55 protein-coding genes (2 of these 55 running past the window's edge) are annotated in these 57148 nt (G+C 59.9%); 27 read left to right on the forward strand and 28 right to left on the reverse strand.

The window, feature by feature from the left end:
* The 6 genes from MB02_RS06025 to MB02_RS06050 form a co-directional block, all read right to left on the reverse strand.
* Positions 1–230: the beginning of a winged helix DNA-binding protein gene (locus MB02_RS06025; RefSeq protein WP_067533890.1), read on the reverse strand. It extends 763 nt beyond the left edge of the window; only the first 230 of its 993 coding nucleotides appear in the window; it begins with the start codon at positions 228–230; the stop codon falls past the left edge of the window.
* A gap of 60 nt (positions 231–290) precedes the next feature.
* A complete protein-coding gene (locus MB02_RS06030; protein ID WP_067533892.1) occupies positions 291–803 on the reverse strand; it encodes a L,D-transpeptidase family protein in 513 nt (170 codons plus the stop codon).
* A gap of 22 nt (positions 804–825) precedes the next feature.
* Positions 826–2115, reverse strand: a complete 1290-nt coding sequence (locus MB02_RS06035; protein WP_067533895.1) for an adenylosuccinate synthase — start codon at positions 2113–2115, stop codon at positions 826–828.
* Between the two features lie 166 nt (positions 2116–2281).
* A complete protein-coding gene (locus MB02_RS06040) occupies positions 2282–3394 on the reverse strand; it encodes an ATP phosphoribosyltransferase regulatory subunit (RefSeq protein ID WP_067533897.1) in 1113 nt (370 codons plus the stop codon).
* A gap of 159 nt (positions 3395–3553) precedes the next feature.
* A complete protein-coding gene (gene serA, locus MB02_RS06045; protein WP_067534229.1) occupies positions 3554–5137 on the reverse strand; it encodes a phosphoglycerate dehydrogenase in 1584 nt (527 codons plus the stop codon).
* A gap of 96 nt (positions 5138–5233) precedes the next feature.
* Positions 5234–6361, reverse strand: a complete 1128-nt coding sequence (locus MB02_RS06050) for a phosphoserine transaminase (protein WP_067533900.1) — start codon at positions 6359–6361, stop codon at positions 5234–5236.
* Positions 6362–6534: 173 nt separating this feature from the next.
* On the opposite strand from MB02_RS06050, the gene MB02_RS06055 reads away from it, so the two are divergent.
* Positions 6535–7194, forward strand: coding sequence for an extensin family protein (locus MB02_RS06055; protein WP_067533903.1), 660 nt, complete (start codon positions 6535–6537; stop codon positions 7192–7194).
* 43 nt (positions 7195–7237) lie between these two features.
* Here MB02_RS06055 and MB02_RS06060 read toward each other — a convergent pair whose 3' ends face one another.
* The 8 genes from MB02_RS06060 to MB02_RS06095 all read right to left on the reverse strand — a co-directional run bounded on the left by MB02_RS06060 (position 7238) and on the right by MB02_RS06095 (position 14584).
* Positions 7238–7864, reverse strand: a complete 627-nt coding sequence (locus tag MB02_RS06060) for a response regulator transcription factor (protein ID WP_067533906.1) — start codon at positions 7862–7864, stop codon at positions 7238–7240.
* Between the two features lie 183 nt (positions 7865–8047).
* The gene (locus tag MB02_RS06065; RefSeq protein ID WP_082825989.1) at positions 8048–8572 is read right to left on the reverse strand and encodes a winged helix DNA-binding protein; all 525 of its coding nucleotides are present in this window, start codon (positions 8570–8572) and stop codon (positions 8048–8050) included.
* Positions 8573–9045: 473 nt separating this feature from the next.
* Positions 9046–9807 carry a proteasome-type protease gene (locus MB02_RS06070; protein ID WP_067533909.1) on the reverse strand — a complete coding sequence of 254 codons (762 nt, stop codon included), beginning with the start codon at positions 9805–9807 and terminating at the stop codon, positions 9046–9048.
* An 80-nt stretch (positions 9808–9887) separates the two neighbouring features.
* Complete coding sequence (locus tag MB02_RS06075) at positions 9888–10703, reverse strand: transglutaminase family protein (protein WP_067533912.1); 816 nt, start codon at positions 10701–10703, stop codon at positions 9888–9890.
* A 19-nt stretch (positions 10704–10722) separates the two neighbouring features.
* Complete coding sequence (locus MB02_RS06080) at positions 10723–11667, reverse strand: alpha-E domain-containing protein (protein WP_067533915.1); 945 nt, start codon at positions 11665–11667, stop codon at positions 10723–10725.
* A 34-nt stretch (positions 11668–11701) separates the two neighbouring features.
* Positions 11702–13129, reverse strand: coding sequence for a circularly permuted type 2 ATP-grasp protein (locus MB02_RS06085; RefSeq protein ID WP_067533918.1), 1428 nt, complete (start codon positions 13127–13129; stop codon positions 11702–11704).
* 78 nt (positions 13130–13207) lie between these two features.
* Positions 13208–13945, reverse strand: coding sequence for an esterase/lipase family protein (locus tag MB02_RS06090; protein WP_156495429.1), 738 nt, complete (start codon positions 13943–13945; stop codon positions 13208–13210).
* 93 nt (positions 13946–14038) lie between these two features.
* Positions 14039–14584, reverse strand: a complete 546-nt coding sequence (locus tag MB02_RS06095) for a DUF3617 domain-containing protein (RefSeq protein ID WP_082825990.1) — start codon at positions 14582–14584, stop codon at positions 14039–14041.
* Positions 14585–14705: 121 nt separating this feature from the next.
* Between MB02_RS06095 and uvrB the strand changes: the two genes are divergently transcribed.
* Together uvrB and MB02_RS06105 are read left to right on the forward strand one after the other, a co-directional pair.
* Complete coding sequence (gene uvrB, locus MB02_RS06100) at positions 14706–16895, forward strand: excinuclease ABC subunit UvrB (protein ID WP_067533927.1); 2190 nt, start codon at positions 14706–14708, stop codon at positions 16893–16895.
* 179 nt (positions 16896–17074) lie between these two features.
* Complete coding sequence (locus MB02_RS06105; protein ID WP_067533930.1) at positions 17075–17626, forward strand: hypothetical protein; 552 nt, start codon at positions 17075–17077, stop codon at positions 17624–17626.
* Here the strand turns inward: MB02_RS06105 and MB02_RS06110 are convergent.
* Positions 17586–19637 carry a protein-disulfide reductase DsbD family protein gene (locus tag MB02_RS06110; protein WP_082825991.1) on the reverse strand — a complete coding sequence of 684 codons (2052 nt, stop codon included), beginning with the start codon at positions 19635–19637 and terminating at the stop codon, positions 17586–17588. The genes MB02_RS06105 and MB02_RS06110 overlap by 41 nt on opposite strands.
* A gap of 65 nt (positions 19638–19702) precedes the next feature.
* Between MB02_RS06110 and MB02_RS06115 the strand changes: the two genes are divergently transcribed.
* Positions 19703–20917: an FAD-dependent monooxygenase gene (locus MB02_RS06115; RefSeq protein WP_067534235.1), complete on the forward strand. Its 1215-nt coding sequence runs from the start codon at positions 19703–19705 to the stop codon at positions 20915–20917.
* 86 nt (positions 20918–21003) lie between these two features.
* Entirely contained in the window at positions 21004–22011 is a 1008-nt protein-coding gene (locus MB02_RS06120) for a 2-hydroxyacid dehydrogenase (RefSeq protein WP_067533936.1), read from the forward strand.
* 13 nt (positions 22012–22024) lie between these two features.
* Here MB02_RS06120 and MB02_RS06125 read toward each other — a convergent pair whose 3' ends face one another.
* The 3 genes from MB02_RS06125 to hemC all read right to left on the reverse strand — a co-directional run bounded on the left by MB02_RS06125 (position 22025) and on the right by hemC (position 24649).
* Entirely contained in the window at positions 22025–22978 is a 954-nt protein-coding gene (locus MB02_RS06125; protein WP_235829434.1) for a hypothetical protein, read from the reverse strand.
* A 64-nt stretch (positions 22979–23042) separates the two neighbouring features.
* Entirely contained in the window at positions 23043–23723 is a 681-nt protein-coding gene (locus MB02_RS06130; RefSeq protein ID WP_067533939.1) for a uroporphyrinogen-III synthase, read from the reverse strand.
* Entirely contained in the window at positions 23720–24649 is a 930-nt protein-coding gene (gene hemC / locus MB02_RS06135; protein ID WP_082825992.1) for a hydroxymethylbilane synthase, read from the reverse strand. The genes MB02_RS06130 and hemC overlap by 4 nt, the downstream gene beginning before the upstream one ends.
* A 45-nt stretch (positions 24650–24694) precedes the next feature.
* Here hemC and tsaD point away from each other — a divergent pair, with 45 nt between their 5' ends.
* From tsaD to MB02_RS06175, 8 genes are all read left to right on the forward strand, one after another.
* The gene (gene tsaD, locus MB02_RS06140) at positions 24695–25729 is read left to right on the forward strand and encodes a tRNA (adenosine(37)-N6)-threonylcarbamoyltransferase complex transferase subunit TsaD (RefSeq protein WP_067533946.1); all 1035 of its coding nucleotides are present in this window, start codon (positions 24695–24697) and stop codon (positions 25727–25729) included.
* On the forward strand, positions 25726–26730 hold the full coding sequence (locus MB02_RS06145; RefSeq protein WP_067533948.1) for an NAD(P)H-dependent glycerol-3-phosphate dehydrogenase: 1005 nt from the start codon (positions 25726–25728) through the stop codon (positions 26728–26730). Before tsaD ends, MB02_RS06145 begins: the two co-directional genes overlap by 4 nt.
* Positions 26727–28220: a lipopolysaccharide biosynthesis protein gene (locus MB02_RS06150; protein ID WP_067533951.1), complete on the forward strand. Its 1494-nt coding sequence runs from the start codon at positions 26727–26729 to the stop codon at positions 28218–28220. The genes MB02_RS06145 and MB02_RS06150 overlap by 4 nt, the downstream gene beginning before the upstream one ends.
* A gap of 91 nt (positions 28221–28311) precedes the next feature.
* On the forward strand, positions 28312–29955 hold the full coding sequence (locus MB02_RS06155; RefSeq protein ID WP_067533954.1) for a vWA domain-containing protein: 1644 nt from the start codon (positions 28312–28314) through the stop codon (positions 29953–29955).
* A gap of 44 nt (positions 29956–29999) precedes the next feature.
* Positions 30000–30740, forward strand: a complete 741-nt coding sequence (locus MB02_RS06160; RefSeq protein WP_067533957.1) for an OmpA family protein — start codon at positions 30000–30002, stop codon at positions 30738–30740.
* A gap of 122 nt (positions 30741–30862) precedes the next feature.
* Positions 30863–31444: a hypothetical protein gene (locus MB02_RS06165; protein ID WP_067533960.1), complete on the forward strand. Its 582-nt coding sequence runs from the start codon at positions 30863–30865 to the stop codon at positions 31442–31444.
* Positions 31445–31546: 102 nt separating this feature from the next.
* Entirely contained in the window at positions 31547–31798 is a 252-nt protein-coding gene (locus MB02_RS06170) for a hypothetical protein (protein ID WP_067533963.1), read from the forward strand.
* A gap of 128 nt (positions 31799–31926) precedes the next feature.
* Entirely contained in the window at positions 31927–32922 is a 996-nt protein-coding gene (locus MB02_RS06175; protein WP_067533966.1) for an HpcH/HpaI aldolase/citrate lyase family protein, read from the forward strand.
* A gap of 9 nt (positions 32923–32931) precedes the next feature.
* On the opposite strand, the gene MB02_RS06180 is transcribed toward MB02_RS06175, so the two are convergent.
* From MB02_RS06180 to MB02_RS06195, 4 genes are all read right to left on the reverse strand, one after another.
* Positions 32932–33765: a fumarylacetoacetate hydrolase family protein gene (locus MB02_RS06180; protein ID WP_067533969.1), complete on the reverse strand. Its 834-nt coding sequence runs from the start codon at positions 33763–33765 to the stop codon at positions 32932–32934.
* A gap of 54 nt (positions 33766–33819) precedes the next feature.
* The gene (locus tag MB02_RS06185) at positions 33820–34317 is read right to left on the reverse strand and encodes a lipocalin-like domain-containing protein (RefSeq protein WP_170304639.1); all 498 of its coding nucleotides are present in this window, start codon (positions 34315–34317) and stop codon (positions 33820–33822) included.
* A 122-nt stretch (positions 34318–34439) separates the two neighbouring features.
* On the reverse strand, positions 34440–35228 hold the full coding sequence (locus MB02_RS06190) for an SDR family oxidoreductase (protein WP_067533972.1): 789 nt from the start codon (positions 35226–35228) through the stop codon (positions 34440–34442).
* Between the two features lie 105 nt (positions 35229–35333).
* A complete protein-coding gene (locus MB02_RS06195; protein WP_067533976.1) occupies positions 35334–37466 on the reverse strand; it encodes an acetate--CoA ligase family protein in 2133 nt (710 codons plus the stop codon).
* A gap of 403 nt (positions 37467–37869) precedes the next feature.
* Between MB02_RS06195 and MB02_RS06200 the strand changes: the two genes are divergently transcribed.
* Complete coding sequence (locus tag MB02_RS06200; protein WP_067533978.1) at positions 37870–38862, forward strand: cyclase family protein; 993 nt, start codon at positions 37870–37872, stop codon at positions 38860–38862.
* A gap of 55 nt (positions 38863–38917) precedes the next feature.
* Here MB02_RS06200 and MB02_RS06205 read toward each other — a convergent pair whose 3' ends face one another.
* Both MB02_RS06205 and MB02_RS06210 read right to left on the reverse strand, forming a co-directional pair.
* Positions 38918–40948 (reverse strand): pyrroloquinoline quinone-dependent dehydrogenase, encoded by a 2031-nt coding sequence (locus MB02_RS06205; RefSeq protein ID WP_082825994.1) that lies wholly within the window; start codon positions 40946–40948, stop codon positions 38918–38920.
* Between the two features lie 96 nt (positions 40949–41044).
* On the reverse strand, positions 41045–42262 hold the full coding sequence (locus tag MB02_RS06210) for an MFS transporter (protein ID WP_067533980.1): 1218 nt from the start codon (positions 42260–42262) through the stop codon (positions 41045–41047).
* 322 nt (positions 42263–42584) lie between these two features.
* Between MB02_RS06210 and MB02_RS17630 the strand changes: the two genes are divergently transcribed.
* Both MB02_RS17630 and MB02_RS06225 read left to right on the forward strand, forming a co-directional pair.
* Entirely contained in the window at positions 42585–42833 is a 249-nt protein-coding gene (locus tag MB02_RS17630; RefSeq protein ID WP_067533986.1) for a hypothetical protein, read from the forward strand.
* A gap of 94 nt (positions 42834–42927) precedes the next feature.
* Positions 42928–45894 (forward strand): cation-translocating P-type ATPase, encoded by a 2967-nt coding sequence (locus MB02_RS06225; RefSeq protein WP_067533989.1) that lies wholly within the window; start codon positions 42928–42930, stop codon positions 45892–45894.
* On the opposite strand, the gene MB02_RS17635 is transcribed toward MB02_RS06225, so the two are convergent.
* The 3 genes from MB02_RS17635 to MB02_RS06240 all read right to left on the reverse strand — a co-directional run bounded on the left by MB02_RS17635 (position 45791) and on the right by MB02_RS06240 (position 47699).
* Entirely contained in the window at positions 45791–46270 is a 480-nt protein-coding gene (locus MB02_RS17635; protein ID WP_170304640.1) for a hypothetical protein, read from the reverse strand. The two genes, MB02_RS06225 and MB02_RS17635, sit on opposite strands and share 104 nt — an antisense overlap.
* 2 nt (positions 46271–46272) lie before the next feature.
* On the reverse strand, positions 46273–46542 hold the full coding sequence (locus MB02_RS06235; RefSeq protein ID WP_067533996.1) for a DUF5132 domain-containing protein: 270 nt from the start codon (positions 46540–46542) through the stop codon (positions 46273–46275).
* Positions 46543–46694: 152 nt separating this feature from the next.
* Positions 46695–47699 (reverse strand): CorA family divalent cation transporter, encoded by a 1005-nt coding sequence (locus MB02_RS06240; RefSeq protein WP_067533999.1) that lies wholly within the window; start codon positions 47697–47699, stop codon positions 46695–46697.
* 393 nt (positions 47700–48092) lie between these two features.
* On the opposite strand from MB02_RS06240, the gene pstS reads away from it, so the two are divergent.
* Genes pstS through MB02_RS06260 form a run of 4 tightly spaced genes read left to right on the forward strand, consistent with a single transcriptional unit; the run spans position 48093 to position 51885 of the window.
* Entirely contained in the window at positions 48093–49130 is a 1038-nt protein-coding gene (gene pstS / locus MB02_RS06245) for a phosphate ABC transporter substrate-binding protein PstS (RefSeq protein ID WP_067534001.1), read from the forward strand.
* Positions 49131–49145: 15 nt separating this feature from the next.
* Positions 49146–50129: a phosphate ABC transporter permease subunit PstC gene (pstC, locus tag MB02_RS06250; RefSeq protein ID WP_067534004.1), complete on the forward strand. Its 984-nt coding sequence runs from the start codon at positions 49146–49148 to the stop codon at positions 50127–50129.
* Positions 50126–50983 carry a phosphate ABC transporter permease PstA gene (gene pstA, locus MB02_RS06255; protein ID WP_067534007.1) on the forward strand — a complete coding sequence of 286 codons (858 nt, stop codon included), beginning with the start codon at positions 50126–50128 and terminating at the stop codon, positions 50981–50983. Before pstC ends, pstA begins: the two co-directional genes overlap by 4 nt.
* Positions 50984–51015: 32 nt before the next feature.
* Positions 51016–51885, forward strand: coding sequence for a phosphate ABC transporter ATP-binding protein (locus MB02_RS06260; RefSeq protein ID WP_067534253.1), 870 nt, complete (start codon positions 51016–51018; stop codon positions 51883–51885).
* 22 nt (positions 51886–51907) lie between these two features.
* Here the strand turns inward: MB02_RS06260 and MB02_RS06265 are convergent, their stop codons facing one another.
* Positions 51908–53035 (reverse strand): site-2 protease family protein, encoded by a 1128-nt coding sequence (locus tag MB02_RS06265; protein ID WP_206598571.1) that lies wholly within the window; start codon positions 53033–53035, stop codon positions 51908–51910.
* A gap of 170 nt (positions 53036–53205) precedes the next feature.
* On the opposite strand from MB02_RS06265, the gene atpD reads away from it, so the two are divergent.
* The 7 genes in view from atpD to MB02_RS06300 are tightly spaced (at most 15 nt apart) and all read left to right on the forward strand, a layout consistent with a single transcriptional unit that may run on beyond the window.
* Positions 53206–54648 (forward strand): F0F1 ATP synthase subunit beta, encoded by a 1443-nt coding sequence (gene atpD / locus MB02_RS06270; RefSeq protein ID WP_067534258.1) that lies wholly within the window; start codon positions 53206–53208, stop codon positions 54646–54648.
* Positions 54645–55106 carry a F0F1 ATP synthase subunit epsilon gene (locus tag MB02_RS06275; protein WP_067534010.1) on the forward strand — a complete coding sequence of 154 codons (462 nt, stop codon included), beginning with the start codon at positions 54645–54647 and terminating at the stop codon, positions 55104–55106. The genes atpD and MB02_RS06275 overlap by 4 nt, the downstream gene beginning before the upstream one ends.
* Positions 55103–55387: an AtpZ/AtpI family protein gene (locus MB02_RS06280; protein ID WP_235829435.1), complete on the forward strand. Its 285-nt coding sequence runs from the start codon at positions 55103–55105 to the stop codon at positions 55385–55387. Before MB02_RS06275 ends, MB02_RS06280 begins: the two co-directional genes overlap by 4 nt.
* Positions 55384–55671 carry an ATP synthase subunit I gene (locus MB02_RS06285; protein WP_170304641.1) on the forward strand — a complete coding sequence of 96 codons (288 nt, stop codon included), beginning with the start codon at positions 55384–55386 and terminating at the stop codon, positions 55669–55671. Before MB02_RS06280 ends, MB02_RS06285 begins: the two co-directional genes overlap by 4 nt.
* Positions 55668–56372 carry a F0F1 ATP synthase subunit A gene (locus MB02_RS06290; protein WP_067534017.1) on the forward strand — a complete coding sequence of 235 codons (705 nt, stop codon included), beginning with the start codon at positions 55668–55670 and terminating at the stop codon, positions 56370–56372. Before MB02_RS06285 ends, MB02_RS06290 begins: the two co-directional genes overlap by 4 nt.
* Positions 56369–56611, forward strand: coding sequence for a F0F1 ATP synthase subunit C (locus MB02_RS06295; protein WP_067534020.1), 243 nt, complete (start codon positions 56369–56371; stop codon positions 56609–56611). Before MB02_RS06290 ends, MB02_RS06295 begins: the two co-directional genes overlap by 4 nt.
* A 15-nt stretch (positions 56612–56626) precedes the next feature.
* Positions 56627–57148, forward strand: partial view of a F0F1 ATP synthase subunit delta gene (locus tag MB02_RS06300; protein WP_067534023.1) — the 5' portion only. Its footprint extends 231 nt past the window's final position; only the first 522 of its 753 coding nucleotides appear in the window; the start codon lies at positions 56627–56629; its stop codon lies beyond the right edge, outside the window.

Consider the following 57148-nt stretch of genomic DNA (forward strand, 5'->3'; position numbering starts at 1 on the left):
GCCGCATCCACCTGCGGACAATCGAGCAACACGACTTCGCCGAGGACCCGTATATCCTCCCCGCCAAGCAGAGTGCCGACATCTTCACACACCGAAAGGCGAAAGCCGGCCGCTTCCGCATCTTCACCCATTTCCGCACGAACATGAGGACGATCGGCAAAGACAGATACCGTCAGCGGCAATCCGGCGCTGTCGTTCGCCGGTTCATAGAGAAAATTGGCCTGCGCCATGTTCGACTCCTTTAAGTTCGAACATGATGAGAACATAAAGGGATCATGGCAAGAATTTTTTTACGGCCTGATGACTATCGGCGTTCCATCGCTCACCATCCTCCAGATTTCCTCGATCTCCGCGTTGGCCATGGCAATGCAACCATCCGTCCAGTCACCGGGTAATCGCCCGACCCGGCCATTGGGCTGCCCATGAATGAAAATGTCTCCACCGGGTGACCGTCCGTGCGCCTGAGCAAATGCCCTGTCGCTTGCGTCAGGATAGGAGATGTGGAGAGACAGGTGATAGCGGCTGTCCGGATTGCGATAATCGATGACGTATCGTCCCTCAGGCGTTCTTTCGTCGCCTTCGAACCTCTTGTGCCCAATCGGTTCGTCACCGAATTGCAGATTGGGATAGCGCCGCAGCGGTTTCCCCTGCCCATACAGCGTCAACGTCCGGTCTGACTTGTCGACCAGGACGAAATCGACCGGGATGGGTTCCGGCGGCATCCGCGTGCCGTCCTGCATGGGCACATCCCCCACGCAGGCAGCAAGTCCAAGCAATGCCGGAAGAGCCAGGATGCGCCACATGGATGCACCCTAGCAGAGAAAATCAATCTTCGAAGGGATCCCGTACCAGAATGGTATCGTCCCGTTCCGGGCTGGTCGACACGCTCGCCACCGGGCAATCGATCAGTTCCTCGATCCGGCGGATATATTTTACCGCCTGCGCCGGCAGGTCGGCCCAGCTGCGCGCACCTGCGGTGGAGCCTTTCCACCCTTCCATTTCTTCGTAGACGGGTTCCACCTCTGCCTGATCGGCCGCGTGCGAGGGCAGATAATCGATCACTTCGCCGCGCAGCTTGTAGCCGGTGCAGATCTTCAGAGTATCGAAACCATCGAGCACGTCGAGTTTGGTGAGTGCGATCCCCGTAACACCCGAAATGGCGCAGCTCTGCCGAACAAGAACGGCATCGAACCACCCGCAGCGGCGTTGGCGGCCGGTTACCGTGCCAAATTCATGACCGCGTTCGCCCAGCCGCTGGCCAACCTCGTCCTGCAATTCCGTGGGAAACGGGCCGGACCCGACGCGGGTGGTATAGGCCTTGACGATACCCAGAACGAAACCCGCCGAGCCGGGGCCAACGCCCGAACCCGAAGCCACGGTTCCACTGACTGTGTTGGAACTCGTTACAAAGGGATACGTGCCATGATCGACATCCAGCAGCACGCCTTGTGCCCCTTCGAACAGGATGCGGGCGCCTTCCTTCCGCACATCACGCAGGCGTTTCCAGACAGGCTGGGCGAATTGCAGCACGAATGGCGCGATTTCCTTGAGGTCCGCAATCAGGCGCGCGCGGTCGACCGGCGGCTCGTTAAAGCCCGCCCGCAATGCGTCATGATGGGCGCAAAGACGATCGAGTTGAGGGTCGAGCGTATCAAGATGCGCAAGGTCGCACACGCGGATCGCACGACGGCCGACTTTGTCTTCATAAGCCGGGCCGATTCCTCGGCCGGTCGTCCCGATCTTGCCCTTGCCAGCGGCAGTTTCGCGTAGCTGATCGAGATCACGATGAATCGGCAGAATCAGCGGGCAATTGTCAGCTATGGCGAAATTGTCCGGCGTGATGGCGACGCCTTGCCCAATGAGCTTCTCGACCTCCGCCTTCAGCGCCCATGGATCGAGCACTACGCCATTGCCGACAATCGACAGTGTGCCAGTCACGATTCCGGAAGGCAGCAGGCTCAATTTGTAGGTGGTTCCGTCGATGACCAGGGTATGGCCGGCATTGTGCCCGCCTTGAAACCGGACCACAGCATCGGCTCGGCTCGCAAGCCAGTCGACAATCTTTCCCTTGCCCTCGTCACCCCATTGGGCGCCGATCACCGTCACATTCGCCATTGTTCAGAATCCCTCACCCTGCCAGGTGGACCGTACACGCCCTTCGACAGGACTCGGCGTGCGGATGGCCGAAATAGGCCTGCCACAGGCCCGTTTGCGCGGCGCGGGTTACCGGCACCTGACGGAACGTGTCAAGGCACCCGGCACCACAAAACGCCGCTCAAAGTCAGAGGCGCATTGGTTCCTTACCATTCAGCACATGCGTACACCCCAGCACCTTGGCGTCGTCTCCCTCGGAAAGGGCTGCGACAGTCCGCCAACCGATGACCCGCAAACGTGCCGCCACGTCCACGTCATGCCCAAGAGGCAGAAACAGAATGTCTCGCGCATCCGTATCGCACCGGTCATTATCGACCAGCGCATCGGGATAGAGCGAAAACCCGGTTGCCGGTTCGTCCAAGCCCAGAATACGGTATGTACCACCGCGGCCCAACGCACCACGCACGCCTTCGGCATATAGCGTGAAGCCGAACCAGCTCTGATATTCGAACCCATGCCGCTCGGTCGGGTCGAGCGTAATGCGCGCCTTGCCACTGATCCGTTCGGCAATCTGCCTGAGCCCCTCAATCCGCTTGGCCAGGACACCACCGGCATCAATCGCGGCAAGCTGTTCGATAGCGTCAGCGAAGGGCCCGGTTGCATAGAGCAGCGGAAGATAGGCCCCCCCTCCCCCGGCCTTCAGCGCACCGGCATCCTTCGCATCAAGCTCTCGCCTGACAGTTTCAATCTGGTCTGCGTCAAGCGGGAATGGCCCCTTGGCAAGCGTGTCGACCAGATCCGGCAAGGTGAAATCGACGGAGATATTACGCGCCCCGGCAGAAGCGAGCGCTTCAATAGCGATCGTGACAATCTCGCTGGCTGCGGCAACCGAATCGCTACCGATCAGTTCCGCACCAAGCTGCAGACGCTCCCGCGTAGGGTCGAGGCCGTCGCCCTTGATCGTCAGCACTTGTCCGCCGTAACAAAGGCGCAGCGGACGAGGCGCTCCCGCAAGGCTCGTCGCGGCAATCCGACCGACCTGCACTGTTATATCGCTGCGTAGCGCCAGTGTCCGGAGGCTGGAAGGGTCCACGAAACGGAACATACGGCGCGGCTGGACACCATCCATGCGCCCGGCCATGGATTTCTCGAATTCAATCAGCGGGGGACGCACTCTGTCATAGCCGTGGCTATCCATCACATCCGTGACAGCACGGTTGATACGGGTCACAGCCGCCGCTTCGCTTGGCAGCCAGTCCTCGAGCCCTTCGGGCAACAGATCGCGGGTCGGGTCGGTCATAATGAGATGCCCACTAGAGCATCGTACGGAAAAGTGGACCCGGTTTTTCGGAGAAAGATCCCTGAAATTGTCTCAGGAAACCCATTTACCGTTCAACGAACGATTCCCGTCCGCCCGCAACAAGCTGGCGACGGACGGGAAACGCGCGACATTTGGCAATCAGAACTTCAATGCCTTGACCGTCTTGACGCCCGGCAGAGCGCAAGCAGCCTGCAACACCGATTCCGGAATCTCCTGATCGACAGAGAGCAGCAATACGGCTTCCCCGCCCGTTTCCCGGCGGCCAAGATGGAACGTCCCGATATTGATCCCGTTCTCACCCAGCAGCGAGCCGACCGAACCAATGAACCCCGGTGCATCCTGGTTCACGATGTAAAGCATGTTCCCTTCGAGATCAGCCTCGATGCCAATGCCGAAAATTTCGACCAGCCGCGGTTGATCCTTCCCGAACAGCGTACCCGCAACCGAACGCGGCCCCTGGCTTGTCGCCACGGTGACACGCAGCAACGTGTGGTAAACGCCTTCGCGTTCATGCCGCACTGTTCGTACGTCCAGCCCCCGTTCCTTGGCCAGGAACGGCGCATTGACCATGTTCACGGAGTCGGAATAGTTGCTCATGAACCCGGCGAGCACTGCCGCCGTCAGCGGCTTTCCATTCAGTTCCGCAGCCGCGCCTTCGCGTTCGATGCTGATTTCCGTCAGATTGCCATGCGCCAGTTGGCCGACCAGCGAGCCGAGCTTTTCCGCAAGCCCCATGTAAGGCCGCAGCTTGGGCGCTTCCTCCGCGGACAGCGACGGCATGTTGAGCGCATTGGTGACGCCGCCATCGATGAGATAGTCGGACAGCTGTTCCGCCACCTGCAACGCGACGTTGACCTGCGCTTCCGTGGTCGAAGCACCAAGGTGCGGGGTGCAAATGAAGTTAGGCGTACCGAATAACGGCGATTCCTTGGCCGGTTCCGTCTCGAACACATCGAGCGCGGCCCCCGCTACCTGGCCACTGTCCAGTGCTTCCTTGAGCGCCGCTTCATCAATCAATCCGCCACGCGCGCAATTGACGATTCGCACGCCCTTCTTGGTCTTGGCCAGATTTTCCTTCGACAGGATATTGCGGGTCTGATCGGTCAGCGGCGTGTGCAGCGTAATGAAATCGGCACGCGTAAGGAGCTGGTCCAGTTCGACTTTTTCGACGCCAATTTCCAACGCCCGTTCTTCGGTCAGGAAGGGGTCGAAAGCCACCACTTTCATTTTCAGGCCCAGTGCCCGGCTGGCGACGATCGAACCGATGTTCCCCGCGCCGATCAGGCCCAGAGTCTTGCCGGTCACTTCGACCCCCATGAAGCGGTTCTTCTCCCACTTTCCAGCCTGGGTGGACGTGTTGGCTTCCGGGATTTGGCGGGCCAGCGCCATCATCATGGCAATCGCATGTTCGGCAGTGGTGATCGAGTTGCCGAACGGCGTGTTCATCACCACCACGCCCTTGGAACTGGCGTAGGGAATATCGACATTGTCGACACCGATTCCGGCGCGGCCAATCACCTTGAGGTTGGTTGCCGCGTCGAGAATTTCCTTGGTGACCTTGGTTGATGAACGGATCGCAAGGCCATCGTATTCACCGATGCGCGCAATCAACTGCTCCGGATTTTCACCGGTGATTACATCGACATCGCAGCCCCGAGCTTCGAAAATCTTCGCCGCGTTCGGGTCCATCTTGTCGGAAATGAGGACTTTGGGTTTGGTCATGTCAGTCACTCCGTTGGGAGTATCCCTGCCGGTGCAGGAACGTAATTTCGGGAGAAGAAGGCGCCGCCCTTCCAGAACAGGGCGGCAACCCTTCAATCAGGCTTTGAGCGAGGCGTATGCCCAATCCAGCCAGGGACCGAGCGCTTCGATGTCAGCCGTATCGACCGTGGCACCGCACCAGATGCGCAACCCGGCCGGCGCATCGCGATAACCCGCGATATCGTAGGCGGCACCTTCGGCTTCCAGCAGTCCCGCAAACTTCTTGATGAAGTCGGCATCGGCACCCTCCACCGTCAGGCAGACACTGGTAATCGAACGATTGGCCTTGTCCGCACAAAGATGGCCGAGCCAGTCGCGGCTTTCTACGATGGCATTCAGCGCATCGGCATTGGCCTGGGCGCGGGCCTTGAGCCCTTCCAGCCCCCCCAGCGACTTGCCCCATTCGAGCGCGGCGATGCAGTCTTCCACCGCCAGCATGGACGGAGTGTTGATCGTTTCGCCCTTGAATATCCCCTCGATCAGCTTGCCGCCCTTGGTCAGGCGGAAAACTTTCGGCAGCGGCCAGGACGGCGTATAGCTTTCCAGCCGCTCGACCGCACGCGGACCAAGGATCAGCACACCATGTGCGCCTTCACCGCCCAGCACCTTCTGCCAGGAGAAAGTGGCGACATCGATCTTGTCCCACGGAATATCGTAGGCAAACACACCGCTGGTCGCATCGGCAAAGGACAAGCCCTGCCGGTCATTGGGAATCCAGTCGCCATTGGGAACGCGAACGCCGGAGGTCGTACCGTTCCAGGTGAAGATCACGTCATTCGACCAGTCGACAGCACCCAGATCCGGCAAATGACCGTAATCGGCGCGAAGGACAGTCGGTTCGAGCTTAAGCTGCTTGAGCGCATCGGTGACCCAACCTTCACCGAAGCTTTCCCACGCCAGCGTCGTCACCGGACGTTCGCCCAGCATTGTCCACATCGCCATTTCAAATGCACCCGTATCCGAACCCGGTACGATGCCAATGCGATGGGTATCAGGCAGTTGCAGCACTTCGCGCATCAGGTCGATGCAATAGCCGAGGCGGCTCTTGCCGATTTTCGCGCGATGCGATCGGCCAAGCGAGTCGGTGGCTAGGTTTTCGAGGGAATATCCCGGCGGCTTGGCGCAGGGACCGGAAGAAAAAAACGGACGCGCAGGCTTGCGCACCGGAAGCGTATTCTCAGTCATGTAGACTCTCCTTGCAGAGAGCTCGCGCGGCGTTGGGACCGCGTGGCCCGAAGCCGCCAATAGGGTCGCGTCCGGGCATGTCAAGCCGAAGCTTGACGAAACGGTCGATATCGTTCGACAAGGCACTGCTTCGTCAACCGGATATTAACCATGGAGCTGGCAGAGGCAGAAACATGAGGCGGATCTTTGCTCTCCTGCCCGTTTTGGCAATGCTCGGCGCTTGCATGGACATTCCGCAAGCATCCAAAGGGCGCAGCGTGCGCCAATCCACGACTGTGACCTCTCCCAGGCCGGAAGCCCGACAATGCCTGGCAGAACTCGGTCACACCAGAGCCAATTTCACCCCCCTGCCGGATCGGTACTTCGGAGCAGGCTGCTCCAACCTCAACACGGTGGAATTGTCCGCCATAAGGGGGGACTATGAGGAGCTAGGCGTCTCCAACCTGGGGCCCGTCGCATGTCCCGTCGCCAACACTCTGGCTGGCTGGGCACGTTATGGCGTCGATCGCGCGGCTCGCCAGATGCTCGGCAGCGGGTTGGCCAGAATCGAAACCATGGGCAGCTACAATTGCCGCAATGTTGCCGGCACAGCACGTCGTTCGGCACATGCCACGGCCAATGCCGTGGATATTGCGGCCTTCATTCTCGAAGACGGTCGCCGGATCAGCGTTCTGGACGACTGGAATGGCGGCAGCACAAAGGAACGCCAGTTCTTGCGGGTAGTGCAGGACAGCGCATGCAAACGGTTCGGGACCGTTCTGGGCCCCGGCTACAACACCGCACATCGCGACCATCTTCATCTCGAAGTCAGTGACAGCGCGTTTTGCCGGTAAGATACGGCACGCACGGCCGAGCTTGCCTAGCCAAGGACACAAGTTATCCCGTCTTGCGCTCCCTATCGTCCAACCGTGCTTCCAACCGTAAGCGAACCGCTTCCGCGGCGTGGTGGGCACCCAGTTTCCTCATCATGCTGGCGCGATGAATTTCGACCGTTCGCGGGCTGATCTTCAGAGCCTGAGCGATCGCCTTGTTGCTGTTTCCTTCCGCCAGCCGATCGAGCACCTGGTGTTCTCTCCGGCTCAGCCCGGCCAGCCGATTGCGTGCGGCGACCATCCGGCGGCGGGCATCTGCGTGTCCTTCGATTTCGTGCGCAGCGGCATCAGCCAGTTCCGCCAGTCGTTCAGATGTAAGCGGCAGCGCCAGGTAATCGAGCGCGCCAGCCTTGATCGCTGCAACCGCGGATTCCACTTCCGGAGTTACATGGACGGCAACAACCGGCAACCAGATTCCGGCGGAACCAAGCTCTGCGAGCACTTCGGTAACCGCACTCGTTTCAACATCGTCATATGCGATGACGAACCCCTTGCGCGGGGGGCGCTCCAGAAGTTCCTCCACAGTCTCATAGACTTCAGCGTGATGACCAAGGAGGAAAGCGCTCTGCGCGCCCTCTGCCCGGAAACGATCCGTGCCTCCCAGAAAGTGAATGACAAGCCCCTGTTCCATATTTGTGACGATGGCGAGTCCAAACCCCTTAATATAGAACGATTTTATTCCAGATCGGACCCGTTATGTGCGCCCACTGGAACAAAGTGCAAACAACTCCGGCAAAAGCGTTCCGGAAATGACGGGATCAATCCGGGCAGAGGGTCGATCTTTACCACGAACCTTCACTCTGCACGCACAGATCTAAACCTCAAAATCGTTGAGTGATAAAACCAGATTATTCATGGATTTATATCCACATTTCGTCAACGATATGTAAATTCTCCGCCGATCAATTTTATCGGATATCCTCCTGATAACGCCGCACTCTTCAAGTTTAGAGATATACCTTAAGGCAGTAGTCGAGGGGACCTGCGCAGCGAGACACAGTTGCTTCACCAGCCGCTCCTCTCCTTTCAAAGCCGCTATGAATAGATCAAGCAGGATATCCCAAGATGGTTCCCCAAGAATTTCGGCAGGCAGGAAGTTTTGCCTGCTGCGCCGGAATTTGAACAATGATTCTGCAATGAAGAGAACTCTCTCCTTGCTTACTACAGCAGCCCTCTCGACCTCGACCACAGGTCGGACACTATCTGCCAGCTTCAGTATTTTCTCAGCAACTTCAACGAGTTCATCATAGTGCGAAACGGGATCTTCCGGCATATCTATAGCGACATCATCGGCCCTGTCCGCCCAGACAGAATTTTCGCCTTCAAATTCTTCAATCATAGTTCCGGAACGCCTTGACCCGATAGCATTGATATTTTTCAAATATTCTAAAAAGTTAATTCAATTAGTTTATTTCTTATATTTGTAATTATCTTATCATCATTGGCAAAAGTAGTTCGCACGCGCAATCATTCGCTTGATCACAAAAAGCTAGATGAGACCCACCACGGCAGGAGCGCAGCCGACCTTGCTCCACCATCTGCGGCTTGAAACAGTATAGAGTTGGGACTTTTCGGCGAAAAAAACCAAAAGAAGGTTAACTCAGACCGTTCCCGTCCACGCACCTTCCTCCACTATCCGCGCGCTCCAACCCCTTCGCTATCCACATTCCCACACTGTCTGGAATAGGAATGTTATACAGCATTGGTTAACCCCAATGCGGACCAAATCATGCGTCACAATCCGCAATCACGCATGATTTGACCGCCTCGGCCAATCCGAATCGGACTATTGGCTTGACGCGTCGCGCGAGATCAATCGCGTTGTGCGGCCTCTTCCATATCAAAGGTGTAATCCGGAAGAGAGTGGAAGGCGGCTTTCAGCGCATCACCCCAATTGGATGATATCACTTGAAAATATTCGTCATCCAACTGGATGCGCCGTTCATGCACAGGTTCGAATTTGTTCCGCTCAATCACCAGGAGATCAAGCGGCATGCCGACCGACAAATTGGCCTTGAGCGTCGAATCGAACGACACCATCAGCAGCTTCACGGCATCTTCGAAGCTCATGTCACGGTCATAGGCACGAATGATGATGGGGCGGCCGTATTTGGTCTCACCAATCTGGAAAAAAGGCGTATCGAAGCTTGCTTCGATGAAATTGCCTTCCGGGTAAATCATGAATACCCGCGGCTCCATGCCGTTAATCTGCCCGGCCAGGATCATCGACGCCGTAAAACGCCCTTCCCCGGACTGGCCGTTGTCACTTTGCGATTCCTGAATCGTTTCGCGCAGGAGTTTCCCGATCTCTACCGCCACCTGAAACATGGTCGGAGCTTCAAGCAGGGAATTCTGGCGTTCCGACGGGGCTTTGCTGCGTTCTTCCAACTGACTGATAACCGCCTGGGTCGTCGCGAGATTACCGGCGGTCATAACCGCAATGATACGCTCCCCTGGCACCGACCAGTGAAACATCTTGCGGAAGATCGAGATGTTATCGACACCGGAATTGGTCCGGGTATCGCTCATGAGCACAAGACCCTTGTCCAGCATCATTCCTACACAATAGGTCATGTGAATCCCCTGTTCGCGACGCTATCCCCTGCCGCCCACAAGGCGCTAGCGATCAAGTCCGTCGCGATCAATCGTTCAAATCACTGCTCACTGGTCTGTCGTTCCACGGCCAGTTGGACATGCAAATCTTCCTCGACCCCGCCAAAACTGATGCCTGTGATCGGCGCCGCTTCCTTGTAGTCGCGCCCTGTAGCCACTCGAATATAGCGCGCGTCGGGGCTGATTCCATTCGATACATCGAAGCCAACCCAACCCAACCCCTCGACGTGAGCCTCAGCCCAGGCGTGGGTAGCCTCCTGATTAACCCGATCATCCATCATCAGATAACCGCTGACATATCGCGCCGGAATTCCCAGCAGTCGCGCGCCCCCCACAAAAATGTGGGAATGGTCCTGACACACGCCCTTTCCGGCATCGAGCGCCTGTTCAGCGGTCGTATCGACACCAGTGTGCCCGGCCTCGTACACCACGTGCTCAAGAATCCCGGCGGACAATGCGTGAAGCTGCGCCAGAATATCGCTCTCCTCCCGGCGGATCGTCGCAACAAGCGAACGCATTTTCACGCCTGGCCGGGTGTAGGGAGTCTGACTGCAGAAGCTCCACAAAGGCAAATGACCAGCATGGCGGCCGATGATTCCCGCATGATCTTCCGTGTGGACAATACCCTCACACGTGATGACGACTTCTGTTGTCCCGGGTTCGACAGACACCAGTGTCACATGATTGCAGTTCTGATCGTCATACGACAGTTCTTCGGCGACGCCTTGATAATGCACTTTCCAATGGGCAATTCGTTGTCCGTGCGTTTCCTTGGGCGTCAGGCGCAGCCTCTGCAAAGCGTATGCGACCGGTTCGGCAAAACGGTAACGGGTCGTGTGTTCGATGGCGAGGTGCACAGGCAGGGTCCTTGGGCTTTTAGGCGATGAACCGGTAATCCTCCGCAATCGCATTCGCGACGGCTTGATTGCGGTCAATAAAGTCGATCAGGAATTCATGCAGACCGGTTTCGAAGATACTGTCGATGGTCCGTTCGGATAACCAGTGGGCGGTATTCCCTATCAGAACATGGACGTCGCTTTCCTGTCCGTATTCCAGAGCAAGCTCAGCCAGTTGCTGACGCAACTGTTCATAGCTGAAGGCAAGGCTGCGCGGGAAACGCCAATCAAGAATGAGAAACTCGGCAATACCCCGCGGGTCCATCTGCCCTGCATTGAGCCAGCTATAGACCCGATCACCCGCCAACGATCGCAAGACCTGATCCCACTGCGAAGAATCCAGACTGGAGCCAACATAGGAAAGCGACGGCAATAGCAGGTGATATTTGACGTCAAGAATGCGCGCGGTGTTGTCCGCCCGTTCGATGAACGTACCGGCACGGGCGAAGTGGTAGATGTCGTTCCGCAGCATCGTGCCGTAGGTCGCACCACGAAAGAGCGTCGACTCTCGCCGAATGGCTGAGAGAACCGTGCCGAGATTGCTCTCCCTGACCGGCCTGGCAAGGATGTCTTTCAAGGTCATCCAGCCCTCGTTCACTGCTTCCCATACCTCCATGGTCAGAGAAGAGCGGGCAACCCGCGCATTGGTCCGCGCCATTTCGAACATGGACAACACGCTACTGGGATTTTCCCTGTCACGCAGAACATAATTGCAGACCTGCGGCCCGCTGTAGCCATCGTAGAGCGAGTCATAATGTTCGAGTTGCCCCAAGGTCACGATGACGGAACGCCATTCCTCGCTCGCCGCATCCGACGCACGCGTAAGCGACATGCGAAAGCCGGCGTCGAGCAGACGGGCGGTATTTTCCGCCCGTTCAAGATAGCGGCACATCCAGAAGATGCTGTTGGCAGTGCGCCCTAGCATGCGAAAAGTCCGGTCATATGTCTTGCGGCGTCCATCAGTCGTCCAGCACCCAACTGTCCTTGGTCCCACCGCCCTGGCTGGAATTAACGACTAGCGAGCCCTTCTTCATAGCTACTCGCGTCAGCCCGCCAGGAGTGATTTCAATTCCCTTGGGCGAGACAAGAACGAAAGGCCGCAAATCGACGTGACGCGGGGCCAGTCCCTTGCGTGTGAAGATCGGCACCGTCGACAGCGCAAGAGTTGGCTGGGCGATATAGTTTTCCGGTTTCGCCTCCAGCTTCCGGCGAAAGGCTCTGATTTCCCGCTTGGATGAGGTCGGCCCGATCAACATGCCATAGCCACCCGACCCATGGACTTCCTTGACGACCAACTCTTCCAGATGATCGAGAACGTAGGCCAGGCTGTCCTTTTCCGCACAGCGCCAGGTCGGCACATTGGGCAGCAGAGGCTTCTCACCGGTATAGAATTCAACGATTTCCGGCATGAAGCTGTAGATGGCTTTATCATCCGCCACACCCGCCCCAGGCGCGTTTGCGATCGTGACCCGGCCGGCACGGTAAACATCCATGATCCCCGGCACGCCCAGCAAACTCGACGGATTGAAGCTCAACGGATCGAGGAAATCGTCGTCAATCCGGCGATATATCACGTCGACCGGTTGATAGCCGCGCGTCGTGCGCATGCACACTCGGCCATTTTCGACATGAAGATCGCTGCCTTCAATCAGTTCCGCACCCATCTGGTCGGCAAGGAAGGCATGTTCGAAATAGGCTGAATTATAGACCCCCGGTGTCAGCACCGCGACCACGGGACGACGCGAAGCACAATCGGGCGCACACGCGGCCAGGCTTTTTGCCAGTCGCCTGGGATAATCCGAAACCGGCCGCACACGCATCTTGGTGAAGAGTTCCGGAAACATCGCCATCATGGTTTCGCGGTTTTCCAGCATGTAGCTGACCCCGCTGGGCGTGCGGGCATTATCCTCCAGCACCATGAATTCGTCGGCTCCGGTCCGCACCAGATCAATCCCGACAATGTGGGTGTAAACCCCACCCGGCGGCGTGAAGCCGACCATTTCCGGCAACCAGGCATCGTTGTCTCGAAACAGTCTCTCGGGAAGACGACCCGAACGGATGATTTCCTGCCGATGATAGAGATCGTGGATCAGGGCATTGATCGCCCTCACTCGCTGCTCGATCCCGCGCGACAGTTTCCGCCATTCAGCACCGGTGATAATGCGCGGAACCATATCGAAGGGAATCAGCCGCTCTTCAGCATCCTGTTCGCCATAGACATTGAAGGTGATTCCGGTGCGGCGAAAAAATGCCTCTGCCTCCGCGCCCTTGTGAGTCATCCAATGCTGGTCCTGCACCTCAAGCCATTCATTGTAGCCGGCGTAGGCAGGGCGGATACCGCCATCGGCAGTAAACATTTCGTCGAAAGTCGGGCTGGTCGTGTTCATAAGCCTCTTATGCTGCATTGCAACAATGGCACGGGAAATCCGCGTGTCAATGGCCTCGGGAAGCCTCCCTCATCTTTTTCATATCTCCTCCAATTCGCGCAGAACGGCTCCGATTGCCTCGGGAGAATAGGCGAAGCCGAGGTGGGTGCAACGCAACGCGATTTCCTTGTCCCGCTCTCCCGGTCGGCCACGAGACGACCGGGCGGAAACGATCCCGTCACGAGGGCTCCACAAGGCAACTGTCGGCACGGGAGGCTTCTCCGCGAGATCACTGTCTATCGGTGGCGCCTCGACAGCATGGCCTGTCACAAGGTGGTATATGCGCCAGGCATTGTTTGCGCGGGGACTACCGGAAAAAGGCGATCCCATCGTAATCACCTTGGCGACAAGGTCCGGATGGCGACGAGCAAGTTCGCGAGCGAAGAGACCACCCAAACTCCAGCCCACCAACACGACTGGACGGCCATAGCGTTCGTGAAGTCCGATCAAACGGACTTCCAGTTGGGCAATGTTCTTTTCGGTAGGTCCAAAGTTGAAGCCGAGCCCCCAGCGTTTGACCTTGTGCCCGGCACGCTCCAACTGCTGCGCCATGTAGCGCATCCGGACGGGATGGGTCCCGAAACCCGGCAACAGCATCACAGTGCGCGGATGCTCCGCACGTCTGACCGGAAATGTCCGTCCCGCACGCCGGAACGGTTCAGCCAGTACATCGAGTTCGCCCAGCAAGTGCTTGAGCGGCGGCCCCTTGACACCTTTGGGTCTTGGCTCTCCGGCCAACGCCGCCCGCCGCGCCGCTTCCCTGTAAAACGACGCCATGCGCGAGGCGGTGTCGGCCCCGTTTCTTTTAGCCGTACCTGAAGCCATCACCGTCGCAATGCAACGGCAGCCGCGCGGCCTCGATCCGCCCGGTCAGCTGCATTCGCCAATCCGTTCATTCGTCACTTCCATCTTCGTATGCATTTCCCCGCCCGGAATTTGCGGGGCAGAATGATTGATATCCATGACCATGTTGGAGCCCGTGGCAGATGTTGTCCCGTTCATTGTCATGGAGGCCTTCGTCCCCTGCCCCATGTCACAGGTCATCTGTGCATCCAGCGTGTTCGAGCTCGCATCGAAACGATCAAAGGAACAATTACCCTCTGAAGATTTCTTGATCATTTCCTTATAGCCTTTCTCGACGTCATCGGCCGTAAGGCAAAACTCGTGCGTCTGTGTCTGTTGTGCTGACATCATCGCTTTCATCTGCTTCGCCTGTTCCGGAGGCAAGCCGGGCACGTCGAATTCGAGCACTTTCACGCTGGAACGATATTTCCCCGGCTCCGGCTTTTCCATTTTTGCCGCTTCGGCGACCGCCTGTTCCGGCGTTTTCGGGCCTTCGTCGGATTTGCCACAGCCCGCAAGAAGGAGTGCGGCAGCGAGAGGAGCAGCGAACGACAAGACAGATTTCATACGCATGGAATTCTCCGGAATGAGTTTCAGTTCCGCGACAGATTTATAGTTTGGCGCCTAGCTACCAAGCCAGGACGCCAATGCCAACGGATTGCGTGCCGGACCACTTGCTCCCATATTCCCGCCCATGGCCGAACTCATCATCCGCAGGGGGCTGGAAGAGCCCGACACCTCGGGCAGCTTCACTCCCCACAAACCCCAACGCCCCGACAAGACGGATGGTGGGAAACGCTTCGTGATCCAATCGGATTACGAGCCGGCCGGAGATCAACCGACCGCAATTACCGAGCTCGTCTCGGCGGCAAGGGAAGGTGAGAAGACGCAGGTTCTGCTGGGTGTTACCGGTTCAGGCAAGACATTCACGATGGCCAAGGTCATAGAGGAACTGCAACGCCCGGCCCTGATCCTGGCGCCAAACAAGATTCTTGCGGCGCAGCTCTATGGCGAGTTCAAGAGCTTTTTCCCCGACAACGCGGTGGAATATTTCGTCAGCTATTACGACTATTACCAGCCCGAAGCGTACGTCCCCCGGTCCGACACCTATATCGAGAAGGAAAGCTCGGTAAACGAAGCGATCGACCGGATGCGCCATTCCGCGACTCGCGCTCTGCTCGAACGGGACGATGTGATCATCGTCGCATCGGTTTCCTGCCTCTACGGTATCGGATCGGTCGAAACCTATTCGGCGATGATTTTCGATATCAAGACAGGCGACACTGTCGATCAGCGCGAAATCATCCGCAAACTCGTCGCCCTGCAGTACAAACGCAACGATGCCGCGTTTGCCCGCGGCATGTTCCGCGTACGGGGTGACAATCTCGAAATTTTCCCGAGCCACTACGAAGACATGGCCTGGCGGATCAGTTTCTTCGGCGACGAGATTGAGGAAATCGCCGAATTCGACCCCCTGACCGGCAAGAAAGGCGCCAGCCTGGACAAAGTGCGGGTCTATGCCAATTCGCACTACGTCACGCCCGGCCCGACGATGAAACAGGCGGCCGAGGCAATCAAGTTCGAGCTGGCCGAACGACTCAAGGAACTGAACGCCGAGGGCCGTCTGCTGGAAGCCCAGCGGCTGGAACAACGGACCAACTTCGATCTGGAGATGATTGCTGCCACGGGCAGTTGTGCGGGGATTGAGAATTACAGCCGCTTTCTCACCGGGCGTCTGCCTGGGGAACCACCGCCGACCCTGTTCGAATATCTGCCGGATAATGCCCTGTTGTTCGTCGATGAAAGCCACCAAACCGTGCCTCAGGTCGGGGCAATGGCGCGTGGGGACCATCGCCGTAAGCTGACACTGGCCGAATATGGCTTCCGCTTGCCTAGCTGCATCGACAACCGCCCGTTGCGCTTCAACGAATGGGATGCGATGCGGCCGCAGACTGTTGCCGTTTCGGCCACGCCGGGCCCTTGGGAACTGGAACAAACCGGCGGCGTGTTCGCCGAACAGGTGATCCGTCCGACCGGATTGATCGACCCACCGGTCGAAGTACGCCCGGTGGAGGACCAGGTTCAGGATTGCATCAATGAATGCCGCGAAACCGCAGCCAAAGGCTATCGGACCCTCGTCACCACGCTGACCAAGCGCATGGCTGAAGACCTCACGGAATTTATGCATGAGGCAGGCATCAGGGTCCGCTACATGCACTCCGACGTCGAAACGCTGGAGCGTATCGAACTGATCCGCGACCTGCGCATGGGCGTCTATGACGTGCTGGTTGGCATCAATCTGCTGCGCGAAGGCCTGGACATTCCGGAATGCGGGCTGGTGTGCATTCTCGATGCGGACAAGGAAGGCTTCCTGCGCAGCGAGACCTCACTGGTGCAGACGATTGGCCGCGCCGCACGCAACGTGGATGGCAAAGTCATTCTGTATGCCGACCGGATCACCGGCAGCATGGAACGTGCCATGGCGGAAACCGAGCGCCGCCGGGAAAAGCAACGCGCCTACAACGAAGAACACGGCATCACCCCACAGACGATCAAGCGCCAGATCGCGGACATTGTCGCTCACAGTGCGGCGGCGGACGGAGTAACGGTCGAGATCGAAACGGAAGACGGTCGAAACAATCTCGTTGGCCACAATTTGCGCGCTTACATCGAGGAACTCGAAGCGAAGATGCGCGCCGCAGCGGCTGACCTCGAATTTGAGGAAGCAGGTCGTCTGCGCGACGAAATCCGCAAGCTCGAAGCGGAAGAACTCGGGCTGCCGGAAGACGAACGCAAGGCCCCAATGGTTGGGCGTTCAAACGAAGGAAGACCCGGCACCCGCAAGATGCGCTACGGCAAGACACAACGGAAGTGGGGAAGATGATGACGCTTTGTGGTTCTGAGCATCACACATAGCGAACCTACACGTCACGGCGAATGTGACAATAATTGGAGGCTACCGATTCGAAATGAGGTAGCTATGACGCCTTACGAAGCCGTTGATTCCGTTCTCACCCTGCTCCTCGTGGTTATCGGAATAATCTCACTGCCAGGCAGGAAGAAATGAGACGTAAATCCCTCGCCCCAGTTATCACCCCTGTTCTTCTGCTCCTCGCCGCCTGTGGTGGGCAGACAAGCAACGCTGTCGAAAAGTTCTCTCTCGACGACATCGCACCCCACGTCTCCCATATCATTGCCACTTCGCCCGATACCAAGGGGGCCGTGTGGGAAGCCATGGATGGCGCTCGATCGCTACGTTTCGGGAAACCCGGTGCACCGCCGTTTCTCACGCTCAAATGTGAACTCACCGAAAATGCCGCACCCAAGATGCGCATCGTCCGCCTGACCCCTGCCGACCCCGGTGCAAAAGCGCTGTTTGCACTGATCGGCCGCAAGCAGATCACGCGCATAAACGCAGATGCCCATGCAGTGGGTGGCGACTGGCGATGGGAAAGCCTGGTTCCGGCAGAGGATCCTGCGCTGGATGTATTTCTGGATGGCGGGCCGATTGAAGCGACTTTACCGGGGGGGGGTTCTCTGAACCTTGCGGCCAGTGGCGAACCTGCCCGGCTCGTCAGTTGGTGCCGCCGCCACGGGACCGATCTGCCAGAGTGACGAGGCTTTCCGGCCCCAGAACCTGAGGCAGTTTCTGCGCATCACCATTTGCCGGATACCAGAGATAGAGCGGCACGCCCGCCGCGCCATTTTCGGTAAGAAAGTGCGTGATTGCAGGATCGCGCCGGGTCCAGTCGCCACGCATGGCAATAACACCGGCCTGGCCAAAGGCCTTCTTGGTCGCCTCGCGATCAATCGCAATGCTCTCATTAACCTTGCAGGTTACACACCAATCAGCCGTAAACCACAGGAAAACGGGTTTTCCGCTGGCCCGCGCCTCATTCAAGGCCGTATCGCTAAACACACGTGGAGCGAGCAAGCCCGCATCCGCAGCACTTGGCGCAGCGAAACTGGCTGGGAGGGCGACCACGGCGAACAATGCGAAAGGCGCAGCGATTGTCGCGAACGGTGCGAGCCCGGCCCTGCCCTGCCGCTGGCGGCGACCCAGCACCCACAAGGCAATCAACAGCCCAGACGTCGTCAACCCGGCAGCCAGTGCGAATCCCACCCCGCCAAGCCTGCTTGTCAACCACAGCAGGGCAAGGGCCGTCAGCCCCATCGGCACGGCCAGAATGTGGCGAAAGCGCACCATCCAGTTACCAGGGCGAGGCAGCATGGCCCGCAGCGCAGGCACCCAACCCAATGCCAGGAAAGGCAAGGCGAGCCCCAGCCCCAAAGTGGCAAACAGCAGCAAGGCTTGCGGAATGGGCAAAAGCAGGGCCGCGCCCATGGCTGCGGCCATGAATGGACCAGTGCAGGGTGTGGCAACGAAAGCTGCCAGCAAGCCAGTGGCGAAAGCCCCGCCAGGCTTGCCATCACGCGTAATCGACAGGCTGGGCAGTTCGAACAACCCCGCCAGATTGGCAGTGACGGCAACGGCCAGCAACAACAGGCCGATAACCACTCCAGGTTCCTGAAGCTGGAATGCCCATCCAACTTGCTCTCCCCCGGCGCGTAATACGAGCAACAGCGTACCGAGCGCGAGACAGGCGAGTACGACACCGGCAGTGTAAGCTACCCCCTCCCGCCGGGCCTCTGCTTCACTTTCACCAGCACGGGCGAGGCTCAACGCCTTGAGGCTGAGAATCGGGAAAACGCAGGGCATGACATTGAGCAGCAAACCGCCCGCCAACGCCCCCGCCAGAAGTATCCAGAGCGAAGGTCCACCTGCATCCGGCCCCATCGCAACCGGCGTTCCCCCCTTGGGAACAGCCCCTGGGCTTGCTTCGAAGCGAACCCCGTTTCCGGCATCGTCAAGCCGCAGTATTCCGGTAACCGCCGAGGGTTCCAGAGTTCCCTTGCGCGAAAGTTCTGCCACCAGCCAATCGCCCTTGCGCATGAAATGTTGCTGCGCCGCATAATCGACAAGTTCAGTAGTCTCGACAAAGACGTGCGGATCAGCAAGCCTGAGCGCTGCCGGAAGAGGGATCGCGATCCGTACCTTGCCTTCATTCAGGCCAAATCGCGCTGGCCTGTCCAGCATTGCCGGGATGGCGGCCCGCCATGCATCGAACCGATCATCGGCGAGGCCTGCACCAGGTGTCAGCACGACTGAGAGAACAGCCTGTTCCGGAACACAGATGGTATCTGTACAGGCAAGCCACTGGGCATCAACGCTGAGTATAACCGGTTTGCCTGCCTGAGCGTCAAATGGCACGCGCAGAGGCACCAACACCGCATAGTCGCCTTCGTAGACGTGATTCATCAACGAGCCGATTTTGAGCGTGTGCGGCACCGGATAATCCGGATCGCCTGCTGTCCAGCCCTGCGGAAGGTCCCAGTCCAGCGTCATCCCGTACCCGGCGTCGCCTGGATTGGTCCAATAGCCATGCCAGCCTTCCGCCGGACGGAAATGCAACGCCAGTTCGGCAGTCTGCCCTGGCGCAGCAGTGCCATTCGCAACCAATTCGGCCTGAATGTGATTCTCTGCCGCCCGAACCGGATGGACCAACAGCACGGCAAACAGCAACACTAGCAGAACCAGTGAGAGCCTGACGGCAAAAAGCGGCATTGTCCTTGCGCTCATGATGCCGGGGGCTTTAGGGCAGGCTATCTGAACCCGCAATGGAACGAGTCATGTCCGAAACGCGCGAATTGCTGATCCTTGGCGGCGGACTGGTAGGCATGACGCTGGCACTGGCCGCAGCCAGGCAGGGCATTGCCAGTCATGTGGTCGATATGGCCGATCCGGCATCGCTGACGGCGGACGGATTTGACGGACGCGCTTCCGCGATTTCCACGGCGAGCTGGAACCTTTTCTGCAACATCGGCCTGGGCGAACGACTGAAGGCACAAGGTTGCCCAATCGACGCCATTGCCGTGACCGATGCCATGAAGCCGGGGCGGATCGATTTCCGGCCGGAACCGCATGAAGGTTCCCTGGGGCACATGTTCGCCAACCGCACCTTGCGGCAAGCGCTCTTCGAAGCGGCGCGGGAAGAAGAGCTGATCGAATGGCACGCCCCCGCACGCGTGACAGAGCGGCAGCGCGACGCCTACGGCGTTTCCGCGACACTTGCCAATGGCGAGGTGCTCAAGGGCCGACTGATGGTCGCCGCCGAGGGGCGCCGTTCCCCTACCCGCGAAGAAGCCGGGCTCCAACTCGCGCGATGGGATTACAAACACCGGGCCATCATCGTCGGGCTGGATCATGAAAAGCCGCACGGCAATGTCGCGTGGGAGATTTTCTACCCTGCAGGGCCCTTCGCCTTGCTGCCCATGCTCGACGGGCCCGACGGCCAGCATCGCAGCGCACTGGTCTGGACGGTTGCGGAACGGGATGCCGCTGGCGTGCTCGCTCTTTCGGAACGGGCATTTGTCTCCGAAGTGGAGAAGCGGATGGAGGGGCTGTTCGGGGCGATAACGCTCAACAGCCAGCGTTCTTCCTATCCGCTGGGTTTCCAGCATACTGCCAGAATGACAGCGGAACGGCTTGTTCTGGCTGGCGATGCCGCGCACGGCATCCACCCGATCGCGGGACAGGGACTCAATCTCGGCCTGCGCGATGTCGGCGCGCTGGTGGAAGTGCTCGTCGACGGCATGCGTCTCGGCCTTGATCCAGGGGATGCGCAACTGCTCAAGCGGTACGAGCGTTGGCGCAGTCTGGACAATTTCACTGTCGCGCTCACTTGCGACAGTGTGACACGGCTGTTCGGCATTCCCGGACGACTTCCCTCCGCCATTCGTCGTTTCGGCATGGCCGGCGTTCAGCGGATCGGCCCTTTGAAAAAGCTCTTCATGGACGAAGCGAGAGGCGTGTCAGGCACCCTGCCGCGGTTGCTGAAAGCCTAGAAGCCTCCGCACCGGGTTGGCGATACCCGAAGCTATGATAGGGTCGGAGGCCCAAGCGTTGGCTGCAACTGCCTGGAGGTAGAGAAATGCGGGTCGCCGTATTCGGAACGCGTAAATATGATCGCGCCTATCTGTCCGCTGCCAATACCAGCCATCAGCATGAACTTGTTTTCTATGAGGCGGATATGGACTCCGGCACGGTACCGTTGGCCGCGAAGTGCGATGCAGTCTGTGTTTTCGTCAATGACGTACTGGATGCCACCGTTCTGAAAGAGCTGGCCGCTCTCGGCATAAAACTCGTCGCTCTGCGCTGTGCCGGGTTCAACAATGTCGATCTTGCCGCAGCGGCCAGTCTTGGCATCGACGTAGTCCGCGTGCCCGCCTATTCTCCCCATGCCGTTGCCGAATTTTCCATCGGGCTGCTGCTGGCGCTCGATCGGAAGATTCACCGTGCCTGGGCAAGGACGCGGGAAAACAACTTCTCTCTCGACGGCATGGTCGGGCGTAATCTGCATGGCCGCGTGGTCGGCGTGATCGGGACCGGAAGGATCGGCGCGATCGTTGCCCGAATCCTGCAAACAGGGTTCGGTTGCCGTGTTCTGGCGGCCGATCTCACGGAAAACCCCGAATTGAAAGCAGCGGGCGTCGAATATGTCTCTCGCGAAACCTTGTTGCGCGAGGCCGAGATCGTAACCCTGCATTGCCCCCTGACACCCGATAGCCGACACCTGATCGACAGTACGGCACTGGATATGGCCCGCCCCGGCCTCCTGCTGATCAATACCAGCCGCGGAGGGCTTATCGATACGATTGCCCTGATCGAGGCCCTCAAATCCGGCAAGGTCGGCGGTGTTGCCCTGGATGTGTATGAGCAGGAGGGTGATCTCTTTTTCCGCGACCTGTCAGACGAAATCGTTCAGGATGACATTTTCCAGCGGCTGCTGACTTTCCCCAACGTCCTGGTCACCGGCCACCAGGCATTCCTGACTCAAGAAGCCCTGGCCGCCATCGCCCAGACCACACTGGCCAATCTCTCGGACGCCGAAGCCGGCAGGGAACTGACAAATCGCGTCACACAGGAAATGGTGCGTTAAGCGCGCCTTACGCTCAATTTTCTACCGCAGGGCTTAGCTGCTCCACCGACTTGCCACGGGAATCCCGCAGGTCATGCGGGTCCAGCACGGCAGTCGTCTCGATCAGATCAAGTGCTGCTTGCGCAGCGGCATAGCGTTCCGCATCGCGCACCCAATCCTGCACATGATCCGCATCCGCCCCCGGCATGTTTTTCACTTCGGCCACGGCTGCTTCGACCCGGCCACTTTCGAGGAACATCTTGGCCCTTTCCAACCGGCGGCGCGGCGCGGGAGAAGGGGAGGTATCGCGGCGGATGACGAACAGGTTGTTGAGCTCACGCTGGGCACGCGTCCAGAAACCTTCACCCTCGGGCGACTTGACCAGCGCCGGAGAGATTCCCTCAAGCCGGGCAACCAACTGGTCCAGCGTAACCGGATCGCGAGCATCTTCGATAATGGTCCTCACGGCGTTGGGACACGCGTCACCAAATCTCAACCGCAACTGATCGGCAAGATAGCCAAGCGGCGCCCCTCGTTCCATCGCGCGGCGAGTAGCAAAGGCAATCAGCAATCCTTCAGCCCGCGCAGCATTACCCGATGCAGCCTGCGCTTGCAGGTCGAGGCGGGTGAGGCGCTGCTCCATAGCGGCAATCCGTTGATCGAAGCCGCCTTGCGCCTCGGCCACCCTCTCCACCTTTTCGGCAGCACCCACCGCTTCCGCGGCGGCGGCGGCAATGTCCGGACCCGGCTTCTCGAGTTTGATATCCTCATCTGCCGATGTTTGAGCGGCTGCGGCTTCCTCATCCACCTGTTCCGGAACAGGCGCGCCCAACGACCGGATGTCGAACCCATTCCGCCAGGCTACCCAGCCTACTGCCGCAGCCCCAAGTACAAAAGCCACCAGAACGCCCAGAATAAACGTCCTGATCCCCAGCTTCCGGCCAGAGATGCCACTTTCACTCGAATATGTCCGCTGCTCGTCAGCCATGCTGGTTGCCTAGGGTCATCATCCTGTCAGCGCAAGAGAATGCGTGCCGCCATGTCGAACCCGATCACTGACACATGTCCGTGGCGAGGGCCAGCAAGGCATCTTCCTGCGGAATATCTGCGGAGCGGCATGCGGCCCATCCCTCCCCCGCAGCCGCTGCGATGCGGGGACCAAGCGCGGCGAGCGCCAGCCCGTTGCGCTCGATACCAACACGCTGACATTCCGCTGCGAAATGGCATGCAGCGGCAGCGGAATGAAGCAGCACCACACCACCGCCCTGCAACCGCGCTGCGAAATCAGGCGAGATCGGACATGGTACGCTTTCATAGGCGATCCCGGTCAGAAGGGTGATCCCATCCGGCGGATTGAGCGGAACATGCTCTGCCCCCGCGATCCTCAAGAGAACCAGTTCTTGCCCCGCCAGTTCATCCAGAAGCCCCTGCAATCCACCGGATCCCACACCGCCAATAGTGAACCCGGCCATTCGCGCCGCATCGGCTGTCGCCTTGCCAACGACATAAGCGGGTTTCTCCCGCAAGCGTTCCAAAGCACTGCCGCCATGACGGAGAGCATTGGCGCTGCCGAGCAATATCCCGTCGAAACTGTCAGGATCCGGCATCTCCCAAGCCACCGGTCGAATCTGGGTGAGCGGTTCCCCAAAAATATCCAACCCTTGGCGCTGCCCTGCCGTAATCGTGGCGGAAAGGCCCGGTTCCGGCCGGATCGCAAACAAAGGCTTGCTCATGAAGCGCCATCAAAACAGGCAACTATGGCAGGCCCGGCGCGAGCGAGAAGATCTGCCGCGAGGCTGGCAGCTCGTTCAGGTGCCGTGACCGGGAAGTGAGCCTGCCCATCCACTCTGTCCACGCCATCCGGGCTGAACAGCGCAGCTTTCAGGAAGATTTGATCGTCTTGTACTTCACTCAAGACTGCAATCGGGCTGTGGCAATTGCCCCCCAGTGCCAGCAGCAGGGCTCGCTCCGCCATGACTCTTGCCCGGCTAGGCCCGTCGTCGACGACCGCGAGTAAAGCCTGTGTCGCCTGATCGCCCGCCTTGCATTCAATACCGATTGCCCCCTGCGCCGGCGCCGGGAGCCATTCATGCGGATCGAGCGGGGTCCCCACATCCAGTTGCCGCAATCTTTGAAGCCCGGCTGCAGCCAAAAGCGTCGCATCGGCTTCCCCGGCTTCCAGTTTACCCAGACGCGTCGCAACATTGCCGCGAAAAGAAACCACAGAGCAATCGGGCCGAGCATTCAGCATCTGAGCGGCGCGGCGCGGCGCGCTCGTACCGATCCGCGCACCTTGCGGCAGGGCCGCTATGCTCTCCGCTCCGACCAGAACATCGCGCACGTCCGCACGCGGCAGAATGGCAGCTATGGTCAGCCAGTCGGGCCGGATCGTCTCCACGTCCTTCATGGAATGAACCGCAGCGTCGATCCTCCCTTCATCCAGCCAAAGGTCCAGTTCCTTCGTCCAGAGCGCCTTGCCACCGATTTCAGCCAGCGGGCGATCGAGAACCTTGTCCCCGCTAGCGACAACAGGGACCAATTCGATCTCCGCTTCGTCCCATCCATGGGCAACGCAGAGGCGAGCACGGGCCTCTTCCGCCTGAGCCATGGCGAGGGGTGAGGATCGGGTTCCGAGGCGAAGTCTGTAGGGTCCATTCATTACGGCTGCTTGCCCTAATGGCCAATGTCGTTCAGGGGAAGCGCGATGGCGTTGATCCTCGGCATAGAATCGAGCTGCGACGAGACGGCGGCAGCACTTGTCACGTCGGAGCGGGAGATCCTGGCGCAGCGTATCGCTTCGCAGGATGACGCGCACCGGCCCTATGGCGGGGTCGTGCCGGAGATCGCCGCACGCGCACACGCAGAACGCCTCGCACCCTTGATCCAGGCGACACTGGCCGATGCCGGCCGCTCGCTGGACGATGTCGATGCCATTGCCGCAACGGCTGGCCCCGGCCTGATCGGCGGCGTGATGGTCGGCCTCGTCACTGGTAAGGCTCTGGCGATGGCCGGCAACAAACCGCTGATCGCCGTCAACCACCTGGAAGGCCACGCCCTGTCGCCACGCCTTGCCGATCCTGCACTGCAATTTCCCTATGCCTTGCTCCTGGTCTCCGGCGGGCATTGCCAGATCCTGCGAGTCGAAGGTGTGGGGCAATATCGCCGTCTGGCGACGACAATCGACGACGCACTGGGGGAGGCATTCGACAAGACTGCCAAAATCCTTGGCCTTGGCTATCCCGGAGGCCCCAAGGTCGAAAAGCTGGCTGCGACGGGCGATGCCAAGGCCGTACGCTTGCCCCGCCCCCTGCTTGGCTCCAGCGAACCGCACTTCTCGTTCGCCGGTCTGAAAAGCGCGGTTTTGCGGGCAAAGGAAAGCGGTGATCATCGCGACCAGGATATTGCCGCCAGCTTTCAGGAAGCCGCGATCGATTGCGTTATCGACCGGTTGAAACATTCCCTCCCTGAATTGGAAGGGGCCACGGCACTGGTGGTCGCAGGGGGTGTTGCGGCCAATCAGGCCATGCGCGGTGCTTTGGAACAATTCGCCGAAACGAACGGTATGCCGTTCACTGCCCCGCCGCTCCAACTCTGTACCGACAATGCCGCGATGATCGCCTGGGCCGGTGCGGAGCGTCATGCCGATGGTCAATCCGATCCGCTCGACTTCACGGCCCGCCCGCGCTGGCCGCTCGACCCGAATGCTGAGCCCGCCCGCGGCGCCGGAGTGAAAGCATGAAGCCCGCTGCGCCAAAGATCGGGGTGATCGGTGCCGGTGCATGGGGCACGGCCCTGGCCCAGATGCTGGCGTCAGACGGTCGCGATGTCCTGATCTGGGCTCTGGAGCCCGAAGTGGTCCAGGACGTCAACTCCCACCATCGCAACAGCTTGTACCTTCCTTCCGCACAACTGGCAGAAACAATCCACGCGACCGACGACCTGACTGAAGCGGCGCAATGTGCAACGCTCCTGCTGGTGACACCGGCACAACACCTTGCCAGAATACTTGGCCAGATGCCGCGCCTGCCACGCGATCTCGTCCTTTGCAGCAAAGGGATCGAAAATGGCACGGGCCGGTTAATGAGCAACGTCGCCAGCGATGCCGCACCCGATAGCGAGATCGCAGTCCTCTCGGGGCCGACGTTCGCCCACGAGGTTGCCGCCGGGCAACCCACAGCGGTAACACTGGCATGCGGCGGCGGCGACGCCCAATGGGAGCGGCTCGCCCCTGAGATCGCCCGTACGACTTTCCGCCCTTATTATTCGACCGATGTAATCGGAGCGGAAGTGGGAGGATCGGTGAAGAATGTCCTCGCGATCGCCTGCGGTGTCGTCGATGGGCTCGGCCTCGGGCAGAATGCCCGGGCTGCACTAATCGCGCGCGGCTATGCAGAGATGCTTCGTTTCGGTGAAGCCTTGGGCGGTCAGGCTGCAACTCTGGCCGGTCTATGCGGATTGGGCGATCTCGTGCTTACCTGTTCGTCCACCTCAAGCCGCAATTTCTCACTGGGCAAAGCGCTCGGCGAAGGAGCGCAGCCTGAGGCTCTGATGGCTGACCGCAGAACTGTCGCAGAAGGGGCCTTCACTGCCCCCGTACTCGTTGAACTTGCCCGCAAACACGAGGTTTCCATGCCGATTGTGGAGGCTGTTCATAGTTTGCTGAACGGCGCCCCGGCGCGTGAAGTCGTGCGGGGGATACTCGCCCGCCCCCTCAAACCCGAACAGGAAGAACCTGCGTGAGCGAGACTGCCGCGCAGGATGACATCGCCGCCCTGGCCAAAGGGGGGCGAACGAATTTTCTTGGCTTTCTGCTGCGCCTAGCCGCGCGTCTGCCGTTCCTGTTCATCGCAGGGCGCCTTTATGGCGCGGATGCACTGGGTCGTTTTGCCTACGCGCTGGTGGTTGTGGAATTGCTGGGGCAGCTCTGCGCGCTCGGCCAGAAACGGGGCCTTGCCCAATGGCTTTCCCATGCGGAAGACCGCAATCCCGCGAATATCGTCACTGACGGGCTGTTTCTCGCCACGCTGTTCTCCACTCTGGTCGCAGTTCTGCTCTACCTGTTTCCCATCCCCATGTTTCCCAGCGGGGAATATACAGCGATCGACCGGCTTCTTCCGCTCGGCATCGTATTCCTTTCATGGACGGAAGTCGCCCTTGCCGCGCAAGCCTATCGTTTCGATATCGGGACGACTGTGCGGGCCCGCGCAATCGTGGAACCCTGGACGATTTCGATCATGGCCGGGGTCATGTATTTTCTCGCGCCCGACAGCGGGTTGGCAATCGCCTATCTGCTGTCCGTCGCCGCGGCGGCCGTTACCGCTTTCTTCCCGCTGATACGCACATACGGCCTGCCGCATAAGTGGAAGCCCCATCCCTTGCTGATGTGGCAACTCGTGCGTCAAAGCCTGCCACTGGCGACTGCCGATGCTATCGAATGGGGCACGCGGCGGATCGACATTGCCATCCTGGGCCTGTTCGCCTCACCTGCCACCGTGGGTGTCTATTACGTCGCCCAACAGGTCGCCAGCCTGCCGCAGAAACTGAAGACCAGCTTCGAACCCATTTTGGGCCCGGTGATCACCCGCAACCTCAAGGAAAAGAATTACGCCGCGATTGCCAAACAGGTTTGCCAGGTCGGTTTCTGGATCACAGCCGCGCAGGCGGGGATTGCCCTGGCCCTGGGCATTCCAGGCGAAGGTGTCATGGGGCTGGTCGGCCCCAACTTCGTCGCCGGTACGGGGGCCATGGCCCTGTTGCTGGCTGCCGAGGTGGTAGCGGCCACAGCGGTCGTGTCCGAAGCCGCGCTTGTCTATGTCGCGCGTATTCGCAATCTGTGGATCTCGCTTTTGACCATCGGATTCCAGGCGCTTGTCAGTGTTGGCTTTATCCTGCTGGTGAAGAATCTTGGCCTCGGTGAGTTCTATTGGGCGGCTGCGGTGGCTGCGGCCCTCATCGTCGCGTTGGGCGCTTCTTCAGTGGTCAAGGCGTGGCTTCTGGCCCGCATTCTTGGGGAGCGGATCAACAACTGGCGCTGGGCGCTGGTTTGGGCCGCCGCCCCTGCTACGGTCATTGGCTGGATTGCGACACAGTTGCCCGAATGGATGGAATTGCTGTTCGGGATACCAGCCATCCTCTTCGCGTATGGATGGATGATCTGGCACAAGGGTTTCGGACCGGAGGACAGAGTTCTCTTCCGCCGCAAGATCGGTCCGCAGGCAAGCGAAACATAACGGATCATCGCTGGAAAAGAGCGTTCAGTCGCGGTTCACCGCCAAGACACGAGCCTGCCACGCAATCACCACGCCACCGGAGCGGACAGCCATGCGCCTTGCCCAATTTACCACCACAACCTGTCTGGCTTCATTGTTGGCTGGATGCGCCACACAGCCGGAAGGCAACGATATCGTCGTGACGGGGCAGCGCAACGAAACCACAACTGAAGGCGCGCCGCCCCCTTCACCGCCGCCCGTGAACATTGCCGGTGCTCCTCCCCTCATGGTCAAAGCCGCCCCAATGCGGGCAGCACCCGGATATTATGTCCCGCCGGTCATGGTCGCGACCGATCCCGGCCGCGAGCGCTACGACGGGGAGAAGATTTCTCCTGTCAAGCTGACAGTGACAGAGCCTGTTTCAACCTTTTCCGTCGATGTCGATACGGGCTCCTATGCCAACACGCGCCGGTTTCTGACTCAAGGCGCATTGCCCCCCAAAGATGCCGTCAGAACCGAAGAAATGGTGAATTACTTCCGCTATTCCTATCCTGTTCCCGAAATGCGCAGCGCGCCTTTCACCGTCTCCACCGATCTTGCCCGGACGCCGTGGAATCCGGAAACCCGCCTCCTCCGCATCGGCCTGCGGGGATACGACCTGCCTCGCAAGGATCGCCCACCCGCCAATCTGGTGTTTCTGGTCGATGTCTCCGGCTCGATGAACAGCCAGGACAAGTTGCCGCTGGTCAAGGCTGCCTTGTCCGGTCTGGCAGGCGAACTGGGCGAGAAGGACAAGGTTTCCATCGTCGTCTATGCCGGTGCGGCCGGAATGGTGCTGGAACCGACCAACGACACGCGCAAGATCCGCGATGCACTCGACCGGCTGCAGGCAGGCGGATCGACCGCGGGCGGCGCGGGGCTTCAACTCGCCTACCAGATTGCCGAGGACAATCGCATCCAGGGCGGCGTCAACCGCGTCATTCTCGCCACGGATGGTGATTTCAATGTCGGGATCAGCAATCGCGATGCGTTGATCGAAATGATCGAGAAAGAGCGCGACAGTGGGATCACGCTGACCACACTGGGTTTCGGCACCGGCAATTACAACGAAGCGATGATGGAACAGATCGCCGACCATGGGAACGGCAATTACGCGTATATTGACAGCGCTCTGGAAGCCAGGAAAGTGCTAACCGACGAAATGGCCTCGACGTTGTTCACCATCGCCAAGGACGTAAAAATACAGGTGGAGTTCAATCCGGCCTCCGTCAGCCAGTATCGCCTGCTCGGTTACGAGAACCGCGCCCTGCGCGAAGAGGACTTCGATAATGACAAGGTCGATGCCGGAGAAATCGGTGCCGGGCATCAGGTGACCGCGATTTATGAAATCGTGCCTGCCGGGGCAAAGGGCTGGATCGGACCGCGTCGCTACGGCGATAAACCCGCCCCGGCAGGAGCCACGAAACCCGGCGAACTGGCCTACGTCAAACTGCGCTACAAACTTCCCGATGGGGACACCTCACGCCTCATCGAACGGGTAGTGCCTGCAGCCGGTCTGCAAAATTCCGCTATGCCACATGGCGACATGGCCTTTGCCGCCGCCGTTGCCGCGTATGGGCAAAAGCTGCGCGGAGATCCATTGCTGGGCGATTTCTCCTATCGCGATATCGCCGCCCTGGCAGGCAAACAGTCGGATTTCTGGCGGCAGGAGTTTATCCGCCTTACTGCCGTGGCCGACGGGCTTTCCGGCAACTGAATTGCGCCTTTCCCATATCCTCTCCCCTCGTTAAGGGAGAGGATATGCAATTCGGCCCCGCAATCGCACTGTCTGCCGGAGCGTGCCTGACTGCTTTGTTTGCAGTGGGCGTCGCCCAAACCAGTGCGGATGACATCGCCGTAAAGCTGCAGGCACAATCCCGGCAGGCCATTGCCCAGGCCGGTGCCCGCGGTGTCACGGCCGATTTCTTCACTGCTGGCGGATGGCCTACCCGGCATCCGGTACTTCTGGGCAATGGGAAATTGAATGAATCTACCCGCGCGCATGCGGCAAAGGCCGTCGCCGCCATTCCTGGCGTCGGCAGTGTCCATTGGGCTGACGCGACAGGTTTTGGCACTGCCGCGGTGCCTCCTCCCAAGCCCCTTCATTGCCAACGCGATGTCGAGGCTCTGCTACGCGCCCGTACGATCCGCTTCGAAGAAGGGAGCGCTGCCATTGATCCGGCCAGCCGCGAACTGGTAGGTGAAGTGGCCGAAGCCCTCCGGCCATGCCTGGGTAGCGTGATCGCAATTACCGGCCATACCGACAGTTCCGGAAACGAGCCGGGCAATCTCACGCTTTCCCGCGAACGGGCGGAAGCTGTGCAACGCGCCTTGATCCGCCGTGGCATTCCTGCCGACGGACTACGCGCGATCGGCGTGGGATCGAGCAAGCCTGTCCCCGGCCTGGACCCGACTGACCCGGCCAACCGGCGGATCGAATTTTCCGTCATCGAAACCGTTCCGCTCAAGCCGACTCCGGTCGACCAGCCGGGCCCGCGATAGGAAACCGCATGCCGATCTGGATGGAACTCCTTGTGCTGTCTCTGATTGCTTATGGCCTTGGCATCGCGATAGGCTGGGGCATATGGGGTCGCTCACGCCCCGACATGGGAGGGAATGCGTAAATGACAGTACTGTTTGAACAATACTGGTGGCTATTCGTCATCGCCCTGCTGATCGGGGTAATCATCGCGTGGCGTGTGTTTGGCAAGGGAGGCAAGGCCCGGATAGACACATCATTGACCGCCGACGTGCTTCAGGAAGGTGCGGCCCCGGCAAAACGCAATCAGGCATTGATCGACGCTCCTCGCACTTCAGCCCAGCCTGAAATGCCGCCCCCTACTCCTCAAGGGATGTCCGGAGTTGGAACTGCCGTTGCCGCCGCCGTCCAGCATCAGGAACATGAACGCCACGAGGCAGAACACCGCAAGGATGAGGCAGAAGCGGAAGTCAGCACCACAGAGCGGGCCAGCGACGATCTGACCCGCATCAAAGGCCTCGGCCCGAAGCTGGCCAAATTGTTGCAATCCCTCGGCATTACCCGCTTCGAACAGATCGCTGGATGGAACGATGCCGACATCGATCAGATCGATGCCGAACTGGGCAATTTCCGGGGCCGTATCCGGCGCGACAACTGGGTTGAGCAAGCAGGCTATCTGGCAAATGGCGATACGGCAGGCTTCGAAGGCCGCTTCGGAAAGTTGTAAGCTCGTCGGGCTCACTTCCCTGCCACAAGCGACCGGCAGCAATGCTGCGACGCAGCATATGAACGATTGCAGCGAATCGCATTGTGATGTTAGGAAAAGGGCATGGCAGAGAAGAAGAGCCCGTTGAGCAACTTCATCCCGGTCAATCCGGCCGTATCGCAGGATTGGCTCGCCACCATGTGGATGATGCCGTTCCAGATGTCGATGGCCTGCTGGGAAAGCTGGATGGCCATGTCGGACAATTATTGCCGCACGGTTTTCCGTCCGGCATCATTCCACGGCCACGAACACCACAAGCAACTGGAAGTGCCGGACCCGATCATGGAAGACGGCGAACACGACCTGTTTGCCTGACCGGGCACATTCCGCCTTCCATTCCCGATACAATTGACAGCCCTGCTGCGTTAAGCTGGACGAAGTGTTCTGGCCCACGCTAGGGCTTTTGCTTTGTTTCATTCCAGCTTTGACGAGGCCCCATCAAGATGAGCGCCAATCCGGTTCATCCCGACCATGCCCTTTACGCCGGCGAGCGTCAGGCCCCGGTCATTCCAACAGTCGATCACTATGCCGGCGCCGAAAAAATGATCCGCAAGGCGCTTGTGTTGCAAGAAGAACTGGGCCCGGTGTTCGATGTCACCGGGGATTGCGAAGATGGGGCCGCTGCTGGCGAAGAAGAAACCCACGCCCGGATGGTAGCCGGTCTGATCGCTTCCGATGCCAACAAGTTCGGCCAGCTTGGCATGCGCGTTCATGCCCCGCACCATCCGGCCTGTCATGCCGATATCGACATCCTGCTCGACCGCGCAGGGGACCGGGTCGCGCATATCACCGTTCCCAAGGCAACTTCTGCGGGCGAGCTGGGTGCGGTAATCGATTATATCCGCGAAGGCTGTGCCCGGCGCGGTATCGAGCGTGAGATACCGATTCATGCGTTGGTGGAAACCCATGGTGCCGTGGCCGACGTGAAGGTGATGGCCGCTCTGCCGTGGATGCGCGTGCTGGATTTTGGCTTGATGGATTTCATCAGTGCCCACGATGGCGCGATCCCGGCCAGCGCCATGCGCAGCCCCGGCCAATTCGAACACAAGTTGCTGATCCGGGCCAAAACGGAAATGGTCGCGGCCGCTCTCGCCAACGGGCTAGTCGCGGCTCACAATGTCTGCCTCGATCTCAAGAATCCGGATGTGGTGCGCGGCGATGCCAGTCGGGCACGTCTGGAATTCGGCTTCCTGCGCATGTGGAGCATCTATCCGGCCCAGATCCAGCCCATCGTCGAAGCGATGCGCCCGGACTATAGCGAGGCAGAAGATGCCGCGGCCGTGTTGCTTACGGCTCAGGCAGCCGATTGGGGCCCGATTCAATACAAGGGCGAACTCTATGACCGGGCGAGCTATCGCTATTACTGGAAGACGCTGCAACGTGCGCGCATGTCCGGTATTCCCGTCGGTGCGGAAGCAGAGACAGCGTTTTTCAGTTAAGCGCGCGCCTTAAGTTTCGTCCACGACCGGATTTGCCAGAGTACCCAGCACCCCGATGGACACTTCGACCTCATCCCCGCCCTTCATATAGAGCGGGGGCGTACGTCCGGCACCGACCCCTCCCGGTGTGCCCGTAGCTATCACATCGCCCGGGACAAGCTCTGTAAAGGTCGAACAATAGGCAATGATGGCTGCGACGTCATGGATCATGTCCGAAACAGGCTGATCCTGCACAATCTCTCCATTCAACACTGTCCGCACTCTATGCGCCCCGAGATCCTGAATTTCATCAGGCGTCACCAGTGCCGGGCCGAAACCACCGGTGCCGGGAAAGTTCTTGCCCGGAGTGAACTGGCTGTTGTGCCTCTGCCAATCGCGGGCGGAGGCATCGTGAAAGATTGAATAACCGGCGATATGTTCCAGCGCATTCTCCCGTTGGATACGCCGCCCCGCCTTTCCGATCACGATGGCCAATTCGCCTTCGAAATCAAAGGCGGTGCTTTCACGCGGGCGAACGAGCGGGTGCCCGGCAGCGACCAGAGTGTTTGCCCAGCGTGTAAAGATCGCAGGGTACCCTTTTTGCTCACGCCCCATTTCCTCGACATGGCTCGCATAGTTCAGGCCCACGCAAAGTATCTTTCCGGGGTTTGGAATAACCGGGAGCAGGGATAATTCGGAAAGGGAAAACATTCTGCCCGAAGAGAGATCGGGCAATGTGCCAGCCGCAATTGCATCGACAAGATATGACGGCTCACCAGGCACACCGCAATCAGCGACCAATTCTCCCTCGAGCCTGCCGAAACTGGACACCCCGTCCGGCCGCTTGAAACTGACGTAACGCATAGTGCAACTCCCGGAGATGTGAATTCGGTTCGTTTCCGGAACCTTCCGCTCAACTCAGTGGCCAGGCAAAGTGCCGGAATTGCGACGACGCCAGGTTATCCGCACGAGATCGTCGCCCGTTTCCGCTTCCAGGAACAGCAAGTCCCCGTCGAAACCATAGCGCCGCGGCTGATCGACAGCGGCGAAATTGGGGTACCATGCGCCCTCGACATGGTGAGTCACGACACCTTCTGCGGCGTCCACGCTGTAGGTTCCAAAATACCCGGTATAGGCTCGCAACGAACGCCCGAGATCCTCATCCGACACATGGTAGATCGTCGGCGCGTCCAGCAACGGCCGGTTTGCCATCGACAGATGGCAGCTCATATGCCCGTCCGCACTGTACATGATGATGCCTATCGCATCTTTTCCGAACGGATGGCTGACAGTCCCATCGGGATGGAAGGTTTCCCAACAGACCAGTTCCCATCCACCGACCAGGGCGCGAACAATATCGGCATCTCCCGTTTTCGAAGCCATTTCAGGTATCGAAACAGAAGTGGGTTCGCTCATCGACTTATCTCCCGGCGACATCCCGGGCTACCGGGCATCACATGTGTTCCTCTACAGGGACGCTCGGGCCTGCAACCGTACCTGTCAAGCCAAAGCCGGACTGCAATCGGTATTCGGGCAAATCAGAACGTGCCCGGATAGGCCCCACCGTCCAGCAGGATGTTCTGCCCATTGATATAACCAGCCTGTTTGCTGGCGAGGAACGCACAGGTCGCGCCAAATTCTTCAGGATGCCCGATCCGGCCGGTTGGGTTGGCCGTTGCCAGTTCCTTCCATGCCTGTTCAAAGGAAACACCGCGTCTTTCAGCCGATGCCCTGGCAAGAGCACGCAACCGGTCGGTTTCGAATTGCCCCGGTAACAGGTTGTTGATCGTCACCCCGTTTTTCGCGACTTCTCGCGCAAGCCCTGCGACAAATCCCGTCAAGCCCGACCGCGCCCCGTTGGACAGGCCCAGCAAGGCAATCGGCGCTTTGACTGCTCCGGAAGTGATGTTGACAATCCGTCCCCAGCCTTTGCCCTGCATGGCCTCGATGACATCACGGATGAGAAGGATCGGTGCGATCATGTTGCTGGAAAGGGCCCTTTGCCAATCTTCCTCATCCCAATCCGTAAACTGCCCTGGCGGCGGACCGGCGGCATTGGTCACGAGGATATCCGGTTCAGGACAAGCTTCGAGCAATGCATAGCGGCCTGCTGATGTGGTTACATCGGCACAGATACTTGCCACCGGACGACCGATAGCTTCCGCCAGTTCATCGGCGGTGAGGCCAAGCGTTTCCGCTGTCCGCCCATTTATGGTTACATCGGCGCCAGCCTTGGCCAGCGCGAGGGCACAGGCCTTCCCTAACCCTTGCGAAGAGCCGCAAACCAGCGCCTTGCGCCCGGCAAGGCCATAATCGAGTTCGTGCATCCATGCCTCTCCTTCTCTGGACCTATCATGGCACAGGACATGGCGGAGGCCAGCCGGTTCATGCCCGAGGCCACAAAACCCCGGGCATCAAAACAATTTCAGCGCTTACTCCGCGTCGTCGCCAAGGATGACAAGCGCGTCGGCAGCAACAGCACGCCCATTGGCGATACGGATCGGATTGACGTCGATTTCGGATATTTCCGGCAGTTCAAGCGCCATCTGGCCCAGCCCCATGACAGCCGCCACGACAGCATCGATTTCGTCCGGTTCCAGACCACGGCGCGCCGAAGCAATCCGCCCGTCACACAGGCTTTCGACAACCTTGCGCGCCATTCCCGCATCGAACGGCGGGCGCAGCATCGCGACTTCGGCCAGCACTTCGACAAGTACGCCGCCCATGCCGACCACGACGATCGGTCCGAAGGAAAGGTCCCGCTTGATCCCGCAGGTCAATTCCATGCGGGCAGGCACCATTTCCTGCACGAGGATGCCGGAAAGCTCAACATGCGGGGCACCCCGCGCAACATCGTCCAGCATGGCTTCCGCCTCTGCCTTGACCGAACCGGCTTCCAGCCCGAGACGCAGGCCTCCAACATCGGATTTGTGCATGAGTTCAGGGCTCATGTACTTAATCGCGACCTTGCCGCCGATTTCCGCAGCCGCAGCATCGGCATCAGCCGGTGTCGCCACCAGTTTCTCACGCGTCACGGGTATTCCGTATTCAGCGAAGAGTTGCTTGCCCTCATGCTCCATCAGGACCTTGCGGCCATCGCAGGCCGCAAACAGAGCCCGTGCGCGTGCAATCCGCGCTTCGTCCTTGGCAGGAGCCTTTACGATGTTAGGCCGGTCGAGCGACTGACGCGCCAGTGCCCCCAGCGGCCGAACCGCACGTGAAGGGTCCAGATAAAGCGGTGTGCCCGCCTCGGACACCATCGGCACCGTGGCGGTACAAAGGATGGATACGGGCTTGTCAGTGCCAAGATCGCCATCGACCAGAGCCTTGATGAACTCTGTCGTATGATCCCAGGTCACACAGGTTATCATGTCGATAGACGGGCTCTTGCCCAGATAATCCATGATCCCGACTGCGGAATCCTGATGAGCAATGATCTGCGACGTCGTGTCGATCGGGTTGCCAACACTTCCGAAAAACGGCTGCGGCATGATCGCTTCCAGTTCTGCCTGCTCCTCCGCAGAGAACTCAGGCACGGTCAGCCCGACTTCGGCCGCTTCGTCCGTCAGCAGCACGCCTGCGCCACCGGAAGTGGTGAGCACGGCCATCCGACGGCCTTTCACCCGTTTGCCCGTCTCGAACATCAAGCCGAGATCGAGCATTTCCTGCATGGTTTCGGCGACATGGACGCCATACTGGGCGCAGACCGCATAGAGCACATCGGCCGACCCGGTGATCGATCCCGTATGGCTCATCGCCGCGCGGGCTGCCTCTTCCGAACGCCCTGCCTTCAACAGCACGACCGGCTTGTCCAGTTCCAGCGCCCGCTCTGCAGTTTCTATGAAAATGTCCGGATCGCGCAGTGTCTCAACACACGCGAGCAGCACTTTCACTTCCGGGCGTTCAATCAGATAGCGGCAAACCATCGCCACGTTGCAATCGACTTCGTTGCCCGTGCTGACGAACCAGCCCACGCCCAGACCAGCGCGCATCGCCATCAGCGAGATGTAGGAACCGAAGCCCCCGCTCTGCGAAACCAACGCGGTTCCGCCTGCAATCGGCAACGGCGAATCCGGTGTAATCGCGAAGTTCGCCATCACACCGCCGTGCATGTTCAGGTAGCCAATGCAGTTCGGGCCAAGAATGCGAATGCCCGTACGACGGGAAATATCCGCCAGGCGATCCTGCAATTCCACGCCTTCGCCGCCGACTTCGGCAAACCCGGAAGTCACGACAACCGCCCCGCCGATACCGGCCGCGGCAGCGGCTTCGACCATATCCGGCACCAGCTTGGCCGCGACAGCGACAACGGCGAGGTCGACAGTTTCCGGCAAATCGGCAAGCGAAGAATAAGCCTTCACCCCCATGATCTCCGGATCGGACGGGTGGATCGGGTAAAGTGGCCCCTTGAACGCGCGCTTCAGATTGGCGAATAGCAGGCCGCCGATGCGGTGGGCTGAATTCGAGGCGCCGATCAGCGCGATTGAGCGCGGCGACAGCAACCGGTCCATCGCGGACGGTGTCGTGCCCTGGGCGGCGTCATTCAGAGTCTGGCTGGCGGACATGGTCTCTCCTTAAACTTTTCCGTTCCGAAATCCCGACGCACGCAAGCCGGGCAGAATTTGCCTGCCTCCTGCATAGGTGCAACGGGCTTGGCAAGCCGCTTCGGCGAACGGAACCGGTCAGACTGATCTGGCCCAGCCCCATATTCAACCGCATGCCTCGGGGCAATCCCACTTCGCCTCGTCAACGCGCATGTTTCGGGTCAGCGGAATACCCTGGCACGCTCCATCGCCGCTGCACAGGCAAACACTATTTTCAGCCCTTGCCCCTGACCGGATAGATCCTGCAATGCTGGAAAACTGCCCATTTGTTTTGACAGCCTCCCGTCGCTATCTCACGCTGCAACCTCGATGCGGTCCGGGTGCGCCTGCGCGCGCCACGCATGGGAAGACAGGGAGAAATTGAATGCGCTGGAAACAAAGGCCTGAGGGATCGAACTGGGGCGATTTCGGGCCGGATGACCAGATCGGGCGAATGAATCTACTTACCCCCGAACGACGGCTTGGCGGGATACGGGAAGTAAAGGAAGGCATCGCCTTCACGCTTAGCCTGCCACTCGATTATCCCGGCCAGATGATCGAAATGCGCAAGCCGCCGAAACTGTTCGTGGAACAATTGGACGACGGGCCTGCGTACAATCAGGTCAGCGATCACTGCTCTGACGTGATGTGCGATGACGGCGTTGTGCTTTACACACAGTTTTCCACCCAGTGGGATTCGCTCGCGCACATGGGTCAGAAGTTCGACGCGGACGGCGATGGAGTCGCGGAAAAAGTCTATTACAATGGCTATCGGGCACACGAGCACTTGCTCGGCCCGGAAGACCCCGGCGGCCCGTTCGCCAAGGCGCTGGGAATTGAAAACATGGCCGCAGCCGGGATCCAGGGCCGTGGGGTCATGGTCAACCTGAAGGAAATGTTCGGGACCGAACAGAAATTCGTCGGGTACGACGACCTGATGCGCACGATCGACGCTCAGGACGTCGACGTACGAACGGGGGACTTCCTGCTGCTCCACACCGGCTATGACGAGGCGGTACTCGCAATGGGCAAGAAGCCCGACAAACCGAAACTGGATGTGACCGGTGCCGGTCTTGACGGCAAGGACGAGCGACTACTGCGCTGGATCGACGACAGCGGCATCGTGGCGATCTGTTCAGACAATCTCGCTGTCGAAAGCTACGATTGGTACAATCCACCGGGGGCGGGCCACGCGATCCTGCCACTCCACGAACTGTGCCTGTTCAAGCTCGGCATCCATCTGGGCGAACTGTGGCTGTTGCATGAACTGGCCGAATGGCTGCTTGCCAACAAACGCAGTGCATTTCTCCTCACCGCACCACCGCTTCGCCTACCCGGCTCCGTCGGGTCCCCCGCGACGCCGGTGGCAACTGTCTGAGAAATGTGAAAGGCCGCCCTCGTGTAAAGGAGGGCGGCCCTTGCAACGCCGGTCGCTATTGCGCGGTCTTGTCAGCCGCCGGCAGAGCATAGGCAACCAGAGAGTCCCCTACGGTAGTGCCGAGATACTTGTGGCCGCCAGCGGCGATGACGACATATTGCCGTCCATCCTTGTTCAGCCTGTAAGTCATCGGGGTCGCCTGCCCCCCGCCCGGCAAACGGGCACGCCACAGCACCTCACCGCTCTTGATATCGTAGGCACGCAGATAATCGTCAGTCGTAGCCCCGATGAACACCAGGCCCGACGCAGTGACGATCGAGCCGCCAAGGTTCGGCACCCCAAGCTTGAGCCAGATCGGGAACGGCGCCTGATCGCGAGTGGTGCCCAGCGGCACTTCCCACAGCCTCTTGCCCTTGGTCAGGTCGATAGCAACCAGCGTGCCCCACGGCGGCTCGTTGCAAGGTGCGCCGAACGGTGACAGCATCGGCTTCATGACCAGACCATAAGGCGATCCGGAAGCAGGGAGGATATGCTCTCCCTCCTCTGTGCGCTTCGCAATTTCGTCTCGCGGCACGAGTTGCATGATGGATGCAACCTGCTGCGTATTGGCGATCAGGATCGACCGTTCCGGATCAATCGTGATGCCGCCCCAGTTCGAAGCCCCCTGGAAGCTGGGATACTGGATCGAACCCTTGATCGACGGCGGCGTAAAAATGCCCTCGTTGTTCACTGAATTGTACAGGGCCCGGCATCTGCTCCGATCCCACGGGGTAAAGCCCCACATGTCTGCTTCGGTCAGATCGTGCGACCGGATAATGAAAGCGGGGTTGGCCGGGAATGGCTGGGTTGGCGAAAGCTTCTCCCCAGGTACGGCGCCCCCTTGCGGAACGGGGCGCTCTTCTACCGGGAACAGCGGTTTACCCGTCCGGCGGTCCAGAACGAAGATATGCCCTTGCTTGGTCGTCTGGGCGAGAGCCGGGACCACACCATCGGCAGTCGGCAGGTCGAAAACCACCGGCTGCGCGGGAATATCATAGTCCCAGACATCGTGATGGACGGTCTGGAAATGCCATCGGACAGCGCCCGTCGCAGCATCGAGCGCAACCACCGAACTTGCATAGTAATCGAGGCCATTGCGATTACCGCCAAAATGATCCGGTGCCGCATTGCCCATCGGCACGAACACCAGCCCCAGCTTCGGGTCGGCGGACATCGGAGCCCAGGAATTGGGTGTCGCGCGAACGAAGCTTTCCCCCTTGGGTGCATCTGCCTGATCGCTCATTCCCGGGGGCACGGCGTTCCAGGCCCATGCCAGCTTGCCGCTGTGCACATCGAAAGCGCGGATCACACCTGCGGGCATATCAACCCGCATATTGTCGGAAACCCGGCTGTTGATCACGATCGTCTCGCCGATCACCACCGGCGGAGAAGAGATGGAGAGATCGCCGCGCTCAACCTCGCCCAGCCCCGGCTTGAGATCGAGAATACCGCCCGCGCCGAACATTGCGCAAAGCTTACCCGTCTTGGCGTCGAGCGACACCAACCGGTTGTCGACCGTGCCTGCAAAGATACGCCCGGCGCATGCTTCGCCCTGGGGCACCTGGCTATCGCGCACATACGTCACGCCGCGACAGTTGATGAGGTAACTGCTGGTATAGTCTGATTTCGGATCGGCAGCCCAGATTTCCTTGCCTGTTTCCGGATCGAGCGCCGCGATACGCCCACTGCCCGAACAGACATAGAGGCGCCCTTCGGCAGTTATCGGCGTCGCCTCAAACGTGGGTGACAATCCGTCGGCGGCCTTGATCTCACCCACGTGATACGTCCACGCGGGTTTGAGCGCAGCGACGTTTTCCGGCGTGATCTGCGTCAGTGGGGAATAGCGTGTCCCGCCGTCGCCACCACCCCAACGCTCCCACCCCGCAACCGGGCCATTATAGTCAACGGTGACTGCCGGTTCGGGCCAGAACGCGTAAACGGCCGCGCCGACAGCAAGTACGGCCGCCAACGCCCCAACGCGCCTGAAACGGCGTTTTCCGCCAGACAGATTTGCTGCATTGTTCTCGTTATTCGCACTGCCCACCATAGTCAGGCTCCCCTCCCGTCTTCTTTTTGCTGCTGGGGCTCCAGCCCGTCGCCGCTTCCGTTTTCAAATTCCGCCGCGGCTTGCGCCGTCGCATTCTCAATCGCCTGCACCCTGCATTGCCCGCCTCTCAAAACGCCCAAGCAGGAAGAAGCATCCAGCGACTATGGCGCAGCTCAATACGATTGCGCCAACCATTATCCGATAGCTGCCCGTTATGTCATGCAGCAAGCCCGCCGCAGGCGGCAGAATGAAAGTCATCGGCAGCGTGAACAAGCCGAACAGCCCAAGCACATGGGCCAGCCGTTCCAGGCCGAAAATCCGCGTCGAAAGGACATTTACGGCGGGGAATACTCCTGCCCCGCAAACGCCGATTAGGAACACGGATAGCGCCATGAGAAACACGCCCGACATCGTGGCCAGAACCAGCCAGCCGCACGCAAACCCGGCCGAGGCAAAGGACAAGGCCCGCCCGCCTCCGAAACGGTCGCATAGCCAGCCGACACTGAATGCTCCGAGTACACTCGACCCGCCCATTAAAGACGCCAGGAATCCTGCTTCAGCGGGGGAGCGTCCCTGCTCGATCAGCAGCGCAACCATGTTCGCAACCCCGGTAATACCGACCGCGTTGAGCACGCCGCCGCACAAAACCATCAGCCAGAAAACCGGACTGGTCAGCAACTTGCCCGACTGCGCCTGTCCCCGTTTCGCACCATCCTGTCCCGCGGGGGGAAAGGGCGGAGCCGAATGAATGCCCGCGAGCACAGGCAACATCAGGAAATGAAGTGCAGCAAGAATGATATAGAAGCCGGACAGATCAAGCCGCTCGATCAGGAGCACCCCCAACATCGGCATGAAGCTGAGCAGAACCGGCATGGTCGCAAGGCCGACCGCACGGCCACGGGCTTCAGGATACCACCCCCCCACCAGCAAGCCGACCGGCAATGTTCCCGACAGGGCAACGCCCGGACCGATCAGAAACGCGAATGCGAGAAGGAATGCCGTCGTACTGGATGAGAGCGCCAGCACCGTATAGCCGCAACTGGCAAGGACAGCCCCGGTCATCATCGTCCACTTCAGGCCGAAGCGGTTTACCGAGGCGGCAATGAGCGGGCCGAGCAGCCCCATGCCGAGAATTACGCAGGAAAAGCCGAGCGAAATAACTCCCCGCCCGGCAGAATACCGTTCCTGAAGTGCGAGAAGGCTGACACCGAACGCCCCGTAAGAGCAGCCGATCGCAACATTCTGGGACAGAAATCCCCTGATCAGCATCAAGCCTCTTCGGGCGGCAGGCTGCCCCCCGGTCACGATCGACATATGGTAAAACTCATCGAAAAATTAGTAGTCATTGGCAACTATATCGGAAATTCGCCGCCTAATGCATGAGTGGGTTGTCAGTGTCCACACAGTTCGACTTGCAGCTGCGAGCCTTGGTGCAGCAGCCGGTCGCCATTTCACAGGGCAGGTTCATACCGCAATGGCAGGCTGTCCTTGCAGCCTGGGCGATAACTCGCACGGTCGAACTAAAAATACCGGCTGACGGACACATTAGGTTCATCATCCAGGTTCATTCTGCGCTTAGCGGTCGAATAACGGCCACAAGTACCACTGATCGGCAAACAGGTGCCAGAGGCTGAACATGCCTATTCCTAGTGAATGTGTCTTTAAATCCCGCAGGATCGATACACTGGTATCGAGCCTGGCAAGCGACGGCTGCGACCTTCGCGCTCCTTCAGACGCGATGGCGCTGGACGGGGAATTGTCCCTCTGGATCGGAGCTATAGGACCGATCGATGTCGCGGTGGCGCATCGGCACGATGACGTTCTGCATGTGCGGTTCCGTCAGCCGCTGGATCCGAGGATCATCGCCCACTTCAACGCTGCATGACCGGCAAGGCCAAAGCACTGCGACGGCACGCAGGAAATCGGTGATGATGAATGGCCACTATCACTGATATGGTCCCCCGCGTATCGCAAGACGAATGATTCTCAGGGTTCATCACCACCTGCCTGGCCGCACCAGATTGCGGCTCGATCCATGGCCCGATGCGGAGACTTTCAGCCATATCCAGCACACTCTGTCGCTGGTCGGGTGCATGATATCGGCAGCCAATCCTCTAACCGGCAGCCTGCTTGTCATTCACCCGAACGTGATGACGGCATCCGAATTGCGCGAACATGTCGCATCCGGTCTGGACGGCGGTCGAAGACCGGTCAGCCGCTCGCAGGCAACCACCAACCTGTTGAACACCGATCTCGACCGCATTGCCCTGGCCGAAGCAGGCAAGGTCGTCAGCCAGATGGAAACGAGCACATCGGGGCTGAGTGATCGGCAAGTGCAAGAGCGTCTGTCCACTTACGGCTACAACGCTGTCCCGATGCCGTCAGGCCGGTCCCGCGCAGAAATGGTGGCTGGGCAGTTCACCACCTTTCCGGTCGCCCTGTTGTTCGGATCGGCGGTATTGTCCATCGCCACCGGCGGACTTGTCGATGCCGCGGTGACACTGGGGGTTGTCTTCGCCAACGCCGGGATTGGATTTACTTCAGAGAATGCCGCCGAGCGCCTGATCCGCCGTCTGTCCCGCCCGGTAGAACACGAGGCCAGCGTTCTGCGGGGCGGTGCCCCCATCATCGTGACCTCACGCGAACTCGTCCCCGGAGACGTCATTTCGCTGCATCCCGGTAGCTTCATCCCCGCCGATGCCCGCGTTCTCGACGCGGACAATCTATCCGTCGATGAATCGAGCCTGACAGGCGAAAGCCTGCCGGTCCACAAGGCTCCCGGCGCACTGACCGAAACTCCGGCTTCCGTGGCCGAGCGAACAAATATTCTCCACGGAGGGACAGTGGTAACCGGTGGCAGCGGGCGCGCCATCGTCGTTGGCACGGGGAGCCGAACGGAAATGGCCCGCACCCAGGCAATGATTGGCCTCGCACGGCCACCCCGTCCCGATATAGAGGACGAACTGGCCCGGCTGGGTTCGCGCCTGTCGCTCGCCTGCCTCGGAGCATCCGGGGCCCTGTTCGCCATCGGCCTGCTTCGGGGCGAGCCGCTGTTTTCCATCGCGAAAAGCGCAATCGCTCTCGCGGTCGCTGCTATTCCCGAAGGTTTGCCCGCCGTCGCTACCTCTACCCTTGCCCTCGGCGCGCGCTCCATGGAACGCGAGAATGCCTATGTCCGCGCCCTTCCCGCGATCGAAGCGCTGGGCACGGTGGACACGATCTGCCTCGACAAGACCGGTACTCTGACGGAAAATCGCATGAGAGTGGTCGCCGCCTGCGTGAATGGGCGCTCACTAGACCTTTCCCCGGGCAAGGAATGGACGGCGCAGGACATGGCGGACCTGCAGCCGCTGGCAGAGGCCGTGACACTTTGCAACGAGGCCAGCCTTACGGATGGCAGCGGCTCCGCCACGGAACTGGCCCTGCTCCATTTCGCGCAACTGGCTGGTGCTGAGCCCGACAGGCTGCAAGGAGTGCACCCGATCCTCGCCATGCGCAGCCGGAATCATCACCGGCGCTGGATGGCAACGGAGCACCACGACGGCGACAGCCCTTTCCTGACATTGAAAGGTGCCCCGGACGAACTTCTGGCCATGGCATCGCAGGAACTTGCCAACGGCACCTCTGCCCCTCTCGACGAAGCCCGGCGGCGGGAAATTCTGTCGGCGAACGACCGCTTCGCAGCGCGGGGGCTTCGCGTGCTGGGCGTCGCGCGCAGCCAGGAAAAACTGGCCTCCGGCGATCCGGCCGGTCTGACATGGTTGGGTCTGGTTGCTCTTGCCGACCCCATTCGCGCCGAAGCACGCGAAGCCATAGCGACATTCCACCGTGCCGGTATCCGCACTATCATGCTGACAGGCGATCAGTCCGCGACGGCGCTGGCGGTAGCGGAGGAACTCACGCTTTCGCGCACGGGAATCATTCCGGTGTTGGAAACCAGCCGTCTCACTGGCCTGGACGATCGCCAGGTAGGGGAGATGGCGCTCAAGACTTCGGTATTCGCCCGGGTCAGCCCATCCGACAAGCTCCGCATTGTGCGTGGACTACAGGCCGTAGGCAAACGAGTGGCAATGATCGGGGACGGCATCAACGACGGTCCGGCGCTACGCGCTGCGGCAGTGGGCGTCGCGATGGGGGCCGGCGGAACGGACGTTGCCCGCGAAGTCGCCGATATCGTCATTGCCGACGACGATTTGCGCGCTCTGGCACGCGCAATCGCGCGAGGCCGGGCGACAGATGACAATGTCAGGAACGCAATCCGTTACTTCCTGTCGACAAATCTGGCGGAAGTTAGCCTGATGCTGGGTGAATCGCTGCATGGGCGAGGCGAACTGGAAACACCGATGGAGTTGTTCTGGCTCAATCTGGTGACCGATGTTCTTCCCGGTCTTGGCCTTACTCTCGCAGAGCCGAGAGGGGATGTCATGACACGTCCTCCGCGCTCCGCCGCTGGCGCCCTGTTCGCAAAGGACGAAATTCGTTCCATGGTGCTTGACGGCGGCGGGATCGCCGCTGCGTCGCTGGCCGCACACTTCCTCATGCAATCGCGTGCCGGTCTCGGCCCGCGCGCCAGAGGGACCACGTTCCTCACCATGGGCCTTGCCCAATATGCCCACGCCTGGGCACTGCGGGACCGCTCCCATGCCTCGCAAACCGCACGAAAAATCTCCGAGCGGCGTCTCGCGGGGGCTCTGGCCGCTTCCGGCGTGCTCCTGGCATTACCGTTTGCCTTTCCCGCGCTGGGCCGCCTGCTTGGCATTGCCCGCCCAACAGCCGGAGACATTGCACTGTCCGGAGCGCTTGCCGGAACCTCATTCCTGTTCGGAGAAGGACGGCGCCTCGCTATCCGAGGAACCGCCGCAAAGGCCGGGACATCGCCAGAGTCGCAGCCTGACCGAACAGCGTCAGCGCCGGACCAGCCACGCGGCCACGCGCAAGCTGGATAAAACCACCGGCAACCAATGCTGAAAATACGACATTCCAGATATCGGCCTTCCCGCCCGACCACTTCTTCAACACGGCATCCGCTTGGGAAAGCCGTTCGACCACCTGGCCTATCGGATCGGCGGCTGCATCGGTTACCAATGCGGTTTCGATAGTCAGGCCAGCGTCATCCAGTTTATCGACAAGCGTATCGTATTCCCCGACATGGTGGATAATGACGCTCCCGCTTCGCGGCCTGATTTCCACTTCCTGCACATTTTCGACAGTCGCCAGAGCCGAAGCCAACCATTGCAGATGGTCCCGTGCGGGTAACGGATGATCCAGAACGATCCGGATACGTCCGGGCATGGTATGGCGCAATGTTCCCCTTGCCGACATGGCTATTCGCCTTTGCCAGCGGCTCCGTCGCCGGAACGGATCACATCATCCTGAGTGTTGTTTGCCGCTTCCGTCATTTCGTGGGAAACCTCGGCAATCAGGTCCTCGACCTCCTCCGCCATCCGGGCAGCCGCCTGGCGCGCGACTATATAGCCTTCGAAACCGGCACGCATTGCCTTCTTCGCCGCAGGCCGTGCGGACCGCCAGAATGTCGGCCCTGCCAGAGCCGCGCCCGCACCGATTGCCAAACCCACCAGAAAGCCGCCACGCATGAATGCACCTTTTGCTGAAATCAAAGGGAGACGAGAGTCGTGGCCACTTTCTTAGCGGCAATCGGAATGAGGGGGAAACACTCAAGGCATGTGCCGTCGATTAAATGTCGGCGGCCCCATCCCGGCACTCTTGCAACAGAGACGGCCGCCCTTCAACGAAAGAAGCCCTGCCGACGGAGGAACAGATAAGTCGCCAGCGCCGCCCCTGCCGCAAGCAATGTCGCAAATGCTGTCCCACTGTCGCCCGTCAGCGGCAAACCGCCCGTATTCATGCCAAATATCCCTGTGACCAGCGTCGTGGGAAGCAACAAGGCCGTCATCACGGAGAGCAGATAGAGGTTCTCATTGATCCGCTGGTTCGACTGATGATTGATCTCATCCCGCAACAGACGCAATTGCCCGAGAACAGTGGAGGCATCGCCATCCACGCCCTGTACTCGCTGGGCCAGTTTCTCGACCGTTGGAAGCAAGGCAACGGGCAACTCTTCATCCTCCTCCAAACGGCGGAACAGGCTCTGCATATCAACAAGCAACCGGTGGAATTGTGACAGACGCCGCCTGATATCGAGAAGTTGCCGCCCACTGGGAGGCTGACGTTCGTCGATAAGGGCGTCTTCAGCCGCCTGCACTTCCACTGACAGGCGGCGGATCACGCCGCTGACATTCTGCAATATGGCGGAAACCAGCAAATCCAGCGCGCGTGCGGGCCCATCGACAATTTCGTGCTCGACCAGACGGCGTCTGGCAATGTCTGCCGATCCAATCGGATGAACGCGCGCCGAAACGACCAGACTAGGTGAAAGTGCCACTCTCAACGTCCCGATCCGACCTGTATCCTCCACATCGAAACCACGTTCGACATCGTGAAAGACGCAGGCAACCGCCTCGCCTTCGACGACCGCCTGCTGGTGGCTGTCTTCGGAAAGCAGGACTTCCTTCACTGCGGCGGGAAGCTCCGTCGTATGCTCGATCCACAATCTCGTGCCATGATCGGCAAGATTGAGATGGAGCCAACGGAAGCTGCCGCCATGCGGGCTGTCACAATCCCTGACATCACGCCGCTCTCCCTCGACGAAATCGAACCCCCAAATCAGCCCCGGGCTATCGCCGGGTGTCGATCCCGGCTTGTCGGAAGGCGACTCGACAGTGGACCCCATGATCTCTGCTCCTAAAAAACACTAACGCGCTGGCTGCGAGATAACCCGATACCCCGGCAACGCTGCCATTTGGAAAATGCAAATGCATTGGCACACATCATTCGTCATCATGCCCGATAGCCAAGGAGCGGGCTTAGCTATCACATATAGAAAGATCACAGAATAATTTAAAAATACCACCATATTAACGATATGGATCAGTGTAAAAATATCAAAATAATGACAGTAATTTTCCATTTTAAATTCTGTTCATTTGCAAAATACATCAATATGTCAAATTCACGACACAGCGTGTCATTTTAAAACCCCTCTTGTTAAGAATTTGACACGCACACGTAACAAGATGTGACTAGCCGCCGTCGCGGGATCAACACCCCCTATTGGAGACACGGCATGTTCAAGAAATTCGCTGTTGCTGTCGGCGCGGCCGCGGTGCTCGTCGGCGCTGCTCAGGCAGAAAACATCACTGGTGCGGGTGCGACCTTCCCCGCCCCCGTCTATTCCGCATGGGCGCAAACCTACCGTGCCAGCTCGGGCAACGAATTGAACTACCAGGCGATCGGTTCCGGCGGCGGTATCCGCCAGATCAAGGCGAAAACGGTGGACTTCGGCGCTTCGGACAAGCCGCTCAAGCCTGCTGACCTCGACGAAGCCGGCCTCATGCAGTTCCCGACCGTCATCGGCGGCGTCGTTCCTGTGCTGAACGTTCCGGGCGTCAACCCCGGCCGCCTGCGCCTGACCGGTTCACTGCTCGCTGAAATCTACATGGGACACATCACCCGCTGGAACGACGCGCAGATCGCCAAGATCAATCCGCAGATCAAGATGCCCGCCCTGCCCATCACAGTCGTCCACCGTTCGGATGGATCGGGCACCTCGTTCATCTTCACGTCCTATCTGTCGATGAAGAATGCCGATTGGGCGAAGAGTGTGGGAGCAAGCGACTCCGTTAGCTGGCCTGTCGGCCTCGGCGGCAAAGGCAACGACGGTGTCTCCGCCTTCGTCAAGCAGACCAAGGGCTCGATCGGCTATGTCGAATACGCCTATGCCAAGAAGAACGGCACGCCTTACATTCTCGTCCAAAACAAGGCCGGCGCCTATCCGCAACCCAATGGCGCTGCATTCGCAGCAGCCGCTGCCAGTGCCCCCTGGGGCAAGACGCCGGGCAACTACATCATGCTGCTCGATCAGCCGGGCGCGAAAGCCTGGCCGATCAGTGGTGCGACCTTCATTCTGATGTACAAGAACCCGTCCGATCCGGCCCGTTCGGCCAACGTGCTCAAGTTCTTCGACTGGGCGTACAAGAATGGCGACAAGACAGCCTCATCGCTCGATTACGTTCCCCTGCCGGCGTCAGTAAAGATGACTATCCGCAAGCAGTGGGCAAGCGAGATCACCGCTGGCGGCAAGCCCGTCTACGTCAGCAAGTAAGCGGCGATCACTCCAATGGCCGAGGCAGATTTGACTCTTCCCGGTAATCCGGCCCCGCGGAGCATGCCTCCGCGGGGTCTCCTTCCCACCCGGCGCAACGACACGCTGTTCCAGGTCGTGTGCTTCTCGGCAGCCATGGTTCTCATGGCCGCGTTGTTCGGACTGATCCTGTCGCTCGCATGGGGTGGCTGGCCTGCATTCGAACGATTTGGCATCGGCTTCCTGTTCTCCAGCGAATGGAATCCTGTCACTGACGAATATGGAGCTGCGGGGCCGATAGTCGGTACTCTCGTAACCGCGTTCCTGTCCCTCCTGCTGGCACTGCCGCTTGCAGTCGGGGTCGCGATCTTTCTCGTGGAATTCTGTCCGCAACGGATCGCCCATTGGCTGGCGATCGCGGTCGAACTTCTCGCAGGCATTCCATCAATCGTTTACGGCATGTGGGGCCTGTTCGTGCTCGCTCCATGGTTTGCCGACCACATACAATTGCCCCTGTTGATGAGCGTGGAACCGGGTTCCTGGCTCGACACGCTGTTCAGCGGCGTCCCCAACGGCGCCAACATCTTTACCGCCTCTCTCATTCTGGCGATCATGATCCTGCCTTACATGGCAACGGTCTTTCGCGAACTGTTGATCTCCGTCCCGCCCCAGATGCGCGAGGCAGCCTACGGCATCGGTTGCACCTCGTTCGAGGTGGTCGGTTCGATCATGCTGCCCTACATCCGCCGCAGCGCAGTCGGTGCTGTCATGCTCGGCCTTGGGCGCGCCCTTGGCGAAACAATGGCCGTCACATTCATCATTGGTAATTCGCACGGATTTCCGAAAAGCCTGTTCGCTTCCGGATCGACGATCGCCTCGACCATCGCCAACGAGTTCACCGAAGCGACCGGCGATCTGCATATAGCCGCCCTGATCGCGCTCGGCTTCGTGCTCTTCCTGATCACTTTCGCATCAATCGCCGGTGCGCGGTTGCTGCTTGGAGCGGAGCGTTACCGATGAGCGTCCCATTCTCGTTCGACCATCATGCAAGGCGCAAGCTGGTCAATTACCTGTTCGTCGCACTCACTTCAGGTGCAACCCTGTTCGCAATCGCAGCCCTGCTGCTGATCCTCTATTCCCTCGTCGTGAACGGGATCGGCGGCCTCGATGCGCAGGTATTCACTCTCGACCAGCCTCCACCAGGAGAAATGGGCGGATTGCGCAATGCCTGGGTCGGCTCCCTTATCATGTGCCTGTTCGCGATGATCATTGCCGTGGTGATCGGTATTCTCGCGGGGACCTGGCTCGCCGAATATGGGGACGGCAACAAGCTGGCGGTCGTAGTGCGCTTCCTGAATGACGTGCTGTTGTCCGCGCCATCCATTCTGGTCGGCCTGTTCGTTTACGAAATTCTCGTCAGGCCATTTCACGGCTTTTCGGCGCTGGCCGGGGCCGTTGCTCTGGCATTTCTGGCAACCCCTGTGGTTACCCGGACGACCGAGGACATCATGCGCCTGCAAAGCCACGCCCTGCGCGAAGCGGGCATGGCGCTTGGGGCTGGTAGAGGCCACGTCATCCGAAATGTGATCTGGCGCGCTTCACGCTCCGGCCTGGTCACCGGGGCGCTGCTCGGTTTCGCGCGGATCAGTGGCGAGACGGCACCGCTCCTGTTTACCTCGCTGGGCAATCCATTCCTCAGCTTCGACCTGACCCATCCGATGGCATCGCTGCCGACCACGATCTTCCAGTTTGCCCTCAGCGCCTATGACGACTGGCGCGAATTGGCCTGGGTCGGCGCTCTTTTGATCGCGATCGCGGTCCTATCCATCAACATCATCGGGCGCACCCTCACGCGCGGGAGTATCAGCAAGTGACATTCGATATCTCACAGGCCGACCAGCCGGCCATGATCATTGACCCGCCGCACGATCGCATCCTTGATGTCAAAGGCCTCGATTTCTTCTACGGCAAGACCCAGGCGCTGTTCGGCGTCGACCTGCCAGTCGCACGCGACAAGATTACCGCTCTGATCGGCCCCTCGGGCTGCGGCAAGTCCACTCTTCTGCGTTGTCTCAACCGGATCTATGATCTCTATCCCGGGCAACATGCCGAAGGACAAATCCTGTTCCATGGCGAAGACGTCCTCGGCACACGACGCGCACCAGGGGGATTGCGGGACAAAGTGCAACTCGCGGTGGAAAGCGCCCCTCCGATCGACCCTGTCGAAGCGGAGGGCGTCCTCCGTGTCGGTGGCGATCTCGCCCGCTTACGCGCACGCGTCGGCATGGTCTTCCAACGGCCGACACCGTTCCCCATGTCGATCTACGACAACATTGCCTTCGGCGTTAAACTCCACCGCCGCGTCTCGAAGTCGCAAATGGACGAAATAGTCGAAGACTCGCTCACCCGCGCGGCGCTGTGGGACGAAGTGAAGGACAAGTTGCACCAATCGGGCCTCGGCCTGTCAGGTGGCCAGCAGCAGCGTCTTTGCGTTGCCCGTGGCATCGCGGTGGAACCGGAAGTCCTGCTGCTCGATGAGCCTGCCTCCGCGCTCGATCCGCTTTCGACGGCCAAGCTCGAATCCGCACTGGTCGAACTGAAAGACAGCTTTTCAATCGTGATCGTTACTCACAATCTGCAGCAGGCCGCCCGGATTTCCGATTATACGGCTTTCATGCTCCTCGGCCGGCTGATCGAATTCCGTCCGTCGACCGACGCATTCGTTGCTCCCGAAACTGAAGCCATGCGGGATTACGTCACAGGCCGCTTTGGCTGAACAAGCCGAATGTTACACAAAATCAGACAGATGTTCGCCGGATATTTCCCTCACTGACCGCCTGCGTTTTGGCTCGTGCATTCTGGATCATCACATGCTCCAGCATGTTCTCCCAAGTTACGAAGCCAACCGGGCGGCCGGCGGGGTCGGCGACTACCACCATTGGGGCGCCTTGCTGAAGAAGGCGGACTAATGCATCGGCGCTGTGGCGCGCCGAGACGACCGGAACATCAGCCTGCATCGCCTCGCGCGCGGGCATGGCCGGGTTTTGATGGAGCGCCTTGATAATATCATCGCGCGCAAGAACTCCCTGCAACAGCCCCGCACTGTCAATCACGGGGAATTCCCTCTGGCTGGTGCGGATCAGGGCATCGGCCGCCGCAGAGACCGGTTCTTCGACCCGCAGGCTTTCAAAATCGGTTATCATCACATCTGCCGCAGTGAGGCCCAGCGTCGCATTGCGCATCTGCGCAAGGCCAGCCTCCCCGCCAGCCGCAAGAAAGACAAACAGGGCGATAAAGATCAGGATGACATTGCCCGACAGCAATCCAAGAAAGCCAAAGACGGCGGCAGCGATCTGCCCTGCACCGGCCGCGATGCGCGTTCCCCGGGCATAGCCAAGCCGGGCAGCCAGCAAAGCCCGCAGCACTCTGCCGCCATCCATCGGGAACGCAGGAAGCAGATTGAAGACGGCAAGAAACAGATTGATCCAGCCCAATTGCCCAAGCACCTGCGCAATGCCGCCTTCCGCGGCATCCGGGGAAAACGCCGGAAAACCGAACAGAAGCAGCAGGCCAAGGCCGATAGCGAGGCTCACGACCGGTCCGGCCAATGCGATGACCAGTTCCTGCCGTGGCTCTTCGGGAAATCGTTCCAGACGCGACACCCCGCCTATCGGGAGCAGCAACACTTCGGGCGTCTTCACTCCGAAGTGACGCGCGGCAAGAATGTGTCCGAATTCATGCAGAACGACGCAAAAGAACAGCAGGGTCAGAAAAACGATCCCGCCTATCGCCGCCCCTGCCCCTTCCCGCAGGAAGGCCATGACACCGATCCAGAACAGGAACAGTAGAAACGACCAGTGCAGGCGTACGGTGGTTTCCCCAAACTTTCCGAGCGCCAATGACCAGCCCATTTCCGCTTCATCCATGCAGCTTGCGACATCGAACCTTAAGCCAGGCCTGCATGCGTTGTCATTCGCAATTCTCCAAGGCCCGGCAGCCCCCCCTGAGATCCGGTCAAAAAAAGCGGAACGCTTCCACAGAAAGAGCTTGCCGCCCGCTCCCCCTCTCCCTCATGATCGCGATTGGACGACTCCCCATGAACGATCCGGTGCCAGAGCAAATCCTGCAGAAATCTTCCGGGCATCAGGCATTGCCCGGTCGGGTCGTGGCAGTCCGCGGCGCAGTGATCGATGTGCAATTCCCTGAAGATGCGTTGCCTGAGATCGAAGAGGCGCTGTCCGTTATCGTTGATGACGAACATACCATTATCGCGGAAGTTCAGGCCCATCTCGATGTAACGACAATTCGGGCCATCGCGATCGAGCCCACCACCGGACTGAGACGGGGCAGCACAGCCAACCGAACCAGCGCCCCCATCATGGTCCCTGTCGGCGACGCCGTTCTTGGGCGTTTATTGGGGGTCACGGGAAACATCGCGGATGGGGGTGCAGCGCTGCCTCCCGATACGCCCAGATGGCCGATCCACCGCAAGCCTTTGCCCTTTGCCGATCAACAGGGAGCAACCGACCTGTTCATGACCGGCATCAAGGCGATCGACCTCCTCACCCCTCTGGCACGCGGCGGCAAGGCCGCAATGTTCGGCGGGGCGGGTGTCGGCAAGACCGTACTGGTGATGGAACTGATCCATGCCATGGTTTCTGGGTATCAGGGCATATCGATATTCGCCGGCGTCGGCGAGCGATCCCGCGAGGGACACGAGTTGTTGCTCGACATGCGGCAATCCGGAGTGATCGACCGCACCGTTCTGGTGTACGGACAAATGAACGAGCCACCCGGCGCCCGTTGGCGTGTACCGATGACCGCATTGACCATGGCGGAATACTTTCGCGATGAAGACCATCGCAACGTCTTGCTGTTGATGGACAATGTCTTTCGCTTTGTACAAGCTGGCGCGGAAATTTCCGGCCTGCTTGGCCGTTTGCCGTCACGTGTCGGGTATCAGCCAACGCTCGCCAGTGAAGTCGCTGCCCTGCAGGAAAGAATTGCCTCTGTCGGTGATGCCGCAGTTACCTCGGTGCAGGCGGTCTATGTTCCGGCGGACGATTTCACCGATCCGGCGGTGACGACCATTGCCGCTCATGCAGACTCCATCGTCGTCCTGTCCCGAAACATGGCAGCCGAAGGAATGTACCCCGCGATTGATCCCATCGCTTCTTCCTCCGTCCTGCTCGACCCGCTGATCGTAGGCCAGGAACACACCGAAATCGCCATCGCGGTGAGAGGCGCGATAGAGCGTTATCGCGAACTGCAGGATGTCATCGCATTGCTTGGTGTGGAAGAACTGGGCGCAGAAGACCGACGCAACGTGACAAGGGCCCGCCTCCTGCAATCCTTCCTGACGCAGCCCTTTACAGTCACACAAGCGTTCACAGACACTCCGGGCCGCTCGGTCAGCCTGGCGGAAACGATTGCCGGATGCCGCGCGATTTTGGGCGGCGAATGTGATAAGTGGCAGCAGCGTTCGCTTTATATGGTGGGCAATCTCGACGAGGCTCGCGCGAAGGAGGCGGCATCGTGAACTCGCGATTACGGCTGACCATTGCAACACCGGCAAAGCTGGTCATCTCCTGCGACACCGTGAGTTCGCTCAGAGCCTCCGACGAAAGTGGCAGCTTTGGAATCCAACCGGGCCATGCCGACCTGCTGACTGTCCTGCCGGCATCGGTCGTTCATTGGCGCACAGACGACCAAAGCTGGCATCACTGCGCAGTTCGGGCCGGTGTGCTGAAAGTATCGAACGGAGGCCAGGTGGCCATTGCCGCGCGCGAGGCCATTGCCGGTGATGATCTCGAAACACTGGAAGCCACGGTGAGGAATGCGAGAGCCGACGAAACTGAGGCGGACCGCCGTGCTCGCGTCGAGCAGGCCCGCTTCCACACCTATGCCCTGCGCCAGTTGTTGTCGCACCTCATTCCCGAAAGGCACCCGGAAGGTTTCCCGCCTGCACGGGATGCTCGCGATGGGGGACTTGCTTGACTGGCGATCCTCCTCTCGACCGCATGGCAGACGCGGCCCGGCGGGCATCCCGGCGCGCGGAAGAAGGGCAGGCCGATCCTGAACCTTCACTCGGAACCAGGCTGGGCCAGATCGGTGTGCTTGGCTGGACCATGATACTCCCCACACTGCTGGGTGTCTTTGTCGGCCGCTGGCTCGATCGGATTCTGGGCACGGGGATTTTCTTTTCGGCGCCCCTCCTGATGCTGGGGGCAGCACTGGGTTTCTGGTTCTCGTGGAAATGGATGCACCGCCGCCTATGAGCATTCTGCCGCCGCCTGGCCAATTGCCCTACCTGGTGCTGTGGTTCGGCGCCGGGGCGCTGCTGGGCCTGGCGTTCTTCACTTCCCTGCGACGCAATGTCACACTTTATACGGAAGGGCGCCCGGTTGCCGCCGGACTGCTGCACGCCGGAAGGATCGCCATTCTCATCGCTGTGCTGGCCGGGGCGGTACATTTCGGCGCAGGCCCGCTTGTTGCCTGCACTATCGGGTTGCTGGCGGGGCGTTGGCTGATCATGCGGCGTATTCGCAGGGAAATGCCATGACCCGATCCCCTCTCATTCTCGAGCCCCTGTTCATGATCGGCCCCGTCCCGATCACCCGGCCGGTTGTCACGACCTGGGCCATCATGGCCGTGCTGACACTCTTTGGCCTGCTTTTGCGAGCGCATCTGGCGAACCGTCCGGGAAAGCTGCAATCCGCTGCGGAACTGGTTACGGAAGCGATCGATCATCAGATTTCGGAAGTGCTCCAGCGCGATCCGGCACCTTATCGCGCACTTGTAGGCACGGTATTCCTGTTTATCCTGGTCGCCAATTGGTCATCACTCATGCCTGGGACCGAGCCACCCACTGCCACGCTCGAAACCGATGCTGCTCTCGCTTTGATCGTTCTTGCCTCAACCATATGGTTCGGTATCCGGGTGCAAGGCGTTGCCGGCTACTTCGCCACTTTCGCACAGCCAAGCTGGGCAATGATCCCGCTCAACCTGCTCGAACAGATCACACGCGCATTTTCGATGATCGTCCGCCTGTTCGGCAACATCATGAGTGGGGTATTCGTCGTCGGCATCGTCCTGTCACTCGCCGGGCTGCTCGTGCCGATACCCTTGATGGCGCTCGACTTGCTCACAGGCGCGGTGCAAGCATACATCTTCGCCATTCTTTCATGCGTTTTCATCGGGGCCGCAGTGAACGGCGAAAACGATCCTCCGCAAGATGAGCACCGAAAATGGGATACGACATGACGACAGAGCAAATCAGTATCATCGCGGCGGCGTTGACCGTGTGCTTTGGCGCGATTGGCCCCGCCCTTGGCGAAGGCAGGGCTGTAGCAGCCGCGATGGATGCGATCGCGCGCCAGCCTGAGGCAGCAGGCACTTTGTCACGAACGCTTTTCGTTGGTCTGGCAATGATCGAAACGATGGCAATCTATTGCCTCGTCGTTTCGCTGCTGTTGCTCTTCGCCAATCCTTTCGTCGGATAAGGCGGCAACCACGCAATGCGTATCGATTGGTGGACTTTGGGATTGCAGGCGATCAACCTGCTTGTCCTCATGTGGATCCTGAGCAGGTTCCTGTTTCGGCCAATCGCCCAGATCATCGCGCAACGCCAGGCAGCAGCCGACAGCATCCTGAACGAGGCGAAATCGGCCCAGGAGAAAGCGGAAGCTGCCGAACAGCAGGCGCACAAGATGGCGGATGATGCCGCTGCCGCGCGCCAAGGCCTGATCGACGCCGCGACCGGCGAAGCGGAAAAGGAAAAGCAAGCCTTGCTTTCCGCCGCACGCGCCGAAGCGGATACCCTGCGCAACACGGCACGGAAGGAAGCGGAGCGCATCCGCCAAAGCGAAGCCGCATTGGCAGAAGATCGCGCGAGCCGCCTTGCGGTCGATATCACTGCCCGCCTGTTCGAACGGCTCCCTCCGGAAGCCCGTATCGATGGCTTTATCGATGGTTTGGCCGATGGCCTCGTCAAACTGCCACAAACAACCCGTGACGAATTGGGTGCTGCGGGATCAAGG

The sequence above is a fragment of the Croceicoccus estronivorus genome, assembly GCF_001625325.1.
In the GTDB taxonomy this organism is placed as follows: domain Bacteria; phylum Pseudomonadota; class Alphaproteobacteria; order Sphingomonadales; family Sphingomonadaceae; genus Caenibius; species Caenibius estronivorus.

Excerpts from the sequence above, each read along its gene's own strand:
- MB02_RS06030 (WP_067533892.1), bottom strand. The coding sequence starts at position 803 with ATGTGGCGCATCCTGGCTCTTCCGGCATTGCTTGGACTTGCTGCCTGC.
- MB02_RS06035 (WP_067533895.1), bottom strand. The coding sequence starts at position 2,115 with ATGGCGAATGTGACGGTGATCGGCGCCCAATGGGGTGACGAGGGCAAG.
- MB02_RS06040 (WP_067533897.1), bottom strand. The coding sequence starts at position 3,394 with ATGACCGACCCGACCCGCGATCTGTTGCCCGAAGGGCTCGAGGACTGG.
- serA (WP_067534229.1), bottom strand. The coding sequence starts at position 5,137 with ATGACCAAACCCAAAGTCCTCATTTCCGACAAGATGGACCCGAACGCG.
- MB02_RS06050 (WP_067533900.1), bottom strand. The coding sequence starts at position 6,361 with ATGACTGAGAATACGCTTCCGGTGCGCAAGCCTGCGCGTCCGTTTTTT.
- MB02_RS06055 (WP_067533903.1), top strand. The coding sequence starts at position 6,535 with ATGAGGCGGATCTTTGCTCTCCTGCCCGTTTTGGCAATGCTCGGCGCT.
- MB02_RS06060 (WP_067533906.1), bottom strand. The coding sequence starts at position 7,864 with ATGGAACAGGGGCTTGTCATTCACTTTCTGGGAGGCACGGATCGTTTC.
- MB02_RS06065 (WP_082825989.1), bottom strand. The coding sequence starts at position 8,572 with ATGATTGAAGAATTTGAAGGCGAAAATTCTGTCTGGGCGGACAGGGCC.
- MB02_RS06070 (WP_067533909.1), bottom strand. The coding sequence starts at position 9,807 with ATGACCTATTGTGTAGGAATGATGCTGGACAAGGGTCTTGTGCTCATG.
- MB02_RS06080 (WP_067533915.1), bottom strand. The coding sequence starts at position 11,667 with ATGCTAGGGCGCACTGCCAACAGCATCTTCTGGATGTGCCGCTATCTT.
- MB02_RS06085 (WP_067533918.1), bottom strand. The coding sequence starts at position 13,129 with ATGAACACGACCAGCCCGACTTTCGACGAAATGTTTACTGCCGATGGC.
- MB02_RS06090 (WP_156495429.1), bottom strand. The coding sequence starts at position 13,945 with ATGGCGTCGTTTTACAGGGAAGCGGCGCGGCGGGCGGCGTTGGCCGGA.
- MB02_RS06095 (WP_082825990.1), bottom strand. The coding sequence starts at position 14,584 with ATGCGTATGAAATCTGTCTTGTCGTTCGCTGCTCCTCTCGCTGCCGCA.
- uvrB (WP_067533927.1), top strand. The coding sequence starts at position 14,706 with ATGGCCGAACTCATCATCCGCAGGGGGCTGGAAGAGCCCGACACCTCG.
- MB02_RS06105 (WP_067533930.1), top strand. The coding sequence starts at position 17,075 with ATGAGACGTAAATCCCTCGCCCCAGTTATCACCCCTGTTCTTCTGCTC.
- MB02_RS06110 (WP_082825991.1), bottom strand. The coding sequence starts at position 19,637 with ATGCCGCTTTTTGCCGTCAGGCTCTCACTGGTTCTGCTAGTGTTGCTG.
- MB02_RS06115 (WP_067534235.1), top strand. The coding sequence starts at position 19,703 with ATGTCCGAAACGCGCGAATTGCTGATCCTTGGCGGCGGACTGGTAGGC.
- MB02_RS06120 (WP_067533936.1), top strand. The coding sequence starts at position 21,004 with ATGCGGGTCGCCGTATTCGGAACGCGTAAATATGATCGCGCCTATCTG.
- MB02_RS06125 (WP_235829434.1), bottom strand. The coding sequence starts at position 22,978 with ATGGCTGACGAGCAGCGGACATATTCGAGTGAAAGTGGCATCTCTGGC.
- MB02_RS06130 (WP_067533939.1), bottom strand. The coding sequence starts at position 23,723 with ATGAGCAAGCCTTTGTTTGCGATCCGGCCGGAACCGGGCCTTTCCGCC.
- hemC (WP_082825992.1), bottom strand. The coding sequence starts at position 24,649 with ATGAATGGACCCTACAGACTTCGCCTCGGAACCCGATCCTCACCCCTC.
- tsaD (WP_067533946.1), top strand. The coding sequence starts at position 24,695 with ATGGCGTTGATCCTCGGCATAGAATCGAGCTGCGACGAGACGGCGGCA.
- MB02_RS06145 (WP_067533948.1), top strand. The coding sequence starts at position 25,726 with ATGAAGCCCGCTGCGCCAAAGATCGGGGTGATCGGTGCCGGTGCATGG.
- MB02_RS06155 (WP_067533954.1), top strand. The coding sequence starts at position 28,312 with ATGCGCCTTGCCCAATTTACCACCACAACCTGTCTGGCTTCATTGTTG.
- MB02_RS06160 (WP_067533957.1), top strand. The coding sequence starts at position 30,000 with ATGCAATTCGGCCCCGCAATCGCACTGTCTGCCGGAGCGTGCCTGACT.
- MB02_RS06165 (WP_067533960.1), top strand. The coding sequence starts at position 30,863 with ATGACAGTACTGTTTGAACAATACTGGTGGCTATTCGTCATCGCCCTG.
- MB02_RS06170 (WP_067533963.1), top strand. The coding sequence starts at position 31,547 with ATGGCAGAGAAGAAGAGCCCGTTGAGCAACTTCATCCCGGTCAATCCG.
- MB02_RS06175 (WP_067533966.1), top strand. The coding sequence starts at position 31,927 with ATGAGCGCCAATCCGGTTCATCCCGACCATGCCCTTTACGCCGGCGAG.
- MB02_RS06180 (WP_067533969.1), bottom strand. The coding sequence starts at position 33,765 with ATGCGTTACGTCAGTTTCAAGCGGCCGGACGGGGTGTCCAGTTTCGGC.
- MB02_RS06185 (WP_170304639.1), bottom strand. The coding sequence starts at position 34,317 with ATGAGCGAACCCACTTCTGTTTCGATACCTGAAATGGCTTCGAAAACG.
- MB02_RS06190 (WP_067533972.1), bottom strand. The coding sequence starts at position 35,228 with ATGCACGAACTCGATTATGGCCTTGCCGGGCGCAAGGCGCTGGTTTGC.
- MB02_RS06195 (WP_067533976.1), bottom strand. The coding sequence starts at position 37,466 with ATGTCCGCCAGCCAGACTCTGAATGACGCCGCCCAGGGCACGACACCG.
- MB02_RS06200 (WP_067533978.1), top strand. The coding sequence starts at position 37,870 with ATGCGCTGGAAACAAAGGCCTGAGGGATCGAACTGGGGCGATTTCGGG.
- MB02_RS06205 (WP_082825994.1), bottom strand. The coding sequence starts at position 40,948 with ATGGTGGGCAGTGCGAATAACGAGAACAATGCAGCAAATCTGTCTGGC.
- MB02_RS06210 (WP_067533980.1), bottom strand. The coding sequence starts at position 42,262 with ATGTCGATCGTGACCGGGGGGCAGCCTGCCGCCCGAAGAGGCTTGATG.
- MB02_RS17630 (WP_067533986.1), top strand. The coding sequence starts at position 42,585 with ATGCCTATTCCTAGTGAATGTGTCTTTAAATCCCGCAGGATCGATACA.
- MB02_RS06225 (WP_067533989.1), top strand. The coding sequence starts at position 42,928 with ATGATTCTCAGGGTTCATCACCACCTGCCTGGCCGCACCAGATTGCGG.
- MB02_RS17635 (WP_170304640.1), bottom strand. The coding sequence starts at position 46,270 with ATGTCGGCAAGGGGAACATTGCGCCATACCATGCCCGGACGTATCCGG.
- MB02_RS06235 (WP_067533996.1), bottom strand. The coding sequence starts at position 46,542 with ATGCGTGGCGGCTTTCTGGTGGGTTTGGCAATCGGTGCGGGCGCGGCT.
- MB02_RS06240 (WP_067533999.1), bottom strand. The coding sequence starts at position 47,699 with ATGGGGTCCACTGTCGAGTCGCCTTCCGACAAGCCGGGATCGACACCC.
- pstS (WP_067534001.1), top strand. The coding sequence starts at position 48,093 with ATGTTCAAGAAATTCGCTGTTGCTGTCGGCGCGGCCGCGGTGCTCGTC.
- pstC (WP_067534004.1), top strand. The coding sequence starts at position 49,146 with ATGGCCGAGGCAGATTTGACTCTTCCCGGTAATCCGGCCCCGCGGAGC.
- pstA (WP_067534007.1), top strand. The coding sequence starts at position 50,126 with ATGAGCGTCCCATTCTCGTTCGACCATCATGCAAGGCGCAAGCTGGTC.
- MB02_RS06260 (WP_067534253.1), top strand. The coding sequence starts at position 51,016 with ATGATCATTGACCCGCCGCACGATCGCATCCTTGATGTCAAAGGCCTC.
- MB02_RS06265 (WP_206598571.1), bottom strand. The coding sequence starts at position 53,035 with ATGGATGAAGCGGAAATGGGCTGGTCATTGGCGCTCGGAAAGTTTGGG.
- atpD (WP_067534258.1), top strand. The coding sequence starts at position 53,206 with ATGAACGATCCGGTGCCAGAGCAAATCCTGCAGAAATCTTCCGGGCAT.
- MB02_RS06285 (WP_170304641.1), top strand. The coding sequence starts at position 55,384 with ATGAGCATTCTGCCGCCGCCTGGCCAATTGCCCTACCTGGTGCTGTGG.
- MB02_RS06290 (WP_067534017.1), top strand. The coding sequence starts at position 55,668 with ATGACCCGATCCCCTCTCATTCTCGAGCCCCTGTTCATGATCGGCCCC.
- MB02_RS06295 (WP_067534020.1), top strand. The coding sequence starts at position 56,369 with ATGACGACAGAGCAAATCAGTATCATCGCGGCGGCGTTGACCGTGTGC.